Consider the following 57,069-nt stretch of genomic DNA (forward strand, 5'->3'; position numbering starts at 1 on the left):
GCCGTGCACGCCCTCGCCCATCGTGGGTCGTCTGATCGTGCTGGCAGGGCCGGATGCTCGATGCACGATGGACTGGGTGCCACGCGCTCATGGAAAGGCCTCGAAGTGCAGCCCGACATGGGGCTCTCCTACGTGGCGGCCCGCCGGTACCAAGGGGGGAGATTTCGACCGCAGTGTCTGGGTTGCTGCGGCAGGCATTCGTCTGCCGGAGCTCTGGCACCACATGTTTTTCAGCTTTCAGCTGGGGGCAGCGACGCCACAGACGAAAGCCTTGAGCAGCACTCAGCAATTTGTGAGCTCGTTGGGCTGGTCCCGGCACGGCTTCGCCATCCTGATAAGGCATGTCTCCAACGGCGGCACGCGGAAGCCGAATCTCGGCGAGACGATGCTGCTGGTCGGCGTGGACATGAAGACGCCGTGACGAAACGCATGAACCGTCGCGGCGTCGATACGTGAAGATTCTTCGTGATCTGCCCGCCGTGGTGAATCCTTTTGCCTGCCCGTCGACTCTACGAAGCAGGCTTCGCCTGGCGATCGGGTGGCGAGGGCCATCCTTCGGATTACTCGCCTGCCGGCCGGTATGCTGCCGGCGCAGGAATCTTCCGATCTGATTTGAGGGTGGTTGCGTTCGTCGGAAGTACGGGTGCGCCTGGCGTTGCCGGGAAGGATCAAGGTGCATATGCCATCCAGCAGTGGACCGTGGGCGCCGAGTGGTGCGCCGTCAACGAGGAGAAGCGTCATGCGTGCAGTGTGGAAAAACACCGTCATTGCAGAAAGCGCCCATACGATCGTGGTCGAGGGCAACCACTACTTCCCGCGCGAATCGCTCAAGCGGGAAAACTTTCGCGAAAGCGACCACCATTCGGTGTGCCACTGGAAAGGCACGGCCAGTTACCTGGATGTCATCGTCGAGGGTGACATCAACTCCGACGCGGCCTGGTACTACCCGGCCCCGAAACCGGCGGCTGCCGAAATCCGCGGTCACGTCGCGTTCTGGCGAGGGGTCAAGGTGCAGTCCTGAAAGGGGACATGCGCAAGGGGGCATCATGGCGGATTCAGGTGAAGGGCCTGCCACGAGGGACGCGACGCATGACTTGTTGCGCGGCCTGTCCAGACTCTTGTTGCTCGGCTTGCTCCTGGCCGGGCCGACGGGTTGCGCGACGCGCACGTGGAATACCCGGATCAAGCCGGTCGGAGTGGAGGATCGCTACGAGTTCGGGACGCGCTTTCCGCACGCCATCCGCGATACCTTCGTCGTACTCGCCTTTTCCGGCGGCGGTACCCGTGCGGCCGCCTTCAGCTATGGCGTGCTGGAAAAATTGCGCGATACCGAGGTGATGGCAGGAGGGCAGCGGACGCCCCTGCTGAATCTGGTGGACGTGATCACGTCGGTTTCCGGCGGGAGCTATACGGCGGCTTACTACGGACTGTTCGGCGACCGCATCTTCCGCGACTTCCGGTTCCGGTTTCTGTACCGCGACTGGCAGGGCGAGCTGCTGGGCCTGCTGTGGCGCCCCGATCACCTGCTATCGATCGCCGGTCGCCATTACAGTCGCAGCGACCTGGTGGCCGCCTACCTCGATCGCACTTTGCTCGAAGGGAAGACCTTCGCCGATATGTCGCCGGCCGGATTGCCGATGATCATCCTCAACGCGAGCGACCTGAACAACGCCACGACGTTTTCCTTCATCCAGCAGCAGTTCGATTTCCTGTGCTCGGATCTGTCCACCTATCCGGTGGCCAACGCGGTGATGGCGTCGGCCGCCGTACCGGGGCTGTTTGCGCCGATCGCCCTGCGCAATTACCCCGATTGCCCGCAACGCCACCAGTCGTGGGTGACCCAGTCACTGGCGCATGACGACATGCTGGACCGTCGCTATGCCGTAGCCCGCGCGCTTTTGCGCTACGGCGATCCGCAGCAGATGCCGATCCTGCGCCTCGCCGATGGCGGCGTGACCGACAACCTCGGCGTGCGTGGTTCGATGATGAGCCCTGTCGCGCAATATGGTGATGTGCCGAACATGGCGGGTGCGTTCACGCCGGAACAACTTCGCCGCGTGCGACACGTCCTGGTCATCGTCGCCAACGCGCAGGTCTACGCGCCCTATGCGTGGTCAGTGGAGGGTCGCGCACCGGGTCTGATCAATACGATGCGTGCCTCATTCGATGCGTCACTGGGCATTCTCAACACCGAAACCGTCTCCCTCGCCAAGAATGGCTTCCTGATGTGGGCCCGGCACGTCAGTGCCACGCGCCCACCGGGCGAACCCGGGGTCAAGGTCGATTTCGCCGTACTGACGTTCAACCAGATCGCCGACCCCGCCGAGCGGCAGCGCTTCAATGCGATGCCGACTGCCTTTCATCTGCGCTCCACCCAGGTTGATGCCCTGCGCGCCCTGGCGGGGCAGTTGCTCGGAGAGTCACCGGAGTTCCAGTCGTTCCTGCGGGATATGCGGCGCGACGAGCATTGACGTTCGTTCGAGGTTTGAATCTTTTCGTCGCAAGGCCGCCTCTCTCCTTCGAGACCCAAAAGTCTCTGCCTTGTTCCGATACCTCAACCTGGAGATTCCTATGAAAAATTCCTTGAAGCTGGCTTCGCTGGCCGCCTTGACCGCCGCCATCGTCGCCCTTCCTGTTGCGGCGACCAGCATGGGCGGCGCCCAGGAAACCTGCCATCCCGCGTCTGGCATGGCCGCGTGCGGCGCGAAGTGCGCAGGCAAGTGTGCTCCGAACAAGCACCACGCCTTGAAGAAGCATGCCTCCATGCACGCGAAGTGCGGTGCCCAAAAGTGTGCACCGAAATGTGCACCGAAATGTGCACCGAAGTGTGCGGCCCAGCACTGATGGCCTCCGCGCCTGGCCGGCGATCGCCGAACCCGGCCGCGCGCCGGACAGGGCTCGCCGGCCGGCGCTTGCTCGACACGTACGCGGTACTCGCGACTCGCGGCGAACACCTGCTGCACGATCTGCTCGGGGGCCAGGTGCCTCGCCAGTGGCAGCATTATCCCGAGGACGATTCGATCGACCCGGACGGCGGCTACCAGTGGTTCTACCACTCGCATTCGCCGGAGGATCGGCCGGAGGCTGCCGAGCACGGCCATTTCCACCTTTTTGCCCGCCGCCCACTCTGGTCCCGGCGCATGCAGTCAAAGGCGGAGCGGGCCTTTGCGGCCTTGACAGGCAACCCCGGCAGGCAGGTCGCCACGCGGCACCTGCTGGCCGTCGGGATGGATGCCAAGGGGCTTCCGGTCAGCCTGTTCACGGTCAATAGCTGGGTCACCGGCGACCTGATGCTCAGCGCCTCCGGCACCGCGCGGATCCTCGCCGACATGCACCTGCGCACCGGCCATGATGCGATCGACACCGTGCTGGAGTGCGTCGTCGCGCTCTGCATGGACGAGATCCGCATGCTCCTCGGCGCGCGTGACACGATGCTGTCCGCCTGGAAAGGGCGCGCGGTACTCGAGGATACCCGGCTGGAAATCCTCTCTCACCAGGCCATCGCGCTTGACGCGAAGCTCAACGCGTAGCGCCGTCGGACCGAGGCGACGAGGGGCGGGTCGCCGCGGGCGGCGGAATCGCTTCGATCGTTTGCGGCGTCCGCGGGGACCGTCGCGATGGGCCCCCATGGGTCGACTTGCGGCTCCCGCAAAGTGCGCGGCATTCGAACCGATGCATCCGATCCGCGAGTGCACGGCGAACCGGGTTCCGGGCGAATGAATCCTTTCGCCTGATCAGGTGCTCTATGGGTTGCCGGAAAGATCCGGTTCACTCTACGGAGATGCGCATCATGAACAGCCAGAACCTGCTGAAAACGGCCCTGGTCGGCGCCCTGACGCTCGGCGTCGCCGCGATGGCCACTGCTGCGCCGGCACCTGCCGGTGCCGGCGGCGCGAAAGCCGGCGACATGGGCATGACCAAGTGCTACGGCATCAATGCGGCCCACAAGAACGACTGCAAGTCGCCGGGGCATTCCTGCGCCGGCCAGGACAGCAAGGCGCGCGACCCGAACGCGTTCGTCGCGGTGCCGGCCGGTCTGTGCGAGAAGATCGACGGCGGCTCGACCAGTCCGGCCGACAAGGGCTGAGCAACGCGATGAACCCTGTGCTGCCCTTCGTGCAGCGACCGGTCCCGGCGGCTGCCGGGATCGGGTTGCGCGCCCCCCACATTGAACGCGTGCTGGCCGAACGGCCGCCCGTAGCCTGGTTCGAGGTGCACAGCGAGAACTATTTCGGCGCAGGTGGCGCCATGCACGCCGCGTTGGAGCGCATTCGTGCCGACTATCCGCTGAGCCTGCACGGCGTCGGCTTGTCATTGGGCTCGGCCGATGCCCTCGACCAGGCGCATCTCGCCACCTTGCGCAGACTGGTTGACCGCTACGAACCGGCGCTGGTTTCCGACCATATTTGCTGGGGGGCGTTTGGCGGCGCGCACATGAACGAATTGCTGCCATTGCCCTTCACCGAGGAAGCGCTGGCGCTGATGGTTTCGCGGGTGTCGCAGGTACAGGAGGCGCTGGGGCGCGAGTTCCTGGTAGAGAACGTGTCGAGCTATCTGGGCTTTCGCGACGCGGACATGCCGGAGTCCGCGTTTGTGGCGGAATTGGTTCGTCGCAGCGGTTGCGGGCTGCTGCTGGACGTGAACAACATCTACGTCAACAGTATCAACCACGGGTTCGACCCGCACGACTACCTGCGTGCGATGCCGCATGCATCAGTGCGCGAAATGCACCTGGCCGGTTTCATCCGGAAGGGACATCTGCCCGTTCCCTTGCTGATCGACAGCCATAGCCGGCCGGTGGCCGACGAAGTCTGGGCCCTTTACGGCGAGGCGCTGGAGCTGTGCGGTGCGCAGCCTACGTTGATCGAATGGGATCAGGACATTCCCGAGCTGGAAGTTCTGCTGGCCGAAGCCGGCCGGGCCGAGGAGAGGCTGCATGCCTGCCGCACCGCGATTGCATGAGCTGCAGCGAGGTTTCGTCGACGCCCTGCTGGGGCGAGGCGACGCTGCGGCAGCGTGGGTCGATGGTGGCGGACTCGAGCCTTCGGCGCGATTGCGTATCTACCGGCACGCGGTGGCCGGAACCCTGACGGCGGCCTTGCGCGACAGTTATCCCACCGTGCTGGCCCTGGTCGGCGAGGCGTTTTTCGAGGCCATGGCAGAGCGCTATCGACTGCAGCACCCTTCGACCTGCGGCAACCTGCAGCAGTTCGGCGGTTCGCTGGCCGGGTTCATCGCCACCATGCCGGAGGTGCAGGCGCTGGGCTATCTGGCGGATGTGGCGCGCCTGGACTGGTTGCGCCAGGTCGCTGCCCTGGCACCCGATGCCGTGCCCGTCAGTGCTGCCATGAGTGCCGACGCGGCCGCGGTGGCGCCGGACCGGCTGCGCGTCCGCCTGCATCCGAGCCTGCAGAGGCTGCGCAGCGATCACGCCGTATTGACGATCTGGCACTGGTGCCGGATGCCGGATGGACCAGCACTGAAACTCGAGGGCAACGGCGAACATGTGCTGCTGTGGCGCGACGGCGGCGACGTGGCGATGACGACCGTCGATCCGGCCACCTTCCGCTGCATCGAGGCGTTGGCCGATGGGCGTGATATGGCGTCGGCTTGTCGGGTGGCATCCGGGGTGGACGACGACTTCGACCTGGAACCCTGCCTGCGGGATCTGCTTGCGCAGGGGTTGATCGTGGCATTTATCGACGAGGAGAGCGGGACATGAACAAGTTTCTTGCCTGGACAGGGGATCACTATGGGCGACTCGTCCACGTGTTTTCGGGGCTGGGGCCGCTGGCCCTGCTGTTGTTCCGGGTCTGGGTGGCGTTGGCGTTCTGGCGGGCCGGTGTGGTGAAGTTCGAAGATCCCTCCGGCACGTCCTACCTGTTCAACAACGAGTATCACGTGCCGCTGCTGTCCGGCGACGCTGCGGCATTCCTCGGCACCTGGATCGAGTTGATCCTGCCCTGGTTCCTCCTGTTGGGGCTGGGCGGGCGACTCACCGCCGCGTTCTTGTTCATCTACAACATCATGGCGGTGACTTCCTATCCCGATCTGTGGCCGCACGGTTTCTGGACCGGGCTGATGGGTAGCGATTTCAACGACCACAAGATATGGGCCCTGATGCTGCTGGCCCTCGTGGCATGGGGGCCGGGCACCCTGTCGCTCGACCGGTGGCTGGTGAGGTTCTGGCCCAACGGTCGCCGCCCGGCTCTTTAGGCCAGGCCCGGATGCGTTTCACCGCGGCGTGGCGGCTCGACGTCGATTTTGAATCCTTTCGGGTGTTGGTTCCCTCTAATAGGGTGAATGTGGTAGGACCATTCCTGCACCACATCATCGAGCTGCCATCGCGAGGTGCCCCATGCAACATGACCCCATACTGCTGGAATCCGCACGTCAGGGCGACCTCGCTGCCGTGGAGAAGCTGTTGACTTTGTGCCGTCCCGGCCTGCGCCGTATCGCCCAGTCGCAATGCGCGAGCAGCGTGGATCCGGACGACGCGGTGCAGGAATCACTGCTGTTGATCTACCGACGCATTGGCGCGTTGCGCACGATCGCTGCGTTCCCGGCGTGGACGTTTTCGATCGTACGACGGGAATGCCAGCGGTTGCTGCGTTCAATGCGCGGGCAGGTCGAACTGCCGGAGTCGGATCACCCCATTTTCACTTACACCGACCGCTTCGATCTGCGCCGCGATCTGGCGGCCGCCATCCAGTCGTTGCCGGACAAGTATCGCGAGGCGATCATCCTGCGCGATTTCGAGGAATTTTCGATTAGCGAGATCGCCGACCGGCTGCTGCTGACGCGCCAGGCAGTGAAGAGCCGCATTCACCGTGGTCGCCAGATGGTCCAGGAGTATCTGAAGGATTGAGTTGCCCTGCGCCGGCCCCAGCGCATGGCGGAGAGCTCCATGAGCGCCGGTCGGTTGTGTTGACGCCATTCGGTTTCCCCCGGTCATTCGACGCATGAAAAACAAGACCACGCTCATCCGGTCACTGATTCTCGTCGGGCTGCTTGGCGTGGTAGCCGCCTTCTTCGCACTGGGCCTGCAGCATCAGTTCAGTCTGGAGGCGCTGAAGGTCCGGCAGCACGCGCTGGATGGCTATCGCCAGGCCCATCCGGTATCCCTCGCGGCGGCCTTCTTTCTTGTGTACGTGGCGTTTGCGGCCTTTTCGCTCCCCGCCGCGACGTTGCTGACGCTCGCGGGCGGCGCCTTGTTCGGGCTGCTGGAGGGCACGTTGCTCGTATCTTTTGCCTCCAGCATCGGAGCGACACTGGCGTTCCTGGCCAGCCGCCTCGTGTTCCGCGACGCCGTGCAGCGGCACTTCGGCAAACGCCTGCACGCGATCAACGAAGGCATCCGGCGCGAAGGCGGGTTGTACCTGTTCACGCTGCGGCTGGTTCCGGCGATTCCCTTCTTCGCGGTCAACCTGCTGATGGGGCTGACCATGCTGCCAACGCGCACGTTCTACCTGGTCAGCCAGGTCGGCATGCTGGCGGCGACGGTGGTCTTCGTCAATGCGGGTACGCAGTTGGCCGCGCTGCAATCCATGTCGGGTGTCCTGTCGCCCCGGATGCTCGGATCGCTTGCGCTGCTTGGCGTATTTCCGCTGCTGTCACGATGGATCGTCGCCCGCATGAAAGCCCGCCGGGCCTATGGGCGCTGGCCGAAACCGAAGCGATTCGACCGCAACCTGGTAGTGATCGGCGCGGGTTCGGCGGGGCTGGTCAGTGCTTACATTGCCGCGACGGTACGCGCGAAGGTCACGCTGGTTGAAAAGCAGGCGATGGGGGGCGATTGCCTCAACACCGGCTGCGTGCCGTCCAAAGCGCTGATCCATGCCGCCCGGATGGCGGCGCAGACACGTGATGCCGCGCGGGCCGGTGTGGAGACGGGCCAGGTGCGGATCGATTTCCGGGCGGTCATGGAGCGCGTGCGGAAGGCGGTGGCCACGGTGGCGCCGCACGATTCGATAGAGCGGTACCGTGCACTGGGTGTCGACGTGCGGCGCGGCCACGCGCGCATCGTGTCGCCCTGGGTGGTGGAAATCGACGGCGAGCCGATCAGCACGCGCGCCATCGTGATCGCTTCCGGTGCCGAGCCGCTGGTGCCTCCGATTCCAGGCCTGGCCGCTTCGGGCTACCTGACCTCGGAGACGCTGTGGCAGTTGCGTGAACTGCCCCGGCATCTGCTGGTACTCGGTGGCGGGCCCATCGGTTGCGAGCTGGCGCAGGCCTTTGCGCGGCTGGGTTCGGCCGTGGTCCAGGTCGAGGCCTTCGACCGTCTGCTGCTGCGCGAGGACGACGAAGTCTCCGCCTTCGTGCAGGCCCGACTGAACGCCGATGGGGTGGACGTGCGCATCGGCCACAAGGCGGTAGCCGTCGAGCCCCTCGACGATGGGCATGTGCTGGTGTGTGAGGCTGGAGACCAGCGCGTACAACTGTATTTCGACACGTTGCTGGTGGCGGTGGGTCGCAAACCACGCACGGCTGGCCTCGGCCTGGAGGCACTGGGCATCGCTGCCGCGCCCACGGTGCCGACCGACGCGTACCTGGCCACGCTGTATCCCAACATCCATGCCTGCGGCGATGTCGCCGGCCCGTACCAGTTCACGCACACCGCCGCGCATCAGGCCTGGTATGCCACCGTCAACGCGCTATTTGGCCAGTTTCGCCGCTTCCGCGCCGACTACTCGGTCATTCCGGCCGTCACCTTCGTCGATCCCGAGGTGGCGCGCGTCGGCATCAACGAGCGCGAGGCGCGGGAACAGGCGATCGCTTACGAAGTCACCCGCTACGAACTGGACGAGCTGGATCGCGCCATTACCGAGGATCAGGCGCACGGTTTCGTGAAAATCCTGACCCTGCCCGGCAAGGACCGCATCCTCGGCGCGACCATCGTCGGCCAGCATGCCGGCGAGATGCTGGCCGAGTTCGTGCTGGCCATGCGCCACGGGCTCGGCCTGAACAAGATTCTGGGCACCATCCACGCCTATCCGACCTGGGCGGAGGCGAACAAGTACGTCGCCGGCAACTGGAAGAAGGCGCATGCACCCGAGCGGGTACTGGGCTGGCTGGCGCGCTATCACGCCTGGCGGCTGAAGTGAGCCTGCAGTGATGTATCGAAGCGTCCACCTCCATATGTTCGCCGTTCCGATGCTGCCTGGCGTAGTGGCGGTGAGTGAGCCGATGCTGCCGAGCGCGTCGACATCTTTGCTCCAGCGTCTTGTGGCGTCGTCGACGAGACTCGTGCAGGACACCATCGACCCGGATCGTTGGCGAATGGCCCAGGCATAACCAGTGAGGCATATCTAACGTGAACGCTGTTCTTTCTTTGTCACTGCCGTCGTTTGCCCGCTCCCTGCGGGAGCATGGGCTGGCGTTGCCGCGCCTGCCGCTGGAAATCCTGCAGGTCAACGTCGGCAAGCTGTGCGACCTGGCCTGCCAGCACTGCCACGTCGAGGCCGGCCCAAAACGCACTGAAATCATGCAGGCGGCAACCGTTGATCGCATCCTCGAACTGCTGGCTCATGCGCCCGCGGTGCACACGCTGGATCTGACTGGCGGCGCACCCGAGCTCAACCCGCATTTCCGCACCCTGGTGCGCGAGGCGCGGGCGCTGGGCAGGACCGTGATCGACCGCTGCAACCTGACCGTGCTGTTTCGTCCGGGACAGGAGGACACCGCCGAATTCCTGGCCGCGCAGGGCGTCAAGGTGGTCGCTTCGCTGCCGTGCTACAGCAAGGCCAACGTTGAAAAGCAGCGCGGTCAGCATGTGTTCGATCCCAGCCTGCGCGCCCTGCGCCAGCTCAATGCGCTCGGCTACGGCCACGCCGGCTCCGGGCTGGAACTGGATCTGGTCTACAACCCGCTGGGCGCCAGCTTGCCCCCGGCGCAGGCGGCACTGGAGACGACCTACCGGCGCGAGCTGGCCGAGCACTTCGGCATCGTGTTCAGCCGTCTGTTCACCATCACCAACATGCCGATCAAGCGCTTCCTGCATCTGCTGGAACGCGAGGGCCGTTACGAAACCTACATGCGCACCCTGCTCGAAGCGTTCAACCCGCAGGCCGCGCCGGGCGTGATGTGCCGCAACCTGCTGTCGGTGAGCTGGGACGGCCTGCTGTACGACTGCGATTTCAACCAGGCGCTGGACCTGCCGCTGGGCGGCCGCCAACGCAGCGTGTGGGATATCGCCAGGCTGGCGGACATCGAGCACGGCCCAATCGTCTTTGCCAATCATTGTTATGGCTGCACCGCCGGTGCGGGCAGCTCCTGTGGAGGATCGTTGACATGAACATGGACCTGGAACACGAAATCGGCGGCGCTGCCGAAGAACAGCAATCGGCGGTGCGCAGCTATTACGGCGAAACCCTGCAGTCCAGCAACGACTTGCGCACCACGGCGTGCTGCAGCATCGATGCGATACCCGTACACCTGCGCGCGATCCTGGCCCAGTTGCACCCGGAAGTGCGCGACCGTTTCTACGGTTGCGGCTCGCCACTGCCGCCGGCACTGGACGGCATGACGGTGCTGGATCTGGGCTGCGGCAGTGGCCGCGATGCCTACCTGATGTCGAAGCTGGTCGGCGAGCGGGGTCATGTCATCGGCATCGACATGACGGCGCAGCAGCTGGCCGTCGCCGAGCGGCATCGCGACTTTCACGCGCAGGCCTTTGGACATACCCGTTCCAATGTCACGTTTCATCTGGGCGATCTGGCCGACCTCGCGGCAATCGGCATTGCTGACGCGTCGGTCGATGTGGTGGTATCCAATTGCGTGCTGAACCTGGTGCCGGACAAGCGCCGCGCATTTGCCGAGATCCTGCGTGTGCTCAAACCCGGCGGCGAGCTGTATTTCTCCGACGTCTACAGCGACCGCCGGCTGCCGCGCGAGCTGCGGGCCGATCCGGTATTGCTCGGTGAATGCCTGGCCGGCGCGCTGTACGTGGAGGATTTTCGCCGCCTGCTGGGCGAACTCGGCGTGGCCGACGCGCGGGTGTGCGCGCGCGGCCCGATCGCACTGACCGACGAGGCGATCGAGCAAAAGATCGGTTTTGCCCATTTCGAGTCGATCACCTGGCGCGCTTTCAAGCTGCCGCTGGAGGATCGCTGCGAGGACTACGGCCAGTCCGCGACCTACCTCGGCACAATACCGACGCATCCGCACCGGTTCGTGCTGGACGACCATCACCTTTTCGAAAACGGCAAGTCGTTGCGGGTCTGCGGCAACAGTGCCGACATGCTGGCCGGCAGTCGTTACGCGGCGCATTTCCTTTTCCACGGCGACAAGCAGCGGCACTTTGGCCTGTTCGATTGCGCCCCGGCCGCAGCGGCGACGACCACATCGGCAAGCTGCTGCTGAGATGCTCATGGACAGTTGTCATCCCGCTGCCCCGCACGCGTCGATACGCTCTCTGTCGGTTATCGTGCCGTTGGCACCCGGGGAAACCGAATGGCATGGGTTGCTGCAACAGCTGACCTCGCTGCCGATGGACAGCGAAGTGATTGTGGTGCGTGCCGATGATGAATCGTGGCCGGCCCCGGCAACGTGGCCGATGCACCTGCGCTATCGGGAGTGCCACTGTAAGCCGGGGCGTGCCCGGCAACAGAACCTCGGTGCCCGGCTCGCCACTGGCCACTGGCTGTGGTTCCTGCATGCCGATTCGCGTCTGCGGGAAGACAGCCTGCGTGAACTGCAGCGGTTTCTGGCGGAAGGGGGCGATGCGCTGGGATGGTTCAAGCTCGCGTTTCGCCGCGATGGACCTCGCTGGACCGCGCTGAACGCAGCAGGCGCCAATTTGCGCGCCCGCTGGCTGGGGCTACCGTTTGGTGATCAGGGGTTTGTGTTGCCCAGGCACTGTTTCGAGACCTTGCACGGCTTTGATGAACAGGCATGTTACGGCGAAGATCACCTGCTGGTATGGGCCGCGCGCCATGCCGGACTGCCACTTCGCTGCCTTCCTGCGTCGCTGGAAACCAGTGCGCGCAAATATGCGCAGCACGGTTGGCTAACCACCACACTCAGGCATTGGTGGTTGACCGTGGCGCAAGCATGGCCGGCATGGCGCGCGACGCACAGGGCAAGGACATGACGGCGGCACTGGCCATCTTCGTCAAGACGCCGGGGTTGTCGCCGGTGAAGACACGGCTGGCGGCCACGCTGGGTACGGATGACGCCACCCGCTTTTATCGGCTTGCCGCCGCAGCCACGGCTGCCGTCGCGCAAAGCTGCCAGCCGCCACTCACACCGTATTGGGCGATTGCCGAGGCCGGCCCGGTGGCCTCGGCCGCATGGCATGACTTTGCGCAGCTGGAGCAGGGTGAAGGCGATCTTGGTGAACGGCTAGCTCGCATCTACGCTGCACTGCAGGCACGTCATGGCCGGGTGTTGCTGATCGGCGCCGATGCCCCTCAGCTGACACCAGCCATGCTGCTGGCCGCATTGGCAGCGCTGCACGACACGGACAAGCCTTTCGTGCTCGGCGAAGCCAGCGATGGCGGCTTCTGGTTGTTCGGCGGTCGGGTGCCCATCCCGAGCACCGTCTGGCTCGGTGTGCGCTATTCACAGCCCGATACCGCCATGCAGTTGCGCAGCGCCTTGGCGGCGTACGGTCATCTTGCCACTTTGCCCATGCTCACGGATGCCGACAACGCAGCGGATTTGCCTGTGCTCATCCAGGTATTGGCGTCATTGCCCAACATCATGCCGGCGCAGCGCACGCTGTACGACTGGCTACTCGCCGTCACCGATCACGCCTTGTTGGAAAGAACCTCAGCATGACTCTTGTTCTGTTCATCTCCGTATTGCTGCTGGCAGCGACCAATGGTGCCAACGACAACTTCAAGGGAGTGGCCACGCTTTACGGCAGCCGAACCGTGGGGTACTGGACTAGCCTTGGTTGGGCCAGCATCACCACGCTGGCTGGTTCGTTGGGTTCGGTCTATCTCGCACAGGGGTTGCTCAAGGCCTTCACCGGCGCAGGACTGGTACCTGCCGACATCGCAGCGCAGACCAGCTTCGCACTGGCCGTGGCGGGCGGGGCTGCCATCACGGTCGCCTTGGCATCATGGCGCGGGATGCCGATCTCGACTACGCATGCGCTGGTTGGTGCGATGAGCGGCGCCGGGCTGGTCGCCGCCGGCATGGACGCGCATTTCGGGTCACTGGGCAGGAGCTTCCTACTACCGCTGCTGGCCAGTCCGCTGATTGCCGTCATCCCTGCATTCCTCAGTGCCCCGCTGCTGCGCCGGCTGGTGGTGCGCGCAGAACGGAAACGCATCGACTGTTTGTGCATTGCTCAAGGCACGATCACCACGCCCGATGGCCTGATGATGCGCGAGACAGCCGTGCTGCGCACCGGCAGTACGACCGAATGCGGCGGCAGCGATACACGCACGCTCATGCGTTTCGATGCTACCCGCCAAATCGATACGCTGCATTTCCTGCTCGCGGGGGCAGTAGGGTTTGCGCGCGGACTCAATGACACACCGAAGATTGCTGCCTTGTTGTTGCCCATCGCGATGCTCGATAGCCACGCAGCCGTGCTCGCCGTGGCGATTGCGATGTTGCTTGGTGGGTTGCTTGGCGCACGCAGGGTCGCCCGTACCATGAGCGAAAAAATTACGGATCTGGATCTTGGTGCCTCGCTTGCAGCCAGCCTGACCACCAGCCTGTTGGTCAGTACAGCGAGTTTCAACGGCCTTCCAGTATCGACAACTCATGTCGCTGTGGGGGCGCTGGCAGGCGCCGGTGCCAGCGGACGGAGCGGGGTGAATCGCAGAGTGATCACTGACATTGCACTGTCGTGGGTGGTCACCTTGCCGGTCGGGGCGCTCTTCGGAGCGATCCTCTATGCGTGGGTGCGTTGAGCCCTCTTGCTCGGCGAGTAGCCAGAAGGGCTGGATTGGAGGTTGGGCATGTAATGCCCCAGCTGAATTACTGGGTCGACGCCGTGCAGCACCACGAAGGTCGGCTCTCCCACGCGGCAGTGTTCTTCACGGGCGGCTTCCCGTGCGCGCTTGGTCGCCGGACCAAGCTGCGGTCGTAGTGCATCACGGTGCCCAGGCTGTGACACCTGAAAGTGTCACATAAACTGTCACATGGCCTGTTTTGAGCTTCATGGAGTGGCAGGATGCCATCGGGGAAGGCAAGGCGAAAACAAAAAAGCCCATGAAATTCATGGGCTTCTCTGCAAAATACGAATGGTGGCTATGGGTGGACTCGAACCACCGACCCCAGCATTATGAGTGCTGTGCTCTAACCGGCTGAGCTACATAGCCTTGGGGGAACCCGCCATGCCGGCATCGGAACGATGCGGGCGGGGCGCGGCAGTTTAGTCGGGTAGCCCGGCAGGTTCAAGCCCGCCGCTTGCCGCTGCTTCGCGCGCTGTGGTTGAATCGGCGGCAGGAGCTCCGCTGCGGTCTTGCCGGCCATGCCGCGCCGTTCGGCCCCAGGAGGCGACATGATTGATGTAGATGGCTATCGTCCGAATGTCGGTATCGTGCTGCTGAACGCGGACGGCCGGCTGTTCTGGGCGCGCCGGATCAATCGCGACGGCTGGCAGTTCCCGCAGGGCGGCATGCGCTCGGACGAGACGCCGCTGGAGGCGATGTACCGCGAGCTGGAAGAGGAGACCGGGCTGGCCGCGCACCATGTCGAGGTGATCTGCGCCACGCACGGCTGGCTGCGCTATCGCCTGCCGAACCGTTACGTGCGCCATCACCAGCGGCCCACCTGCATTGGCCAGAAGCAGGTCTGGTTCCTGCTCAAGCTGGTCGGCGACGAGGATGCGCTGAAACTGGATGCCAGTGAGAAACCGGAGTTCGACCTGTGGCGCTGGGTCGACTTCTGGTACCCCGCCGCACACGTGGTCAACTTCAAGCGGCAGGTCTACGAGCGGGCGCTGCGCCACTTCGCGCCACTGGTCGAGGATCTGTTCGGCGTCCAGCTGGGCAGCCTGCCGCCGCGCGACGAGGCCGGCAGCCCGCCCACCGGGCCGCGCGACGGGCGTGCCGCCGCCTGAACCGATTGTCGCAGCCGACCGGTCGATTGTTGACAATCATTCGCATTCGCGTTGCAATGCGCGCCATGTACATCTGCATGTGCAACGCCGTCACCGACCACACCATCCGCCGCGAGGCGGCCGATGGCGTGCGCACCTTCGCCGAACTGCAGGCCCGCACCGGCTGCTCGGACTGCTGCGGCTGCTGCGAGCAGGAAGCACGCGCCACATTCGACCAGGCCTTGTCGCAAGTCACCTGCCGGCTGCCACTGGCCGCCGCCTGAGCCTCGCCTTCCGCGGTGTCGTGCGGGTGGGGGCCTCCTGCCGTACGCAACCCTTGTCGCTTCCCGATTCCAGCCGCCGCGACGCCGAGTTTGTATAGTCGGCACTGTCTTCGAGCGGAGTGGAAGTCATGAAGGGTGATGCCAAGGTCATCGGGTTCCTCAACAAGGTGCTCTACAACGAACTGACCGCGATCAACCAGTATTTCCTGCATAGCCGGATGCTGAAGAACTGGGGTTACGCCGAACTGGCCGAGCACGAGTACAAGGAATCGATCGAGGAGATGAAGCACGCCGATCATCTGATCGAACGCATCCTGTTCCTCGACGGCCTGCCGAACCTGCAGCACCTGGGCAAGCTGCGCATCGGTGAGAATGCGCTGGAGTCGCTGCAGGGCGACCTGGAGCTGGAACTGGCGGCGGTAAAGGATCTGCGCGAGGCGATCGCCTGCAGCGAAGGCGTCGCCGACTACGTCAGCCGTGACCTGTTCAAGGACATCCTGCACGACGAGGAAGCCCACATCGACTGGCTGGAAACCCAGTTCAGCCTGGTCAAGGACATTGGCGCAGAGCGCTACCTGCAGAGCAAGCTGCAAGGCTGAGCCGCGCGATCACCTGTCCATCGACGGCACGCCGAAGCGTGTCCCCGTTCCTTGACGCTTTTGTCACGCCGGGGCTATACCTCTGGTTTTCCCCGGAACGCGCCGCATGGCCTCACGACCACCTCCGCGCTTCGTCGTGCGCCGGCACGACGACACCGATCAGCGCCGGCGCTGGCTGTGGCTGGGCCTGGCCTGGCTCGGCAGCCTGCTGGCAGTCGGCCTGACCGCTGGCGCATTGATGCGGCAGGCGAATGCCCCGGCGGCCGTGGACCATCGCCAGCAACGTGCCCTGCTCGGCCAGATCGACGATTTGAAGCAGCAGGTGGCCAACCTGCAGCGTGCAGCCCAGGTCAACGAGGTCGCCACCCGTTCGCTGCGCGGCACCCTGGCACAACGCGAGGAGGAGCTGAATGGCCTGCGCGCCGACCTCGGATTCTATTCGCGCCTGGTCGGCGGCGACGCCCAACGGCAGGGGCTGAAGCTGCAGGAAGTGAAGTTGCAGCCGATCGTCGGCTCGCGCGGCTGGAACCTCAGCCTCAGCCTGACCCAGAACGCCAGGCGTGGCGACGAGATTGCCGGCAACGCCCTGGTCAGCGTGGAAGGCCTGCGCGGCGACCAGGTGACGCGGCTGGACTGGCCGGCGCTGGGCGATGCCGCGCAAAAGGACGGCCTGCCGTTCCGTTTCACCTATTTCCAGCAATTGCACGGCACCATCGTGCTGCCGGCGGATTTCCGTCCGACACGATTGCGCATCAGCATTCAGCCCGCCGGCGGCGAGCCGGTCAACCGTGCCGTCGCCTGGGGCGCCGCACTGAGCGGAAACATCACCAACACTGAAGGGGACCGCGATGCTCAACCGTAGACGCAGCGATCGCAGCGATCGCAACCACAGCAGCCACGAGACCAGCCTGATCGCCCGCGGCACGGTGATCCGCGGCGACCTGCGCTTCAGCGGCGCACTGCACCTGGACGGCCGCATCGAAGGCAGCGTGCTGGGCGAGGGCGAGGACGCCGTGTTCACGCTCAGCGAGCACGGCCACGTGCACGGCGAAATCCACGTGCCGCAGGCGGTGATCAACGGCCACGTGACCGGCGACGTCAACGTCAGCGTGCGGCTGGAACTGGCGCCGCAGGCATGCATCGACGGCGATCTGCGTTATCACACGATGGAGATGGCAGCCGGCGCGCAGGTCAACGGACGCATCTCGCGCCAGGCCGGGGACGCTCCGCGCGAACTGCCCGCGCCGGATGCCGAACTGGACGAGGCGATGCCGGCCTGACGCGGTATGCTTGGCAGCAGTCCGCCCGCCCCCATCTAGATGACCATGGAAACTTTCGTCGCGATTCCCGATTACCGCAGCAGCGGCGCCCCGCTGGTGTTCACCGCCGCCGCTGCGCACAAGGTACATGAGCTGATTGCCGAGGAGGGCAATCCGGCGCTGAAGCTGCGCGTGTACATCTCCGGCGGCGGCTGCTCGGGCTTCCAGTACGGCTTCACCTTCGACGAGGCCCAGGCCGAGGACGACCTGGCGATCGAGCGCGACGGCGTGACCCTGCTGTGCGACCCGCTGTCGCTGCAATACCTCGGCGGCGCGCAGATCGACTACGCCGAGAACCTCAGCGGCGCGCAGTTCGTGATCAGCAACCCGAACGCGAAGACCACCTGCGGCTGCGGCTCCTCGTTTTCGGCCTGAGGGCACCACCGATGGATCGGGCCGTGCAGCCCCCGCTGAACACCTTCGCCGGGCTCAGCCTGGTGCTCGATCGCGTCGCCGAGTCGCGCGACGAGTCGGGCTGGATCGTCGAACAGGCCCGCTCGCCGCACGCGCGCTACCTGCTGCTGGACGGCGCCGGTGAAGCCTTCCTGCGCCGCGACGGCGATGCGCTGCGCTGGCTCGACGCGAACGAACGCGAGCAGTGGTTCGGCGAGCAGCGCGCCAGCCTGCTCGGCGTCGCCTACGAGCGCCCGCACTTCCTGCTGGTGACGGACGACCCCGCGCGCCTCGCCGAGCTGGAGCACGCGCTCGACGCCCGCCGCATGAGCCTGCGCGGCGCCGGCTTGCAGCTGGCGGCCGACGAGGCCAGCCTGTTCGCCTATGCCAAGGGCCTGTCGCACTGGCAACGCGAGACGCGCTTCTGCACCCACTGCGGCGCGCCGCTGCTGCTGGTCGCCGCCGGCCACCGCGCGCAATGCACCAACCCCGACTGTGCACGGCTGCACTTCCCGCGTACCGACGCCGCCGTGATCATGCTGGTCGAGCACGACGGCGCCTGCCTGCTCGGTCGCCAGGCCGGCTGGCCGCCGGGGCGCTACTCCACCCTGGCCGGCTTCGTCGAACCGGGCGAGGCGCTGGAGGATGCGGTGCGGCGCGAAGTGGCCGAGGAAGCGGGCGTGATCGTCGACGAAGTGCGCTACCACTCCTCGCAGCCATGGCCGATGCCGGCCTCGCTGATGGTCGGCTTCATCGCCACCGCCGCGTCGCGGCGGATCCGCATGCGTGACCACGAACTGGAAGACGCGCGCTGGTTCACCCCGCAGCAGATCGCCGACGGCATCGCCGACGGCAGCTTCCTGCCCTCCACGCGACTGTCGGTGTCCTATCAGTTGCTGGCGCATTGGCTGCGGCAGGGTGCGGGGCTGGACCTGGACGCGCTGGTCGCCGACTCCTCGCCACGCTGATTCCCGGCGCGAACTTCGCGCCGGCCCGCCGGTCCCAGCCGCATCCACCACGAAGGATCGGCGATGGCGCACGGAAGCACCCCGCATTACGGCTGCGAGTCTTCGCGTGCGCGCTCCTGGCGAGCCGCATGGCGCCGCGGCGCCATCCTCGGCAGCGTCACGGCGCTGCACCTGCTCACCTTGGCGCTGGTGCTGCGTCCCGCGCTGCCGTACAGGGCAGCACGCACCGCCGGCCACGACAACGGCGAGGCACTGCAGCTCGGCTTCGTCGCACGGCCCGGCAGGCCACGATCCGCCAACCCGCCACCACGACCGCCACGACCGCCACGACCCCGGACGATACGCCCGGCAAGGTCGGCGGCGGCGCTGCGAGCACCGGGCGCTGCCGCGTCATCGCAGGCGGTCGTCGCCACCTCGCCGGCAAACGTGCCGGACCGCTCCGGCGACTACCACGCCGCCATCGCTGGCGCGGGCAATTCGCCATGGGCGTCACGCCTGCGCCTACCGGGTTCGGACATGCCGCCACGCGCCGGTATCCAGCTGCGCACCGCGCCCAGCGTGCGGCAGGTCGTGCACGCAATGACCACCGCCAGCCGCTGCATGTACGAACGCATGAAGATGGAGCGCAGCACCAACCAGTTCGTCACGCACCCGCTGGTGGAACGTGCGCTCGGCGCCGACGGCTGCGGCCCGCAGGTCGACCATGCGGCAGCCGGCAATGCCGTCGACGCGATCTCGCGCCGCGCGATTTTCGGCAACTGAGCGCTCCGCCTGCTGCCGGCGCGTCGCTTACAATGCCGGCACTGTCCGCGAGTTCCTCCGTCATGGCCATCCGTCTGCTCGTCGCCCTCGTTGCCCTCGGCCTGCTGCACCTGATGCCGCAACTGGCGCGCTGGCGCGGCGACAGCCTGTTTCGCCGCTGGGTGGCGCAGCTGGCGGATACCAGCGGCGGCGGTCGCGTGGCACTGGCCCTGCTGTTGCCGCTGTTCCTGTGCGCGCTGCTGGAATGGTTGCTCGGGCGTTCGCCGCTGGGCGAGCTGCTGCCGTTGCTGTTTGCGCTGACGGTGCTGCTGTACTGCTTCGGCCCGCGCGAGTTCGAGGCCGACCTGGAGTCGATCCTGGACGCCCCGGACGGCGCCCGTCGCGAAGCCGCGGCGCAGGCGCTGGCCGATGACGGCCAGCCGATTGCCTGGAACGCACCGGCGCTGGGCGAGGCGATCGCCTATGCCGCATTGCGCCGCCGCTTCGCCGTGTTGCTGTGGTTCTTCCTGCTCGGCCCGGTCGGCGCACTGGGGTACCGGCTGGCGCAGACGCTGGGCCGCGACGCGCTGCGGCTCGACCCGGACAGCCGCCGCGCCGCCGATCACGTGGCCAACGCACTGGACTGGCTGCCCGCGCAGCTGCTGACCTTCACCCTGGCCGTGGTCGGCCATTGGGAGGCGGTGATCGGCGCCTGGCAGCGCTGGCATAAACAGGCTGCTGCGACCAGCTGGTATGCGGCCGGCCCAGGTTTCCTGGGCGCCGCGGCGCAAGCCGACGTGCTGATCGACATCGAGGCCGGCGACGGCTACGCCGAGGAACACGACGATCCGCTGGCCGAATTGCGGCGCCTGCGCAGCGCACTGCTGCGCGCGCTGCTGGCGTGGCTGAGCGTGGTGGCCCTGGTCGTGATCGGCGGCTGGATCGGCTGAGTCGTCCGCTCAGGCCAGTTCCCCGCGCAGCTCGCGTACCCGCGCCTCGAGCGTCGCTGCCGAGACCTGCGCGGGCTCCTGCGGCGCATCGACCACCAGTTCCACCCGCGCCCGGAACCGCCGCGGCAGGCGCGCGCGACGCAGCATCGAGTCGCGTCGGCTCCACACGCTGCCCCACAGGCCGCGCAGCGCCATCGGCACCACCGGCACCGGCCGCCGCGCCAGGATCTTTTCCACGCCGGGGCGGAACGGCGCGATCTCGCCGTCGTCGGTCAGGCCACCTTCCGGGAAGACGCACACCACCTCGCCTGCCGCCAGCGCCGCGTCGATCGCGTCGTAGGCCTGCTGCAGTACCGCAGGATCCTCCTTGTGGCCGGCGATCGGGATCGCTCTGGCAGTGCGGAACACGAAGCTCAGCACCGGGATGCTGAAGATCCTGTAGTACATCACGAAGCGCACCGGCCGGCGCAGTTTCGCCATCAGCAGCAGCGGGTCCATGAAGCTGACGTGGTTGCAGACCAGCAGCGCCGGCCCCTCCCAGGGAATCCGTTCAGTGCCGTCGGCGCGTACCCGATACAGCGTGTTCACCAGCACCCAGGTGATGAAGCGCATCACGAACTCGGGCACCAGGGTGAAGATGTACCAGGCCACCAGCACGTTGAGCAGCGCCGCGGCGAGGAAGATCTGCGACGCATCCAGCCCCAGCGCACCCAGCCCCAGGCCGAAGCCGGCGGCCAGCACGATCAGCAGCGCATTCAGGATGTTGGTGCCGGCGATGATCCGCGACAGCTTCTCGCGTGGCGCGCGGGCCTGCACGTAGGCGAACAACGGCACCACGTAGAGGCCGGCGAACACGCCGATCAGGGTGAGATCGAGCGTGACGCGCCAGCTGCCCGCCGCCTGCAGGAAGGCCCGCCAGTCCAGCCCGCGCGCCGCCGCCATGCCGTGCCGCGCGAAGTAGAGTTCGACGCCGAACGCGGTCAACCCGAACGCGCCCAGCGGCACCAGGCCGATCTCCACCCGCCGGCCCGACAGCTTCTCGCACAGCAGCGCGCCGAGGCCGGTGCCGATCGAGAACAAGGTCAATACTAGGGTATTGACCGAACCGTCGCCGCCCAGCGTCTCGCGCGTGTAGATCGGCAGCTGTGCGATCAGCACGGTGCCGAAAAACCAGAACCACGAGATGCCCAGCACCGCATTGAACACCGGGCGATCGGCGCGGGTGATCGCCAGCACCCGCGCGGTCTCGCTGAACGGGTTCCAGTTGAACTTCAGTTCCGGCGCAGTCGCCGGCGCGGGCGGAATGCGGCGAGAAGCCAGGTAGCCGGCCACTGCCACCGCGATGGTGGCGCCGGACGCCAGCAGCGGCCCCACGCCGGCCACCAGCATCAGCGAATTGCCGGCGATCATGCCGACCAGCATCGCCATCTGCGTACCCATCTCCACCAATCCGTTGCCACCGACCAGTTCGGCCGGCTTCAGCGCCTGCGGCAGGATCGCGTACTTGATCGGTCCGAACATGGTCGAGTGCATGCCCATCATGAACAGCACGATCAGCAGCAGCGTGGTGTGATGCGTGTAGAAACCGTACGCGGCCAGCGCCATCGCGCCGATCTCGAACAGCTTCACGTAACGGATGATCCGGCTCTTCTCGTACTTCTCGGCCAGCTGCCCGGCGGTGGCGGAGAACAGGAAGAACGGAATGATGAACAGCGCCGGCGCCAGGTTGGTGTACAGCGACACCGTGCGATCGCCCAGCCCCATCTGGAACGCCACCAGCATCACCAGCGCATTGCGGAACGCATTGTCGTTGAACGCCCCCAGCGCTTGGGTCCAGAAGAACGGCGCGAAGCGGCGTTTGCCGAGCAATGCGAATTGGCTCATGCGCTGTCCTGATGGCGGTACTTCCGCGCTCGTGCTGGATGCCTGGCGGATTCAACGATTATTGCCATGAGCAAGGTTCAGACACAACTCAAACGGATCCAAAAAAAAACGCCACCCGATCAAGGGTGGCGTTCTCTCGAAACAAGGTCAGAGCACGATGCTCGTTCCTTTAGGCGAAACTACTTAGTAGTCGTAGGACATCGACAGACGCACGTAACGCGGCGTCTGGAAGTATGTACCCATGCCGTAAGTGTTCGAGACGGTATTCACATCGGTTTGAGAGCGCGGGAAGGTGTTGGTTACCTTCCGCTCATTGAGCACGTTGAACACGCTGGCCGAGAAGGCAAGCTTGTGATCTGCAAAGGCTGGACGATAGGCCACGCTCAGATCGATCTTCTTGGTCCACGGTGTGTTGCCAGCCGCACCCGGGCCACTGAGCTTGCCGAAGCAGTAGTGGTAGTCACCGCCATAGCTGATCGGATCGTCCTGATTCGGACCGAAATAGCCCAGGCAGGTCTTCGGCGAGCCCGACTGGATCCGCGCCGCGCCGGACACCAACCACTCTGGAGTGATCTGATAGCTACCGTAGAATTTCAGCTGGTGTCTACGGTTATTCGACAGTACGCCACCGCTGCCGATCATCAGCTCGGCTGCATCCCAGTCTTCCGTCTTGGACACGTCGTTCTGCTCGAGATCCGAGCGCACCTGACCCTCGGTGTTGCCCCAGCTGCGCGAGAACGTGTAGTCGACGCGCGCCTGCCATTTGCCGTTGAACGGATGTTCCAGGTACATATCGAGGGCGTAGTACTTGCGCTTGGCACCCTGGTTGAAGCCCCAGTCGGCCTGGGACATCTGGACGCTCTTGTAGCCGCCGTTCGAGTCGTTGAGCAGGAAGGTGTTGGTCCGGCCTGGGTTGAAGATGTAGCAGCTGTGGATGTCGAGCGTGGAAGTATCCACGCCCTGCGCAATCAGCTTGTCTTCGATCTTGCCGCCGTCGCAGACGTCATCGATCGCGGTCTGCAGCTTGCGGTAGGTCGCCTTCGCGCCATAGGCCCAATCCGGACCCAGGGTCTTGTCGAAACCAAGGATGGCCTCATCCTGGTACTGCGACTTCAGGTTGGTGGGGCCGAAGGTCTTGTTGTCCGGCGCAATGCCGTACTCGCTGTTGGAGGAGACCGGGCCTGGACCAAGTGCGGTCAGACCGGTCGGCGCGCCGTTGGCGTCGATACCGGTATAAGTGAAGTATTCACGCGTGTAGGTGGACGCCGAGGCGCCACGAATCGCGACGCTGTTCGGCAACGCGAGGAAGTAACGACCGAGATTGCCGTAGACCTTGAACGAGGCGTCCCCGAACACATCCCAGCTGGCACCCAGACGCGGTGCCCACTGATTCTTCTGGTCGACGTAGGGCTTGGCCACGTTGTTGTAGTTGGTGAAGTGGTCGTTGCGAATACCGAGGCTCAGCAGCACGTTGTCGCTGACCTGCCAACGATCCTCGAGATAGAACGCCTTCTGCTTGACCGACATGCTGGTGGTCGTCGAGAAGATGTATTTGTAGACGTAGTAGCCGTTGCCACCCGGCGCGCCAACGCCCAGACCGGGAACGAGCGGCGAACTCGGTTTTTGCGTGCGAGCGTAGGTCCATCGATAGCCCGGACCACCCATCGCCTGACCTTCGTTGTGCGCGGCGTAGTACTGGTTGTCGATGCCCACGGCAAGATGATGATCAGCCAACTGGTATTCCAGGTCGACTCGCAGGCCGCGCGTCTTGCTGCCCGCATCCGGCGACGTGACCGAGGAAGTCGGCACACCGTTGCGAATCGGAGTACCGCCGGTAATGGCCGGATTCTGAAGGGTGGTACCGGTCAGGTACGGCAGCGTGGCGCTGAGACCCGGCGTCACCGTATAGTCGTCTTTCTTGCTCTTGCCGTAGGTCGCCGACAATGTCAGATCGTCGGTGATGTAGCTGGTGTACTTCGCGATGTCGTACTTGGAGGCGTACTTGTGCGAGATCGGGTGACTAAAGAGGGCGCTGGCATGCGTACCCGTCGCATAGTCATATGCATACAGGTCACCGCTATAGGACTCGTTGCTCTGGATGTGGCTGTATTCGAGAATGTTGCTGTCGTTGATGTTCCAGTCGAACTTTGCGTACATCTTGGGCAGGCTGTACTTGTACTTGTTGACCGCGGGCGCCGAGGACGACACGACCGAGGTACTGTCGCCCTGCTGTTTTTCCGCTTCGGCGGACAGGAACATGTACAGGCGATCCTGGATCAGCGGGCCACCGGCGTAGGCGGAGTAGCTCGTGGTCCAACTGGTGTTGCCCTTGCGGTTGCGATAGATCGTGCCCGGCACTTTCGTATCGTTGTAGATATAACCCGGCGGCAACTGGTTATTCGGGTAGTAGACGTTCTTCGGGTCGTTGGCCAGGGATTTCGGCGACCACGTGACCTGGGCACCGAAGTGCCATTCATTGGTGCCGCGCTTGCCGACCTGGCTGATCACGCCGCCATCGGAGCGACCGTACTTTGCGCTGTAGCCGCCGGTGTAGATTTCCTGCTGATCAATCGAGCCATACGGGAGACCGACGCCACCCAGAGCCCTGAGCGGCTCGGTGGTGTTGTAGCCATTGATGTAGTACGCATTCTCGGTGACGCCGGCACCACCGAACGACACCGTATTACCGAAGCCGGCATTGCCGGCGACGACGCCCGGAGCCAGCAAAGCGATGGCCTCCGCGCTGCGGCCGAGCGGCAGCTTGGCGAGCTCCTGCGCGGTGATGACCGTACGCGAGTCAACCGACGATACGTCGATCACCGGAAGCGCGTTGGCCTGAACCGTCACTGCCGCGAGATTCTGGGCGCTTTCTGCGCCGGCAAAGGACACCGCCGTACCGGCGCCGACGACAATGTTGACATTGTCGCGCGACTCGACCGCCACGCCATCCTTCTTCAAGGTGACGGTGTAGGTGCCAAGCGGCAGGTTGCTGATGCTATAGCGACCGCTGCTGTCGACCTGAACTTCACGAGTGACGCCGGTCGAGCCTTTTACGGAGACGGTCTCGCCAGCAGCCGCCGGAGCTTGGCCAAAGATGCTGCCGGTGGTGGCTTGGGCGAAGGCAAGACCCGTGATGCCCATGCCCAGTGCCAGAGCAAGCGCCGTCCGTTGCAGCTGCCCTGCCTTGAAATTTCTACGCGAATTCATCAGTGGTGACTCCCCATGGTTCGGCCCGAGCCATCCGGGCACAAGAAACTTTTGTGTGTTCGTGGCATCCAAGGGCGGCATCCCGGAAACTATGCAAGCCCACGCCGATCCACATGATTTAGACTAGGTTTCCTACGCGGACAGCTCGCGTAAGTTATTGCGACGTTAGTTCAAGAAAACACGTAGGTCAACACTTCCCTAACATTCTGTTTCGGTGCTTTCGCTTGACTTTCGGCATAAACTTACGCTAGACCCCACCCACGGCGGTACTCTCGATGGATATGCAAACCCCCATGGCTTCGCAACCCGCAGAAACCTTCGCCGAACGTATCAAGTTGCTGATCCAGCGCGTGGGCAGCGCCACGGAAATCGCCCGCATGTGTGGCTTCTCCGAGGGCGTGGTGCGCAGTTGGCGTGATGGCAACACCGATCCGTCACGTGCACGGTGCGTGACGCTGGCCAAGACGCTGGGCATTTCGCTGGTCTGGCTGGTGGCCGGCGAGGGGACGCTGCAGGTCGATCCCGCACCCACCGGCATGGATGAGCAGTACAGCTCGGAAAAAGCCACGCCGCACCGCTCCCGGGCTCAGCTGCCCGCAGTCGGTCACATGGCCGCCGCCACGGCGGTCGATGCGCAGCGGCTGGACACTGCCGTACGCATGCTGCAATCGGAGCTGAGTTTGGCCGACAGTCGTCTTTCGCTGTCCGAGAACACCGACCTGCTCAGTCAACTCTATGAGATGCTCGGTCCCGGCGGCTCGCATGTGGACCCGCTGGCCATGGTGACTTTCAACCAGCGGCTCGCCGAGCGGATTCGCCGGGAACGCAACACGGCCTGATCCATCCAACACCTGGTTGCGACAGGGAAGGCGTGGCAGCCCGCAGGCTGCCACGCTTTTTCGTACCAGCGTTCAGAGCAGGGCGATATCGGCGATGGCGCCGAACTGGGCTTTCAGCTGGCCCAGCAGCGCCAGCCGATTGGCGCGCACCATCGGATCGTCGGCATTCACCAGCACACTGTCGAAGAATGCATCCACCGCTGCTTGCAGTTGTGACAGGCGCGCCAGCGCCGCGGTGTAATCGCCGGCGGCCAGGGCGGCGGCGCTGTCGTGCCGTGCCGAGGCCAGCGCATCAGCCAGTTCGCGTTCCGCATCCGCCTCGAAACGCGTGGGGTCGATGGTTCGGCCGATCGGGGGCGCGCCGGGCTCGTCCGCGTGCTTGCGCAGAATGTTGGCGACCCGCTTGTTGGCTGCCGCCAGGCTGACCGCCTCCGGGCAGCGGCTGAACTCGGCCACCGCACGCAGGCGGCCGTCGAAATCGGCCAGGCTGACCGGCTGCACCGCCAGCACCGCTTCAAACTGCGCGTTGTCGAAACCCTGCTCGGCGTAATAGCCGCGCAGGCGGTCGAGCACGAAGTCGTACAGTTCGTCGGTCAGGATCGCCCGCCGCTGGCCGGCGTTCAGGGCCGGCGGCTTGCCGTCCTTGCCCGGCTTCAAGCCCGCCGCCAGCGCCGCGTCCGGCAGCAGTTCCAGCGCCTCGATGAAGCTGGCACGCAGGTCCAGTTCCAGGCCGCCTTCGATCAGGGTGCGCGCCAGGCCCAGCGCGGCGCGGCGCAGGGCAAACGGATCCTTGTTGCCGCCGGGCTTCATGCCGACGGCGAAGATGCCGGCCAGGGTGTCCAGCCGTTCGGCCACGGCCAGCACCTGGCCAAGCCGGTCGGCGGCGATCGCGTCGCCGCCGAAACGCGGCTGGTAGTAGCTGTCCAGCGCCTCGGCCACCGCCGCCGTCTCACCGTCGTGGCTGGCGTAATAGCGCCCCATCACGCCCTGCAACTCGGGAAACTCGCCGACCATGCGGGTCAACAGGTCGCACTTGCTCAAGGAGGCGGCGCGCGTGGCCATGGCGGCATCGACGCCGACCCGGTTGGCGACCACCCGCGCCAATTCGGCGACGCGCACGCTCTTGTCCCACAGGCTGCCCAGTGCCTGCTGGTAGGTGACGTTCTTCAGCTGCTCCTGGTAGCTGGCCAGCGGCGTCTTCAGGTCCTCGTCCCAGAAGAACTTGGCATCGGCGAAGCGCGGCCGGATCACCCGCTCGTAGCCCTTGCGGATCTCGGCCGGATCCTTGCTCTCGATGTTCGCGATGCCGATGAAATGCTCGGTCAGGCGACCGTCGATGTCGAACACAGGCACGAACTTCTGGTTCGCCACCATGGTGGTCACCAGCGCCTCTGGCGGCACGCCGAGAAACTCGCGCTCGAACGTGCAGGCGATCGCCACCGGCCACTCGGTGAGATTGGCCAGCTCGTCGAGCAGCGCCTCGTCGAACCGCGGCACGCCGCCGGTGACTGCGGCGGCCAGGTCGACCTGGTTGCGGATGCGCTGGCGCCGTTCGCGCGGATCGGCCAGTACGTTGCAGGCGCGCATCGCATCCAGCCAGCCATCCGCGTCGGCCAGGTGCACCGGCTGCGGGTGCATGAAGCGGTGGCCGCGCGACTTGCGGCCGCTGTGCAGGCCCAGCACGCTGCCGTCGACGATGTCGGCGCCGTGCAGGATCACCAGCCAGTGTGCCGGACGCACGAAGCTATAGTCGTGGTCGGCCCAGCGCATCGGTCGCGGGATCGGCAGCGTCTTCAGTGCCTCATCGATGATTTCCGGCAGCAATACCGCCACCGGCTGCCCCGGCTTGACCGTGCGCCAGACGAACCAGCCACCCTTGTCGGTTTCCAGCTTCTCCAGCTGCTCGACGCTAACGCCGCAGGACTGCGCAAAGCCGAACAGCGCCTTCGATGGCCGCCCTTCGGCGTCGAGGGCGGCATTCAGCGCCGGGCCGCGCCGCTCCAGTGCCTGCGGAGGCTGTGTCGCGGCGACCGCAGGGATATACGCGGCCAGGCGGCGCGGCGAGGCGTAGGCCTGGGCCAGGTCGAGACCGGCATCGATGCCGCGTTTGGCCAGGCCGTCGCAGATGCCGCGCAGGAAGGCGGCGGACAGTTCATCCAGTGCCTTCGGTGGCAGCTCCTCGGTGCCCAACTCGATCAGCAGTGACTTGGCGGCGCTCATGCGGCCTGCTCCTTTGCAGTCTTTGACGGCGCATGCCTCAGGCCCGGGAAGCCGAGTTTCTCGCGCTGCGCCACATAGGTCTCGGCCACGCTGCGCGACAGCGTGCGCACGCGCAGGATGTAGCGCTGGCGCTCGGTGACACTGATCGCGCGGCGCGCGTCGAGCAGGTTGAAGGTATGGCTGGCCTTCATCACCTGTTCGTACGCCGGCAGCGGCAGGTTCGCCCCGATCAGCTGATTCGCGGTGGCCTCGCACACGTCGAACCAGTGCAGCAGTTCGGGCACGTTCGCGTACTCAAAGTTGTAGGTGCTCTGCTCCACCTCGTTCTGATGGAACACGTCGCCGTAGGTCACGATGCCGCGTGGACCATCGGTCCAGACCAGGTCGTAGACGTTGTCCACGTTTTGCAGGTACATCGCCAGCCGCTCGAGGCCGTAGGTGATCTCGCCGGTGACCGGGCGGCATTCCAGCCCACCGGCCTGCTGGAAGTAGGTGAACTGGGTGACCTCCATGCCGTTGAGCCAGACTTCCCAGCCCAGCCCCCAGGCGCCCAGGGTCGGCGACTCCCAGTTGTCCTCGACGAGGCGCAGGTCATGCACCAGCGGATCGAGGCCGAGTTCCTTCAGCGAACCGATATACAGATCGAGGATGTTCTCGGGATTGGGCTTCATCACCACCTGGTACTGGTAGTAATGCTGCAGCCGGTTCGGGTTCTCGCCGTAGCGGCCGTCGGTGGGCCGGCGCGAAGGCTGCACGTAGGCGGCAGCCCAGGGCTCGGGACCGAGCGCGCGCAGGAAGGTGGCGGGGTGGAATGTACCGGCGCCGACCTCGGTGTCGAGCGGCTGCAGCAGCACACAGCCCTGCGCCGCCCAGTAGCGGTTGAGGGTCTGGATCACATCCTGGAAAGTGCGTGCGGACATGGTTTTCCGTGACCTTGGGTAAAGCGCGTTAGTATAGCCGCAGCACGGTTTTTCGCCGGATTCCGGTCGACAAGTGCATCGAAGGGGACGCATCCGGATGGCCGCTTCACCGCAAATCGCATCCCTGCTCGGCCGCCGTGGCCGACTGGAGCTGGACGAGCTGCTGGCGACGCTGGTGGTCGACGGTTATCTGCTGGCCGATGATGCCAAACAGGTGCGCATGGGTGTCCGGGCCGGCCGCAGCACGGTCGAGCTGCATCCGCTGGTGCTGATCGCGAACGCCAAGCTGGCGAACCAGCACGAAAAAGGCCGACCGCTCAGCCTGGAGGCCCTCACCGAATGGCTGGCCGGCCACGCCGGTCTGCCGTACCTCAAGATCGATCCGATGAAGATCAATGTCGCCTCGGTGACGCAGGTAGTGAGCCACGCCTACGCCAAGCGCCACCGGATCCTGCCGATCGCGGCCGCGCCAGGCGAGGTGACGTTCGCCACCTGCGAGCCATTCGAAGCCGGCTGGGCGCCCGACCTCGCGCAGATGCTGCGGCGGGACATCAAGCGCGTGGTGGCCAGCCCGATCGACATCAACCGCTACCTGCAGGAGTTCTACGGCGTCCAGCGCTCGATCCAGCTGGCGCAGGACGCCAAGGGCGGCAGCGATGCATCCTCCGCCATCCTCAACTTCGAACAGCTGGTCGAGCTGGGCAAGAGCGGCGAAGTCGGCGCCGACGACCGCCATGTGGTGCACATCGTCGACTGGCTGCTGCAGTACGCATTCGAGCAACGCGCCTCGGACATCCACCTGGAGCCACGCCGCGATACCGGGCATATCCGCTTCCGCATCGACGGCGTGATGCAGAAGGTGTTCGAGTTGCCGGCGCCGGTGATGACGGCGGTGACCGCGCGCATCAAGATCCTGGCGCGCATGGACGTGGCCGAAAAGCGCCGCCCGCAGGACGGCCGCATCAAGACCCGTTCGGCCTCCGGCCGCGAGGTGGAGCTGCGCATCTCGAACATGCCCACGGCGTTCGGCGAGAAGGTGGTGATGCGCATCTTCGATCCGGACCTGGTGGTGAAGGACTTCGCCCAGCTCGGCTTCTCGCCCAGCGAGGGCGCCAACTGGCGCAGCATGGTGGAACGGCCGCACGGCATCGTGCTGGTCACCGGCCCCACCGGTTCGGGCAAGACCACCACGCTGTATTCCACGCTGAAGCACCTGGCCACGCCGGAGCTCAACGTGTGCACGGTGGAGGACCCGATCGAGATGGTCTCGCCGGAGTTCAACCAGATGCAGGTGCACGCGGCGATCGAGCTGGATTTCGCCGCCGGCGTGCGCACGCTGCTGCGGCAGGATCCCGACATCATCATGATTGGCGAGATCCGCGACCTGGAAACCGCGCAGATGGCGGTGCAGGCCTCGCTCACCGGCCACCTGGTGCTGTCCACCCTGCACACCAACGACGCGCCCAGCGCAGTCACCCGCCTGCTCGACCTGGGCGTGCCGCATTACCTGATCCAGTCCACCCTGACCGGCGTGGTGGCGCAGCGACTGGTGCGCACGCTGTGCCCGCATTGCAAGCGGGCGAGCGCGCAGGACCCGCAGGCCTGGACCGTGCTTACCCACGGCTGGGACATGCCGCTTCCGCCGCAGGTGTTCCAGCCCGTCGGTTGCCTGGAATGCCGCAACACCGGCTTCCTCGGCCGCACCGGCATCTACGAGATGCTGAAGCTGTCGCCGCGGTTGCGTGGCATGATTTCGGCCCAGCTCGACCTGAGCGGGTTCGGCCAAGCGGCCCTGTCCGAAGGCATGCGCCCGCTGCGCATCTCGGCTGCGGACCAGGTGGCGGCCGGACTGACCACCGTGCAGGAAGTCCTCACCGTGTTGCCGCCGATCGACGCGTTCGACGATACTCAACCGTATAAAGACGTTTGATGAAGAACCATCGGTCCTGCGCATGAAACCCGTCCTGATCGTCCGCACCGGCCGTGCGCCCAACCCCATTCGCGCCCGCCACGGTGACTTCCCGCACTGGTTTCGGCTCGGCGCGGGGCTGCATCCGCGGCAACTGCAGGTCATCGATGTCGCTGCCGGCGAAGCGTTGCCGGCACCACGAGAGGTCGCCGGCGCCATCATTACCGGCTCGGCCGCCATGGTCACCGAGCGATCGACGTGGAGCGAACGCACGGCCGGCTGGATTCGCGACGCGATGGACATCGAACTGCCGCTGTTCGGCGTCTGCTACGGCCACCAGCTGATGGCCCACGCGCTGGGCGGGCGCGTCGATTATCTGCCAGGCGGGCGCGAGATCGGTACCCAGACCATTGAAGTGTCGATGCTCGCCACCCGGGACCCGCTGGCCGCGTCGCTGCCGGCGCGTTTCCGCGCACACACCACGCACGAGCAAAGCGTGGTCGAACCGCCGGACAGGGCCACCGTGCTCGCCCGATCGACGCGGGATCCGCATCAGCTGCTGCGTTATGGACCGCATGCGCTCAGCGTGCAGTTCCACCCGGAGTTCAACGCCGAGGTGATGCGTGCCTACATCCGGCGCAAGCAGGCCGATCTGCGACTCGAGGGTGCGGATCCCGAGAAGATCTTCAGTGCCGTGGCCGCCACGCCGATCGCCCGCCAGCTGCTACGCCGCTTCTCACGTCACCACCACTGGGCCGTGGCGGCGGGCTGACGACTCAGCCGCGCAGGCGACGCGCGATCGCATCGCGCGAGAACAGCGCGAAGACCACGCCGAACAGGAAACCGCCGATGTGCGCCCACCACACGTAGGCGCCGTAGCTGGCTCCCGCATAGCTGAACAGCAACTGCAGCAGCACCCACAAGCCGATCAGCAGGAATGCCGGCACCCGCACGAACTCCAAATATAGTCCCAGCGGCAGTACCAGGCCGAGCCTGGCACGCGGAAACAGCGCCACGTAGGTACCGACCACCGCCGATACCGCACCGCTGCAACCGATGATCGGCAGGCGCACGCCCGTGAGGGACAACGCACCGATCAGGTTCGCCACGATTCCACCTACCGCGAACAACAGCAGGAACCGCAGCGAGCCCAGCGCGCGCTCGCCCGGCAGGCCGAAGATGGCCAGGAACAGCAGGTTGCTCAGCAAGTGCAGCCAGGTCACATGGATGAACAGTGCCGTGAACAGCCGCAGCAAGGCAGGGTCGGTCAGCTGCGGCAGCAACGCCTGATGCGGATCGAAGATGTTCGCCGGTACCGTGCCCCATTCCAGCAACAGGGACACCCTTTGCGTGGCAGGCGTCAGGGCCAGACCCACGAAGCACATCACGCAGACCGTCACTACCAACAAAGTTGCCCAATGCCAACGCGGACGACGACGTGTTTCAACATGGACAAACAAGAGTCGCCCCCAGACATGCACCGGGCCGTGGTGTGCCAGCCATCATAGGCGATGATGAATGGCCCGCGGCGATGGGATCGGTATTTCGACACCAAAGCCCCCGAGCGTTGCCGTTGGGGGAGTGAGGCTGATAAAGACGAAGGCCTCCCCGGATGGGGAGGCCTTCTAAGGATAAAGCCCCTGGCGGTGACCTACTCTTGCATGGCAAAGCCACACTACCATCGGCGCATGCGCGTTTCACTTCTGAGTTCGGGATGGGATCAGGTGGGACCACGCCGCTATGGCCGCCAGGGAAGGGGTGGGAGCAGCGCTGACGCGCCGGCTCCGCATTTTTGAAGAGTCCGCCACGGATGGCGGGGTTTTGACTCTTCTTTTCGTGAGAGGGATCTCACGTGAGATAAATCGTAAACGAGTGACAAGCGTCGAGGTGAATTCGATATTTGGCAAGTGCCTTGGAACGATCGCTCTTTCGAAGGCTCCGGCCATGGATGGCCGGTAGCTTCGCAGAGGGACCTGCGTAAAACAAAGCCACTTGGGGTTATATGGTCAAGCCGCACGGCTCATTAGTATCAGTTAGCTGAACGCATTGCTGCGCTTCCACACCTGACCTATCAACCACCTGGTCTTGATGGTGCCTTAAGGAGAGTCAAGCTCTCGGGAGATCTCATCTTGGGGCGTGCTTCCCGCTTAGATGCTTTCAGCGGTTATCACTTCCGTTCATAGCTACCGGGCAATGCCTCTGGCGAGACAACCCGAACACCAGCGGAACGTCCACTCCGGTCCTCTCGTACTAGGAGCAGCCCCCCTCAAATCTCCAACGCCCACGACAGATAGGGACCGAACTGTCTCACGACGTTCTGAACCCAGCTCGCGTACCACTTTAAATGGCGAACAGCCATACCCTTGGGACCGGCTACAGCCCCAGGATGTGATGAGCCGACATCGAGGTGCCAAACACCGCCGTCGATATGAACTCTTGGGCGGTATCAGCCTGTTATCCCCGGAGTACCTTTTATCCGTTGAGCGATGGCCCTTCCATACAGAACCACCGGATCACTAAGACCTACTTTCGTACCTGCTTGATCCGTCGATCTCGCAGTCAAGCACGCTTATGCCTTTGCACACAGTGCGCGATGTCCGACCGCGCTGAGCGTACCTTCGTGCTCCTCCGTTACTCTTTGGGAGGAGACCGCCCCAGTCAAACTACCCACCATACACGGTCCCTGACCCGGATTACGGGCCGAGGTTAGAACGTCAAGCACTTCAGGGTGGTATTTCAAGGATGGCTCCATGCAAACTGGCGTCTGCACTTCAAAGCCTCCCACCTATCCTACACAGAAGAACTCAACGTTCAGTGTAAAGCTATAGTAAAGGTTCACGGGGTCTTTCCGTCTTGCCGCGGGAACGCTGCATCTTCACAGCGAATTCAATTTCACTGAGTCTCGGGTGGAGACAGCGCCGCTGTCGTTACGCCATTCGTGCAGGTCGGAACTTACCCGACAAGGAATTTCGCTACCTTAGGACCGTTATAGTTACGGCCGCCGTTTACTGGGGCTTCGATCAAGAGCTTCGCCTTGCGGCTGACCCCATCAATTAACCTTCCAGCACCGGGCAGGCGTCACACCCTATACGTCCACTTTCGTGTTTGCAGAGTGCTGTGTTTTTGATAAACAGTCGCAGCGGCCAGGTTACTGCGACCCTTCAATGCTCAGTCACGCACGTGACCACATCGAAGGGCGCACCTTCTCCCGAAGTTACGGTGCCATTTTGCCTAGTTCCTTCACCCGAGTTCTCTCAAGCGCCTTGGGATTCTCACCCTGCCTACCAGTGTCGGTTTACGGTACGGTTTTTCTACAGCTGAAGCTTAGTGGCTTTTCCTGGAAGCGTAGTATCGGTCACTTCGCCCAAAAGGGCTCGTCTCGGTGCTCGGCATAAAGGATCCCGGATTTGCCTAAGATCCATGCCTACCGCCTTTCCCCGGGACAACCAACGCCCGGTAGACCTAACTTTCTCCGTCCCCACATCGCACTGTAGAAAAGTGCTGGAATATTAACCAGCTTCCCATCGACTACGCATTTCTGCCTCGCCTTAGGGGCCGACTCACCCTGCGCCGATGAACGTTGCGCGAGGAAACCTTGGGCTTTCGGCGTGGGGGCTTTTCACCCCCATTATCGTTACTCATGTCAGCATTCGCACTTCCGATACCTCCAGCAGACTTTACAATCCACCTTCACAGGCTTACGGAACGCTCCTCTACCGCGTGCACTTGCGTGCACACCCCGAGCTTCGGTGCATAGCTTAGCCCCGTTAAATCTTCCGCGCAGACCGACTCGACCAGTGAGCTATTACGCTTTCTTTAAAGGATGGCTGCTTCTAAGCCAACCTCCTGGCTGTCTATGCCTTTCCACATCGTTTTCCACTTAGCTATGACTTTGGGACCTTAGCTGCGGGTCTGGGTTGTTTCCCTTTTCACGACGGACGTTAGCACCCGCCGTGTGTCTCCCGGATAGTCTGTCCTGGTATTCGGAGTTTGCCATGGTTTGGTAAGTCGCGATGACCCCCTAGCCATAACAGTGCTCTACCCCCAGGAAGATTCGTCCGAGGCGCTACCTAAATAGCTTTCGAGGAGAACCAGCTATCTCCGAGTTTGTTTAGCCTTTCACTCCTATCCTCAGCTCATCCCCATCTATTGCAACAGATGTGGGTTCGGTCCTCCAGTGCGTGTTACCGCACCTTCAACCTGGCCAAGGATAGATCACTCGGTTTCGGGTCTACTGCCAGAGACTATGCGCCCTATTCAGACTCGATTTCTCTTCGCCTCCCCTATACGGTTAAGCTTGCCACTGACAGTAAGTCGCTGACCCATTATACAAAAGGTACGCAGTCACCCTTGCGGGCTTCCACTGCTTGTACGTATACGGTTTCAGGGTCTATTTCACTCCCCTCTCCGGGGTTCTTTTCGCCTTTCCCTCACGGTACTAGTTCGCTATCGGTCAGTCAGGAGTATTTAGCCTTGGAGGATGGTCCCCCCATGTTCAGACAAGGTTTCACGTGCCCCGCCTTACTCAATTTCACACAAAGTGCCCTTTCGTCGACTGGGCTATCACCATCTATGGCCGGCCTTTCCATGCCGTTTGACTAAAACACAATGTGCTTTTGGGCTAGTCCCCGTTCGCTCGTCGCTACTCAGGGAATCTCGGTTGATTTCTTTTCCTCCGGGTACTTAGATATTTCAGTTCCCCGGGTTCGCCCTGCATGGCTATGTATTCACCATGCAGTACTCCTTGCGGAGTGGGTTTCCCCATTCGGACATTGCCGGATCAAAGCTTGTTGCCAGCTCCCCGACACTTTTCGCAGGCTGCCACGTCCTTCATCGCCTCTGACTGCCAAGGCATCCACCGTATACGCTTAGTCGCTTGACCATATAACCCCAAGTCGCCTCGGGGCATGCACCCTCCTCAGGTGCAGCCAAGTTACTTCGTTTTCGTGCCTTAACACTTGCCTCGGTTCGGTTCGAACCAAGACGCTTGTCACTCGTTTACCTGTTTTCAAAGAACGTCACACCGGCCTCAATGCCGGATGACTTCAAATCTTGTGTGTGCTGATACTTCACGCGGCGCTTGAGTGGTGGAGCCAGTCGGGATCGAACCGACGACCCCCTGCTTGCAAAGCAGGTGCTCTCCCAGCTGAGCTATGGCCCCATGGTGGGTCTGGGTGGACTCGAACCACCGGCCTCACCCTTATCAGGGGTGCGCTCTAACCACCTGAGCTACAGACCCATGAAAGGTGAACCCCAGAACCCGCGAGCCAAGCTACCTGGTCCCGCTTGACGTGGCCGTAAGCCTCGTTCGAAGCGGCTGTTGTGAAGAGTCCGGCCATGGATGGCCGGTCTTGATGTCTGCTCTTCGCAACAGGGACGTTGCGTAAAGCAAACCCTTCGCGTGAAGTACAGGTGTCTTGTGTGGACGTCTTGCGTGAAGACTCACGCCGTCGTTTCTTGAAAGGAGGTGATCCAGCCGCACCTTCCGATACGGCTACCTTGTTACGACTTCACCCCAGTCATGGACCACTCCGTGGGCGTCGTCCCCCTTGCGGTTAGACTAACGCCTTCTGGAGCAACCCACTCCCATGGTGTGACGGGCGGTGTGTACAAGGCCCGGGAACGTATTCACCGCGGCATAGCTGATCCGCGATTACTAGCGATTCCGACTTCATGGAGTCGAGTTGCAGACTCCAATCCGGACTGGGATCGGCTTTCTGGGATTGGCTCCACCTCGCGGTATTGCAACCCTCTGTACCGACCATTGTAGTACGTGTGTAGCCCTGGCCGTAAGGGCCATGATGACTTGACGTCATCCCCACCTTCCTCCGGTTTGTCACCGGCAGTCTCCTTAGAGTTCCCACCATTACGTGCTGGCAACTAAGGACAAGGGTTGCGCTCGTTGCGGGACTTAACCCAACATCTCACGACACGAGCTGACGACAGCCATGCAGCACCTGTGTTCCGATTCCCGAAGGCACTCCCGCATCTCTGCAGGATTCCGGACATGTCAAGGCCAGGTAAGGTTCTTCGCGTTGCATCGAATTAAACCACATACTCCACCGCTTGTGCGGGCCCCCGTCAATTCCTTTGAGTTTCAGTCTTGCGACCGTACTCCCCAGGCGGCGAACTTAACGCGTTAGCTTCGACACTGATCTCCGAGTTGAGACCAACATCCAGTTCGCATCGTTTAGGGCGTGGACTACCAGGGTATCTAATCCTGTTTGCTCCCCACGCTTTCGTGCTTCAGCGTCAGTGTTGTCCCAGATGGCCGCCTTCGCCACTGATGTTCCTCCCGATCTCTACGCATTTCACCGCTACACCGGGAATTCCACCATCCTCTGACACACTCTAGCCACCCAGTATCCATCGCCATTCCCAGGTTGAGCCCGGGGATTTCACGACAGACTTAAGTAACCGCCTACGCACCCTTTACGCCCAGTAATTCCGATTAACGCTTGCACCCTTCGTATTACCGCGGCTGCTGGCACGAAGTTAGCCGGTGCTTATTCCTCAGGTACCGTCAGCCCCATAGGGTATTAACCCGTGGTATTTCGCTCCTGATAAAAGTGCTTTACAACCCGAAGGCCTTCTTCACACACGCGGCATTGCTGGATCAGGCTTGCGCCCATTGTCCAATATTCCCCACTGCTGCCTCCCGTAGGAGTCTGGGCCGTGTCTCAGTCCCAGTGTGGCTGATCATCCTCTCAGACCAGCTAGCGATCGTCGCCTTGGTGGGCCATTACCCCGCCAACTAGCTAATCGCACATCGGTTCGTCCTGCCGCGCGAGGCCCGAAGGTCCCCCGCTTTCTCCCGTAGGACGTATGCGGTATTAGTCCCGGTTTCCCGAGGTTATCCCCCACGTCAGGGTAGATCCCGATGCATTACTCACCCGTCCGCCACTCGCCACCCACAGTATTGCTACTGCTGTGCTGCCGTTCGACTTGCATGTGTTAGGCATGCCGCCAGCGTTCAATCTGAGCCAGGATCAAACTCTTCACTTAAGTTTTCGATCAACCGAAGTCGATCTATCTTTCTGAAGCGTATGTTCCCAACCAATCAAAACTCATTACTGACTTTTTACTTGGTGGGACGCTTGCATTGCTTGGACAGGTCGCAACCCTCCAGCACAAGACGTCCACACAATTCACCTGCGCACACTGTCAAAGATCTTTACCTTGCCGACCACCGTTTCGGTGATCGCCCCGTGACCTTTCGTCCCGGGTGAGCCGCCCATTCTACATCGCTTTTTACGACCGTCAACACCTACGAGAAAGCTACTTCGAGGTCTCCGGCAGTCCGTCTTGCGACGTTGGGCGACTGCGGGCCGCGAATAATACGGGCTGTGTTTTATTTGGCAAGTGTTTCTTGAGAAAAATTTCATGGAATCTTCGCAAGCCACCGCAGCAGCGCGAAATTTTCTTTCCCGGACACACTCGCTGCACGCCCCCGCTGGCGGGAACGCAGCGGATCAGGCGGGCACGAGCCTCACGCGGACAAAGTTGCGTTTGCCGACCTGCAGTACGCCCTCGAAACCGGCGTGGAAGACGCGCTGCGCGTCCTCCGCCACGTCGGCATCGATGCGCACGGCACGCTCCTTCAACTTGCGATTCGCCTCGGAGTTGCTCGCAGTGAGCCCGGCAGCGGTCAGCAGGGCGGCCAGGCGCATCCCCTCGGCCGGCACCGCGACATCGGACTGCGGCAGCAGCGAAGTATCGCCCTCGCCGCGCACGACCGCATGCCAGCCGGCGATGGCTTGCTCGGCAGCGGCTGCGTCGTGAAAGCGCGTGGCCAGCTCGCGCGCGAGACGCAGCTTGGCGTCGCGCGGGTTGAGGGCGCCGCTGGCGATGTCTTGCCTCATGCGTGCCAGCTCGTCCAGCGACACGTCGAAGCTGAGCAGTTCGAACCAGCGCCACATCAGCTCGTCGCCGATCTTCATGGTCTTGGTGACGATGTCGATCGCCGGCTCGCTGATGCCGATGTAGTTGCCCAGCGACTTGGACATCTTGTTGACGCCGTCCAGGCCTTCGAGCAAGGGCATGGTCAGCACGATCTGCGGCGGCTGGCCATGGTGCTCCTGCAGCGCGCGCCCCATCAGCAGGTTGAACTTCTGGTCGGTGCCGCCCAGCTCCACGTCCGCCTTCAACGCCACCGAATCGTAGCCCTGCACCAGCGGATAGAGGAATTCGTGGATCGCGATCGGCTGCTGCGCCGCGTAACGCTTGGTGAAGTCATCACGCTCGAGCATGCGCGCCACGGTGTGCTGTGCGGCCAGCCTGATCATGTCGGCCGCGCTCATCTTGCCAAACCACTCCGAATTGAAGCGCAGTTCGGTCTTCTCGCGATCGAGCACCTTGTAGACCTGCTCGGCATAGGTCTCGGCGTTGGCCAGCACGTCGTCGCGGCTGAGCGGCTTGCGGGTGACGTTCTTGCCGGTGGGGTCCCCGATCATGCCGGTGAAGTCGCCGATCAGGAAAATCACCTGGTGACCCAGGTCCTGGAATTGGCGCATCTTGTTCAGCAGCACCGTATGGCCCAGGTGCAGATCCGGTGCGGTCGGATCGAAGCCGGCCTTGATCCGCAACGGGCGACCCTGCTTCAGGCGCTCAGCCAGGTCTTCCCGCTTGATGATTTCGTCAGCGCCACGCGCCATCGTGGCCAACGCCCGTTCAAGCTCGCTCATTCAAGGTTTCTCAGTCGATGTCAGTGGAAGTAGGCCGTGGTCCGCTGTGTGACCGTGCCGTCAACGTTAATTGTGTGTTAACAACAAATGCGTTGCAAACCCTTGATGCGAAAGGCGTTGACGCCCTTTGCACATGACAGTTATGGTACGCGCAGTTTGTTACTTTGTAGCGCGGGCGTGCACAGCATGGCAGAAGAAAAGCAGGGGGCGCGGCAAACCCGCAAGCAGGCGATCTGTCGCAAGGCACAGCGTCGGCACTCCCATTTCTACGCGCGCTGCGCTCACTGGTCATTCAATCGCTCCGGCGAAGTCGAGCCGATCCGCTGGCACCGCGAGCGCCTGGTGCTCGCCGGCACGGCGCTGCTGATCACCCTGCTGTCCGGTTTCATCATGCCCGCCTGGGCCAGCGCGATGCGGCCGGCACCCACGCCGGAAGTGCATTCACTGCTGCCGCTGGCACTGCCGAAGATCGCGCCGGTCAGCGCCACCGCCGCGACCGTGGACGACTGGCAGGTGGTGCGGGTGCAGCCTGGCCAGACGCTGTCGGACATCTTCACCGCCCGCGGTCTCGGCATGGCCGACCTGCAGAAGGTGATGGACGCCGCCGGGGGCGCCAAGACCGCCCTGCACAGCATTCGCCCGGGCCAGGAGTTCGACTTCCTGCTCGGCAGCGACGGCAGCCTCAAGGGCTTCCGCTTCGACCAGGACCAGGCCAGCCGCGCCACTGTCCGCCTCGACGGCGCGCAGCCCACCGTCGCCATCCAGCAGCGCGATATGGACCTGCGCGAACAGGTGGCGCATGGCGTGATCCGCAGCAGCCTGTACGCCGCCGGCGACCAGGCCGGCATGGATGCGGCAATGGTCGGCAAGCTGGCCGACCTGTTCAAGTACGACATCGACTTCGTGCAGGATCTGCGTGTCGGCGACAGCTTCACGGTGATCTACGACGACATCTACCGCGACGGCGTGCGTTACGGCCAGGGCAACATCATCGCGGCCGAGTTCATCAACCAGGGCCAGCGCTACACCGCCTACCGCTTCAAGAAAGCCGATGGCAGCTACGGCTGGTACAGCGAGGACGGACGGCCGATCCAGAAGTCGTTCCTGCGCATCCCGGTCGACTTCACCCGCATTTCCTCGCAATTCACTGCGGCGCGCATGCACCCGATCCTCGGCCGCATGCGCGCGCACAAGGGCGTCGACTACGCCGCCCCCAGCGGCACCCCGATCCACGCCGCGGGCGACGGCGTGATCAAGTACCACGGCTGGGAGCGCGGCTACGGCAACTTCGTGGTGATCCAGCACGACAGGAGCATCAGCACCGCCTACGGTCACATGTCGCGTTTCGTGAAGGGCCAGCATGTGGGCGAGCGCGTGCGCCAAGGCGAAGTGATCGGCTACGTCGGCATGACCGGCCTGGCTACCGGCCCGCATCTGCATTACGAGTTCCGCGTCAACGGCGTGCAGCGCAATCCGCAGACGGTGACGCTGCCGAAGCCCGAACCGCTGCCGGCCGTGCAGATGGCACGTTTCAAGGCCGAGGTGGTGAAGCCGCAGCTGGCGCGGCTGACCGAGCTGGACGCGCGCATCAAGCTGGCGCGCGCCAACGCCCCCGCCAATCACGACAGTTGAGCACCCGCCGCGCGTGGACGACGCCTCGGCGCTCTATATCGGGCTGATCTCCGGCACCAGCGCCGACGGCATCGACGCCGTACTGGCCGGCTTCAAGCGTGGCGTACCGCAGCTGCACGCCAGTTACTCGCATCCCTGGCCGGAGGATCTGCGCAAGCGGATGCTCGCCCTGGCCCAAGGCGAAGCCACGCTCGACCTGGATGCATTTGGACGGCTGGACGTCCAGATTGGCCACTGCTTCGCCGACGCCGCGCTGCAACTGCTCGAACGCAGCAGCACGCCCGCGACGCGCGTCCGCGCGATCGGCTCGCACGGCCAGACGCTGCGCCACCGGCCCGCCGGCGCCTACCCGTTCACCCTGCAGCTGGGCGACCCCAGCGTGATCGCCGAACGCTGCGGCATCGACGTGGTGGCGGACTTCCGCCGCACCGACGTCGCCGCCGGCGGGCAGGGTGCGCCGCTGCTGCCGGCGCTGCACGCGATGCTGCTGGCGCGGCCGGGACACACCCGGGTGGTGCTCAACCTGGGCGGCATCGCCAATATCACCGTGCTCGGCGTCGACGGCCGCGTGCTCGGTTTCGATACCGGTCCGGCCAACGGCCTGCTCGACGCCTGGTGCTTGCGCCAGCGCGGCGAGCCGTTCGACCGCGATGGTGCCTATGCTGCCGCCGGCCGCCTCGACCCCAACCTGCTCGACACCCTGCTGGCCGATCCCTATTTCGCGCTGCCGCCGCCGAAGAGTACCGGCCGCGAATATTTCCACCTGGACTGGCTGAGCGCACATGCACCACTCGCCGCGCTGGACCCCGCCGACGTACAGGCGACCCTGCTGGAACTCACCGCACGCAGTGTTGCCCTGGCGATCGCGCAGCACGCGCCGGATGCGAACGAAGTGCTGGCCTGCGGCGGCGGCGTGCACAACACCGCGCTGATGCGGCGGCTGAGCGTGCTGCTGGCGCCGCGCGTGCTGCAGGGCACCTCGCGTTACGGCATCGACCCGGACTTCCTCGAAGCCACCGCGTTCGCCTGGCTGGCACGGCAGCGTCTGCTCGGCCTGCCCGGCAACCTGCCGGCGGTCACCGGCGCGCGTGGCCCGCGGGTGCTGGGCGCGATCTATTCCGCGCCGACCGTGCGCCCGGCATAGCCGATGCTTTCCGGAGCCAGCTGGGTCGGCCGGGTCTGCGCCAGCGCACGCAGCGCCTCCTGGAACACCCCCTGTTCCGCGGCTTCCCACTGACCTTCGAGCACGGTCAGCGCCTCCGGGTCGCGCAAACTTTCGCTGAATTGCTGCGCGGCCGAAATGCCCAAGCCGCTGCGCAGGGCGTGCAGCATGATTTCATTGATCGAGCACTGGCGATCCCTGGCCAGCGACCGGATGCGTTCGACGAGCAGGCTGTCGACATGTTGCAGGACCATGTCCGGCATAAGCGTCACTCCATGTTACACATGCCCTGTGCCGTGGATGCTTGCATAACCGCCGCCACCGTACACGTCGCGATGACGATTTCGTGGCCGACTTGGCAGTTCCGCTGTGAACGCAACCACGCCTGCCGATAACAGCCTAGGTGGCGCCTTCTGCCGCCGCGCGTGCACGCTCCTCGCCGCGGAAGCAGCGCCACAGGCCGGCGAACAACAGCATCGACGGCAACACCGCCAGCACCGTGATGACGAAGTAGCCGCCGTAACCGGTGGCGCTGGCGATGCCGCCGGCAAAAAAACCGAGCAGCTTGCCTGGCAGGTTGACCAGCGAGCTCAGCAGCGCGTACTGGGTCGCGGTGTGCTGGCGGTTGACCAGCGAGGACAGGAACGCCACGGTCGGCGGCCCCAGCATGCCGAGCGTGAGGTTCTCGCCGGAGATCACCAGGGTCAGCACCAGCAGGTTGCCGGGATGGGCGATCAGCAGCAGGTACAGCAGGTTGCTGCAGCCGCACAGCACGATGGTGACGCCGAGCGGGCGCCATGCGCCCCAGCGCGCCACCGCCGCGCCACCGAGGAACACGCCGACGATGCCGATCCAGATCCCGTAGATCTTGGTGATCGTGCCGATCTCGGTCTTGGAGAAGCCCATGTCGCGGTAGAACGGGCTCATGATGCCGCCGATCGTGGCCTGCTCCGGCATCTTGAACAGCAGCAGGAACAGCAGCGTCACCCCGGCCAGTGCCCAGCCGTAGCGGCGGAAGAAATCGGCGAACGGATCGAGCACGCTCTCGCGCATCGCGTCGCGCCAGCCCGCGGCACGTATCCGCAGCGCCTCCGGCTCGCGCGCGACCAGCGTGGTCGCCAGCGGCACCGCCATCGCCAGCGCCATCAACGCGTAGACCAGCCGCCACGGCAGGTGGTCGGCCAGGATCAGCGCCACCGCGCCGGCCAGCAGCAGGCCGATGCGGTAGCCGAGCGAGTAGGTGGCGACCAGCGCGCCCTGCGCCTCGATCGGCGCGATCTCGATGCGGTAGGCGTCCACCGCGATGTCCTGGGTGGCGCCGAAGAACGCCACCGCCAGCGTGGCGGCGACGAACGGCACCAGCTGTACCGGGGTCAGCGCGGCCATCGCCAGCAGCCCGAGCATCACGCCCAGCTGCGCGAACAGCAGCCAGCCGCGGCGCTGGCCAAGGCGGGCGAAGCCGGGGAGCCGCCAATGGTCGAGCAGCGGCGCCCACACGAACTTGAACGCGTAGGTCATGCCGGCGCTGGCGATCATGGTGATGTCCGCCAGCTTGATGCCGTTTTCCTTCAACCAGTACGCCAGCGTGCCGGCCACCAGCAGGAACGGCAGGCCGGAGGAGAAGCCGAACAGGAACATCGTCCACGCCGCCGGCTGGGCGAATGCCCGCCATACCGACGGCTTGGCCGGCCGGCCCGCCGGCTCAGTCGGCATAGTCGACGGTGTACGGCGCGTGGTCGGAGAAGCGTTCGTCGCGATAGATCGAGCAGGCCTTCAGGCGTTCGCGCAGGCCCGGCGAGACCACCTGGTAGTCGATCCGCCACCCGACATTGTTTTCGCGGGCGCGGCCGCGGTTGGACCACCAGGTGTATTCGACCGTGTCCGGCTTGATCGCGCGAAAGCTGTCCACCCAGCCGCGCTCGTGGAACAGCAGGTCCAGCCAGGCGCGCTCGTCCGGCAGACAGCCGGAATTCTTCTGGTTCGAGCTCCAGTTCTTGATGTCGTTCTTCGTGTGCACGATGTTCCAGTCGCCGCAGATCACGTAGTCGCGGCCGCTCTTCAGCCACTTGTCGAAGATCGGCGTGATCCACTCCATCGCCTTGAATTTGAACTGCTGGCGCTCGTCACCGGAGGAACCGGACGGGAAGTACAGCGAGACCACGCTGAGCTTGCCGAAACGTGCCTCGATGTAGCGGCCCTCGTCGTCGAACTCGTCCCAGCCCAGTTCGGTCAGCACTTGGTCGGGCTCGCGCCTGGCATAGATCGCCACGCCGCTGTAGCCCTTCTTGCTGCTGGCGTCGCGGTAGAAGCAGTGATGGCCGTCGGGGCGGAACATCGGGTCGGCGAGCTGGTCTTCCTGCGCCTTGGTTTCCTGCAGGCAGACCACGTCGGCTCGCTGCCGGCGCAACCAGTCGAACACGCCCTTGGTCGCGGCCGAACGGATGCCGTTGGCATTGAGACTGACGATGCGCATGCGAACTCCTCGGGCGGCGGGTCATCATAGCAACCCTGCCGGCCCGCTCCGTCGTCCACGCCCCGGCCAGGCCCATGGCAGGGCTGTACCATGGGTGCGTGCCGACCCGCGGCGCCCGCTCCGCGGCCCCGACTTCCACCGTTTACGAGACGATCCGTGCACGACTACCAGCGCGACTTCATCGAACTGACCCTGCAGCGCGAGGTGCTGCGCTTCGGCGAGTTCACCCTGAAATCCGGCCGTCAGAGCCCGTACTTCTTCAACATGGGGCGGATCGACTCCGGCGCCGCACTGGCCCGGCTCGGCCGGGCCTACGCCGCCGCCATGGTGAACGCCGGCATCGCCGTCGACATGCTGTTCGGCCCTGCCTACAAGGGCATCGCGCTGGCCGCCGCCACCGCCATCGCGCTGGCCGACGGCCACGGCCGCGACCTGCCGTGGGCATACAACCGCAAGGAGGCGAAGGATCATGGCGAGGGCGGCGTGCTGGTCGGCGCCCCGCTCCGGGGTCGGGTGCTGATCGTCGATGACGTGATGACCGCCGGCACCGCGGTACGCGAATCGCTGGAGCTGATCCGTGCCCACGGCGCCACGCCGGCCGGGGTGCTGATCGCGCTGGACCGGCAGGAGCGCGGCCAGGGCGAACGCTCCGCCGCACAGGAAGTGACCGCCGACTACGGCATCCCGGTGATCGCGATCACCGGCCTCGACGACGTGCTGGCGTATGCCGGCGAGCAGCCGCGTCTGGCCGCCGAACACGCCCGCCTGCTGACCTACCGCGAGCGCTACGGGGTCCGGCGCTGAGTTCAGCGTCCGGTCGATAGACTCAGGCGAACCCGGTCACACTGGCGACGACTGCCGCCGCCACCGAGCTAGGCAGCGCGGCGGCGCTGGCTATACTGGGCAACGAGAGAGGTATCCATGCGCAAATCATTGCTCGTCATCGCTGCTGTCGTGCTGGCCGCGAGCCTGTCGGCGTACGCCCAGAACACCGGCAACATCCGCTACAAATGGTACGACGCTCAAGGCCTGGTGCACTTCAGCGACAGCCTGACCGCCGAAGCGATGAAGTACGGTTACGACCTGGTCAACGACCGCGGCTTGGTGGTGCAGCGCGTGCCGCGCCAGCTGACCGCTGCCGAACGCGTCGCCGCCAACAAGCTGGCGGCCGAACAGGCGGCCCAGAAGCGCGCCGCGCAGGAGCGTGCAAACGCCGATGCGCAGATGTTGGCGGCCTACCCGGACGAGGAGTCCTACCGGATTTCGCTGCAGCAGACGCTGGACACCATCGACCAGCAGATCCATACCTCCCAGATCAACCTGCGCAGCCAGGAGAAGGCGCTGACCGACCTGCTCGGCCGGGCGGCCGACCTCGAGAACGCCAAGAACCCGGTGCCGAAGTTTCTGGCCGACAGCATCGCGCAGCAGCGCAACGTGGTGGCCACGCTGCGCGACACGCTGAGCCGCCAGCAGACCCTGCGCAGCGATACCGAGCGGCAGCAGGTCGGCCAACTGGCGCACTACCGCGAGGTCAGGACGGCGCAGGGGCAGGCGGCGGAGTAGGGCGGCGCCGGCGCCCACCCTGCGCGCGGCTTGCCGCGCGGGGTGCCGCCGTCAGCCGATCACCGCGGCTAGAAGGGCAGCTTCAAGCCCGGATTGACGGCCAGCAACTGCCGGCGGAACAGCTGCTGGATCCGCTTCAACGCCACCGGGTCGTCCGCCTCAAAGCGCAACACCAGCACTGGCGTGGTGTTCGACGCGCGCACCAGCCCCCAGCCGTCCGGCCAGTCCGCGCGTACGCCGTCGATGGTGATCAGGCTGGCGTCCTCGAAGCTGGCTTGCTGACGCAGCTGGTCCATGAAGCGATAGTGCTCGCCCTCGGCCAGTTCCACTTTCAGCTCCGGCGTGGAGACACTCTTCGGCAGGGTGGCGAAGATCTGCTCGGCGCTGCGTCCCTGCAGGTCGCCGGCGAGGATCTCCAGCAGCCGCGCGGCGGCGTAGATGCCGTCGTCGAAGCCGTACCAGCGCTCCTTGAAGAAGAAGTGCCCGCTCATCTCGCCGGCCAGCTCGGCCTGGGTCTCGCGCATCTTCGCCTTGATCAGCGAGTGCCCGGTGCGCCACATCAGCGGGCTGCCGCCGGCGTCCAGGATCTGCCCCTTCAGATGGCTGGTGCATTTCACGTCGTAGATCACCGTAGCGCCGGGCTGGCGCGACAGCACGTCGCGCGCGAACAGCATCAGCAGGCGGTCCGGGTAGACGATTTCACCGCTACGGGTGACCACGCCGAGGCGGTCGCCATCGCCGTCGAAGGCCAGGCCCAGGTCGGCGCCGGTCTGCCGCACGGCGATGATCAGGTCCTCCAGGTTGTGCGGGTCGGACGGGTCCGGGTGATGGTTCGGGAAGCTGCCATCGACGTCGCAGTACAGCGGCACCACCTCGCAGCCGACACCTTCCAGCACCTGTGGCGCGATCGCGCCGGGAATGCCGTTGCCGCAGTCGACCACCACCTTCAGGCGGCGCTCGGCGAGCACGTCCGCGATGATCTTCTCGATGTAGTCCGGGGCCACGTCGACCTGGCGCAGGCCACCGCCGCCGCCGCTGGCCAGCGCACCGCCGGCGATGCGCTGGTACAGGTCCTGGATCGCGCCTTCGGCCAGCGTCTGCCCGCCGACCACGATCTTGAAGCCGTTGTAGTCCGGCGGGTTGTGGCTGCCGGTGACCGCCACGCCGCAGCCGGTGTTGAAGCGATAGGTGGCGTAGTACACCACCGGCGTCGGCACCGCACCGATGTCGATCACGTCGACGCCGGCTTCGCGCAGCCCATCGGCCAGCGCCGCAGCCAGCTCCGGCCCGGACAGCCGGCCGTCGCGACCGACCACGATCTCGCGCAGGCCCTTTTCGACCATCAGCGTGCCGATCGACTGGCCGAGCGCATGCGCCACCTCCTTGTTCAGCGTCTTGCCGACCACGCCGCGCACGTCGTAGGCGCGGAAGATGCTCGGGTCCACGCCGACCACCGGCGCGGCCGCGGGCGGCTCCGGCGGCTCCGGCGGCTTGGCCCGGGCCGGAGCGGTCTGCCGCGCGGGCAGCGGCACCTCCGGTTCCTCGACCTCCGGCAGCGCTTTCCAGCGCTGGCGCAGGCGCAGCAGATAGCCGCCGCCGCCGAGGCCGAGCAGGGCCAGCAGGCCGCTGAGCAGCCACCAGCGCGGCAGCACGATGAAGGCGCCGGGCAGGCCGGCACCGACACTGAACACGCTGCCGGCGACCGGCTTGCCGGTGGCTTCGGCTTCGGCCGAACGGGTGCCGTGCGAGAGCAATTGCACGTAGCCGCGATCGTCGCCCTGGCGCAGGTCGAGCCGGCCGCCGGCCGGCGAGATCGCGTCGAAGCGCTGCCGCAGCGGCGCGAACGGCAATTCGACCCAGGCCCACGCCTGGGCCCGCTGCGGCGGCCCCAGCGGGATCACCAGGCTTAGCCGGCGATCGCCGTTGCCGTAAGAGACGCTCTGGGCCAGCGGCAACCCCTCCGCGCTCTGCGCAGCCATCAACTGGGCCGCCTTGGCGTAGCCGAACTCCCGGTAATTGGCCTTGAGCACCTCGGTGAGTTCGCCGCTGTACAACTCCAGCTTCTTCGCCTGCGGCAACTGCCGGCGCAGCGCCGCGGCAGATTGCGCCGGGTCGCTCATCAAGGTCGCCGGATCGACGCTGGCCAGCACCTTTTCGACCGCGCCGCGCTGGCTGGCGATTTCTGCGGCCAGCGCGCGGACGGCCTCATCCTGGGCCAGGTGCACGCGGCGGACCGCATTGCCCTCGTCGGCAATCAGCCAGGTCTGCCAGGCGCAGAACAGTCCCAGCAGCAGCAGCGCGGTGCCGCCAGCCAGCGGCAGCAAGTCCCGCCAGTCGACGCGCAGGTTGCGCAGCCGTTCGTTCGCGATGTTCAACGCCATACCCGCCCCCACGGCAGTCACTGCGTGCCGGCCCGGGTGCCCGGGTCGACCTTGCTGGTCATTCGATACCGGTCGAGCCGAACCCGCCACCGCCGCGCTCGCTCGGCGCGAAATCGGCCACCACGTTCCATCGTGCCTGCGCCACCGGCACCAGCAGCAGCTGGGCGATGCGGTCGCCCACCGCGATGGTGTACGGCTGGCTGCCGCGGTTCCAGCACGAAATCATCAGCGGACCCTGGTAGTCGGCGTCGATCACCCCGACCAGGTTGCCCATCACCAGGCCATGCTTGTGGCCCAGCCCGGAGCGCGGCACCACCAGCGCACACCAGCCCGGATCGCCGATGTGGATCGCCATTCCGCTGGGCACCAGTGCGCTTTCGCCCGGCGCCAGGGTCAGCGGCTGCGCCAGCGCGGCGCGCAGGTCCATGCCGGCGCTGCCCGGCGTGGCGGCCTGTGGCAGCGGAATGCTGTCACCCAGGCGCGGGTCGAGGATCTTCAGCTCGACGTCAATCATCCGCGCGCCGTCCGATAGCGTTCGGCCACGCGGGCGACCAGCTGTCGCGCCAGTTCGGCTTTCGACGTACGCGGTAGTTCGGCCGCGCCGTCGGCCCAATACAGCGTCAGCGCATTGTCGGCCGACTCGAAACCGAGGCCGCCGCCCACCTGGTTTGCCGCAATCATGTCCAGCCCCTTGTGCCGCAGCTTGCCCTGCGCATAGCTCGCCACATCATGCGTCTCCGCGGCGAATCCGACCAGGAACGGGTGCGCGGTTTGCGCCGACAGGCTGGCCAGGATGTCGGGATTTTCGGCCAGATGCAGCACCAGCTCGCTGCCGTCGCGCTTCTTCAGCTTCTGCGCGGACACCTCCTGCGGGCGATAGTCGCCGACCGCCGCCGCGCCGATGTAGATGTCCGCCTGCGCCGCGGCGGCCAGCACCGCCGCATGCATCTGCGCCGCGCTGCGCACGTCGATGCGCCTGGCCACGCCGGCCGGCGTGGCCAGGCCCACCGGCCCGGCGACCAGGGTCACTTCGGCGCCGGCCTGCGCGGCGGCTTCGGCCACCGCGAAGCCCATTTTCCCCGAGCTGCGGTTGCCGATGAAGCGCACCGGGTCGATGTCCTCGTAGGTCGGGCCGGCGCTGACCAGCACGCGTCGCCCGGCCAGCAACGGTTCGCCGAACGAGGCCGCCAGCGCGTCGCGCAGCTCGTGCGGTTCCAGCATGCGGCCACTGCCGACGTCGCCGCAGGCCTGTTCGCCGGCGGCCGGGCCGAGGAAGCGCGCGCCGTGCCGGTGCAGCGTGGCGATGTTCGCCTGTACCGCCGGGTGAGCCCACATCTGCTGGTTCATCGCCGGCGCCAGATACAGCGGCGCGGCACTGGCCAGGCACAGCGTGCTCAGCAGATCGTCGGCCAGGCCGTGCGCCAGCCGCGCCAGCAGGTCGGCGCTGGCCGGCGCCACCAGGATGCGTTCCGCCCAGCGCGCCAGTTCGATATGTCCCATCGCCGCCTCGGCCTGCGCGTCCCACAGGCTGACCCGCACCGGCTGGCCGGACAGCGCCTGGAACGTGGTCGGGCTGACGAAACGGGTGGCACCCTCGGTCATCACCACGCGCACTTCGGCGTCCAGATCGCGCAGGCGGCGAACCAGTTCGCAGGACTTGTAGGCGGCGATGCCGCCGGACACTCCCAGCAGGATGCGGCGTTGGGCAAGACTCATGTAAGGCGGGCCTGACAACCGGGCAGAGGCCTAGCTTACCGGATTCACTCGCACGCACCGCTGCCCGGCAAGGGCACCGTGCGGCAAGTTGAGGGCATGAGCATCCGCGACTGGCCCGAGGGCGAACGCCCCCGTGAAAAACTGCTGGCGCGCGGCAGCGCCGCGCTGTCCGACGCCGAACTGCTGGCGGTACTGCTGGGCAGCGGCAGCCGCGGCAAGGACGCGCTGGCGCTGGGTCGCGAGCTGATCGCCGGCGCCGGCAGCCTGGGCGCGCTGCTCGGCCGCAGCGAGCCGCACGTCCACGTCGGCGGGCTCGGCCCGGCCAAGCGCGCGCGGATCGCCGCCGCGCTGGAACTGGCCCGGCGCAGCCTGGCCGAGCAACTGCGCGAGCAGCCCAGCCTGGGCAACCCGCGCGACAGCGGCGACTACCTGCGCGCACGCCTGCGCCACCTGCCGTACGAGGTGTTCGGTTGTCTCTACCTGGACAACCGCCACCGCGTGCTGGCGTTCGAGGAGCTGTTCCGCGGCACCGTCGACGGCGCCAGCGTGCACCCGCGCGAAGTGGTGCGGGCCTGCCTCAGGCACAACGCCTGCGCGGTGATCTTCGCCCACAACCACCCCTCCGGCGTGGCCGAACCCAGCGCCGCGGACCGGGCAATCACCCACGAGTTGCGCGACGCGCTGCAGCTGGTCGGCGTGCGTGTGCTCGACCACCTGGTGATCGGCAGCGGCGAGCCGGTGTCGATGGCGGCGCGCGGCCTGATCTGAGCGCCGACTCGCGGGCAAAAAAAGCGGCGTGGCACAAGCCACGCCGCGAGGCCGATTGGGGAGGTGGGGAGAGCGGCATCCCCGGGCGCCATGTCATGGAGGGGAGTTCATGTTCTGGCCCGTTCAGTATCGCAGTGCCGCATGACAAAACCGTGACGCGAACCTCGGCGGGAGATGCCGCGCAAGCGGCCGGCACTTATACACAAAACGGTGATACCGGCACTTGCCGTGCCTATCCGGCGCCGGCTCGAGCTTTACTTTACAACTCATTGATCTTGAAATTTAATTTCTTGCGGTGGATAGATGTTTGGCGGGCTGCAGGCCGGGTCAGCCCGCCCGCTCCCGCTTTCCCCACAGACTTATCCACAGATTGGCTCGCCGCGGTGCGTCAAAATTCCGGCGCATGCCGAGCTGTCATCGCCCCGTGCGGCAGGCACTCCATACCGCGCGTTTCGGCGTCAAGGCGGTCTGTTAGGATTACCGGTTCCATCACGAAACTGATCCCACACGTGAAAGAACAGCTGCGCGAACTGGTGCTGCAGGCGATCCAGACCCTGCAAGAGGCCGCCACCCTGCCTGCCGATCTCGGCCAGCCCGGCTTCGTGATCGAGCGGGCGCGCAGCCGCGAGCATGGCGATTTCGCCAGCAACGTGGCAATGCTGCTGGCCAAGCCGGCGCGCGCCAGGCCGCGCGAGCTGGCCGAGAAGCTGGTCGCCGCGCTACCGGCCAACACGCTGGTAGACAAAGTCGAGATCGCCGGCCCCGGCTTCATCAACTTCTTCCTCGGCGCCGGCGCCTATCACGCCGAAGTGCGCCGGATCCTGGCCGACGGCGATGCCTACGGGCGCAGCGCCAGCGGCAACGGCAGGACCGTCGGCGTGGAATTCGTCTCGGCCAACCCGACTGGCCCGCTGCACGTGGGTCATGGCCGCGCCGCGGCGATCGGCGACTGCCTGAGCCGGCTGCTCGCCGCCACCGGCTGGAACGTCAAGCGCGAGTTCTACTACAACGACGCCGGCGTGCAGATCGCCAACCTGGCGATCTCGGTGCAGGCGCGCGCCCGCGGCATCACCCCGGACGACAGCAGCTGGCCGGAGAACGGCTACCGCGGCGACTACATCGCCGACGTGGCGCGCGCCTATCTCGATCGCGAGTCGGTCGTCGCCGACGGCGAAACGGTGACCGCGGCCGGCGACGTCGACGACCTCGAGGCGATCCGCCGCTTCGCCGTGGCCAGCCTGCGCCGCGAGCAGGACCTGGACCTGCAGGCGTTCGGCGTGGGCTTCGATACCTATTTCCTCGAATCGTCGCTGTACACCGACGGCAAGGTCGAGGAGACCGTGCGCGAGCTGGTCGCGCACGGCCACACCTACGAGGAAGGCGGCGCGCTGTGGCTGCGCACCACCGAGTTCGGTGACGACAAGGACCGCGTGATGCGCAAGTCCGACGGCACCTACACCTACTTCCTGCCCGACGTGGCCTACCACCTGAGCAAGTGGCAGCGCGGCTACCAGCGCGCGATCACCGAGCTGGGTTCGGACCACCACGGCTCGCTGGCGCGGGTAAAGGCCGGCCTGCAGGCGCTCGATTGCGGCATCCCGAAGGGTTGGCCGGAATACGTGCTGCACCAGATGGTGACGGTGATGAAGGGCGGCGAGGAGGTGAAGATCTCCAAGCGCGCCGGCAGCTATGTCACCCTGCGCGACCTGATCGACGAAGTCGGCAAGGACGCCACGCGCTATTTCCTGATCTCGCGCAAGTCCGACTCACAGCTGGTGTTCGACATCGACCTGGCGCGCTCGCAGTCGAACGACAACCCGGTCTACTACATCCAGTACGCGCATGCCCGCGTCTGCAGCGTGCTGCGCCAGGCGCCGGAGAAGGGCTTCACGGTCGACCTCGCCGACGGGCTCGCCCACCTGGCGCGGCTGGACACCGAACACGAACAGATCCTGCTCACCGAGCTGTCGAAGTACCCTGAACTGGTCGAGGCCGCGGCGGCGAACCTGGAGCCGCACCTGGTCGCGGCTTGGCTGCGTGAACTGGCCAACGCGTTCCACACCTATTACAACTCGTACCAGTTCCTGGTCGAGGACGCCGAGCTGCGCAACGCGCGCCTGGCGCTGGTGGTGGCGACCCGCCAGGTATTGAAGAATGGGCTGGATTTGTTGGGCCTCGGCGCCCCGGAGAAGATGTAATGGCAGCACGCAAGGGCAGGGGCCGGCAGGCCGTGCGCAACGGTAGCAACGGCTTCCCGGGCTGGGGCTACGCGATCGTCGGCCTGGTCGCCGGCGCGATCCTGATGGCCGTGATGATGCGCGGCAGCCTGCTGACCGGCCTGCGCAAGGCCGACGGCCCGCAGGCGAATCCGCAGGCCACGGCCGAGCGCGGCAGCGCGCCGGGCGTGCTCGAATCGACCGGCGACAGCGCACCGAAAAAGCCGCAGTTCGACTTCTACTCGGTGCTGTCGGAAAAAGAAGTGCGCATTCCCGACGCCGAGATCAGCGCACAGGCGCGCGTCGAGCAGCAGCAGAAACAGCAGGCGGCGCAGCTGCAAGCGCAGCAGGCAGCCCAGGCGCCCGCCGCGGCACCGGCCAATGCACCGGCCGCGGTCAGCCAGGACGTCACCGCCGCCCCGGCCAGCGCGGTACCGCAACCGGCCGTCGGCAGCGGCTACCTGCTGCAGGTCGGCGCCTTCCCGAACGCCGCCGACGCGGAAACGCTGAAGGCGAAACTGGCATTGCAGGGCTTCGTGGCGAACGTGCAGTCGGTCAGCATCGGCGGGCAGACCTACAACCGCGTGCGGCTGGGGCCGTTCCGCTCGGCCACCGAGCTGGAATCGACCAAGCAGCGCCTGGCCGGTGCCGGCATCAACGCGATCGCGCTGAAGGAAGGCCGCTAGGCCACCCGACTCTTCCCCCGACTTTTCCCATCACGCGTGCCGCTCATGACGACCAAGACTGCCTGGATCACCGGCGCCAGCTCCGGCTTCGGCGCCGCCGCCGTGGAACGCTTCGTGGCCGGCGGCTGGCGGGTGATCGCCAGCGGTCGCCGCATGGAACGGCTGCAGCCGCTGGTGGCGCGGCACGGCGCCGGGCGCGTGCATGCGGCGGCGTTCGACGTGCGCGACGAGGCGGCGATGCGCGCGGCACATGCGGCGCTGCCATCCGCGTTCGCCGACATCGACCTGCTGGTCAACAACGCCGGCCTGGCGCTGGGCACCGCGCCGGCGCAGCAAGCGAGCCTCGAACAGTGGAAGCAGATGATCGACACCAACGTCACCGCGCTGGTGTCGCTGACCCACCTGCTGCTGCCGCAACTGATCGCGCGCCGCGGCGCGATCGTCAACATCAGCTCGATCGCGGGCAGCTACGCCTATCGCGGCGGCAACGTGTACGGCGGCACCAAGGCCTTCGTCACCCAGTTCTCGCAGAACCTGCGCACCGACCTGCATGGCACCGGCGTGCGTGTCACTTCCATCGAGCCGGGCATGGCCGAGACCGAGTTCACCTTGGTGCGCACCGGCGGCGACCAGGCCGCCTCCGATCAGCTCTACGCCGGCGCCCAGCCGATCACCGCGACCGACATCGCCGACACGATCTGGTGGATCGCCAACCTGCCGCCGCACCTCAACATCAACCGCATCGAGGTGATGCCGGTCAGCCAGTCGGCGGCCGGGCTGCAGGTGCACCGCAACTAGCGCGACATCATGCCTACTGCATGAACCAGCCGTGGCTGACCACGATCGACTGCCCGGTCAACGCCGCGGACGGGAAGGTGGCCAGGTACAGCGCGGTCTGCGCGATGTCCTCGACGGTAGTGAAGGTGGCATCGACGGTGTCCTTCAGCATCACGTTCCTGATCACCTCGTCCTCGCTGATGCCCAGCTCCTTCGCCTGCTCGGGGATCTGCTTCTCGACCAGCGGCGTGCGCACGAAGCCGGGACAGATCACGTGCGAGCGCACGTGGTGCGGCGCACCTTCCTTGGCCAGCGTGCGGGCCAGGCCGAGCAGGCCGTGCTTGGCGGCGACGTAGGCGGACTTCAGCTTCGACGCCTCGTGCGAGTGCACCGAGCCCATGTAGATCACGATGCCGCCGCGATCATCTTGGTACATGTGCTTCAGCGCAGCCCTGGTGGTGAGGAAGCCGCCGTCGAGATGGATCGCCAGCATCTTCTTCCAGTCGGCGTAGCTGAACTGATCGATCGAGTTGATGATCTGCACGCCGGCGTTGGAGACCAGGATGTCCAGCGCGCCGAACGCGGCGACCACCTGGTCGGTGCCCTCGTTCACCGCCGCCTCGCTGGTCACGTCCATCGCCAGGCCGAGCGCCTTGCCGCCGGCGGCATTGATCTGCGCGGCCACGGCATCGGCGGCCTGCTGGTCGATGTCGGCGATCGCCACGCTGGCACCGTGCATCGAGTACAGCTCGGCGATCGCCTTGCCGAGGCCGCTGGCCGCGCCGGTGATCAGGGCGACCTTGCCTTCAAGACTGTTCATGCTTTGCTCCTTCAGGATAGCGGGGAGGCGCGGCCTCACCGCCGCGCCCATTCCGCAAATTGTAGGTGCTGCCGCGCGAGGCGCCATTGGACCTTGGAGCAGAAGCTCAGTCGGCGTCTTCGGCCAGATAGGTGTACGCGGTGAGCCCGCCGTCGAGCGCGTCGTACAACTGCGCGGCCTCGGCGCCACCGAGGCCGGCGGCGGCGATGCGCTCGCGATAACTGGCGCGCAGCGCCTCCAGGTCGTAGCCGACGTAGTCGAGCATCAGGTCGGTGGTGTCGCCGCGGCGCACGTGGGCGAAGGTGTAGCCGTCGCCATCCACGCGCACGTTGACCGCGTCGGTGTCGCCGAACAGGTTGTGGATGTCGCCCAGGGTCTCCTGGTAGGCGCCGACCATGAAGATGCCGAGGCGGTAGCTTTCGCCCGCCCTCAGCGCGTGCAGCGGCAGGCTGACGTCGACGCCCTCGGCGTCGACGTAGTGGTCGATGCGGCCGTCCGAATCACAGGTGAGGTCGACGATGACGCCGCGGCGCGTGGGCTGTTCACCGAGCCGGGCGATCGGCGCGATCGGGAAGATCTGGCCGATCGCCCACACGTCGGGGATCGACTCGAACACCGAGAAGTTGACGAAGTACTTGTCGACCAGCTTCTCGTCCAGCTCGTCCAGCGCCTGCCGGTGCGAGCGTTCGGCCGGCAGCAGGCGCGCACGCACGGCGTTGGCGATCGCGTAGTACATCTCGTCCAGCCGCGCGCGGTCGGCCAGCGCCAGCTGGCCCAGCGCGTACAGCGCCTGGCCTTCGCTCAGGTGATGCTGCGCCTCGTGGAACAGCTCCAGCGCGGGGCGCCGGTCCAGTTCCTCCCAGGTCTCGCGCAGGCGGCGCAGCACCGCGGGCTCGTCCGCGCACGGCGGCGGGATCGCGCCGGCCGGCACCTCCTCGACCTCGGTCACGTTGACCA

49 protein-coding genes, 3 tRNA genes and 3 rRNA genes (1 of these 55 cut by a window edge) are annotated in these 57,069 nt (G+C 65.4%); 35 read left to right on the forward strand and 20 right to left on the reverse strand.

Translation table 11 applies throughout. The annotated features are described in order from the left end of the window. The first annotated feature begins 223 nt into the window (after positions 1-223). From R2APBS1_RS19420 to R2APBS1_RS18560, 15 genes are all read left to right on the forward strand, one after another. Complete coding sequence (locus R2APBS1_RS19420) at positions 224-421, forward strand: hypothetical protein (RefSeq protein WP_015449098.1); 198 nt, start codon at positions 224-226, stop codon at positions 419-421. A 318-nt stretch (positions 422-739) separates the two neighbouring features. Further along, positions 740-1,021, forward strand: coding sequence for a DUF427 domain-containing protein (locus R2APBS1_RS18495; protein ID WP_015449099.1), 282 nt, complete (start codon positions 740-742; stop codon positions 1,019-1,021). Positions 1,022-1,097: 76 nt separating this feature from the next. Next, positions 1,098-2,471: a patatin-like phospholipase family protein gene (locus R2APBS1_RS18500; protein ID WP_231378385.1), complete on the forward strand. Its 1,374-nt coding sequence runs from the start codon at positions 1,098-1,100 to the stop codon at positions 2,469-2,471. Positions 2,472-2,813: 342 nt separating this feature from the next. After that, positions 2,814-3,530, forward strand: a complete 717-nt coding sequence (locus R2APBS1_RS18505) for a DUF6969 family protein (RefSeq protein WP_041677124.1) — start codon at positions 2,814-2,816, stop codon at positions 3,528-3,530. Positions 3,531-3,790: 260 nt separating this feature from the next. Further along, positions 3,791-4,087 (forward strand): BufA1 family periplasmic bufferin-type metallophore, encoded by a 297-nt coding sequence (locus R2APBS1_RS18510; RefSeq protein WP_015449103.1) that lies wholly within the window; start codon positions 3,791-3,793, stop codon positions 4,085-4,087. A gap of 8 nt (positions 4,088-4,095) precedes the next feature. Further along, positions 4,096-4,962, forward strand: a complete 867-nt coding sequence (bufB, locus tag R2APBS1_RS18515; RefSeq protein WP_015449104.1) for an MNIO family bufferin maturase — start codon at positions 4,096-4,098, stop codon at positions 4,960-4,962. Continuing rightward, positions 4,937-5,722, forward strand: coding sequence for an HvfC/BufC N-terminal domain-containing protein (locus R2APBS1_RS18520; RefSeq protein ID WP_015449105.1), 786 nt, complete (start codon positions 4,937-4,939; stop codon positions 5,720-5,722). The genes bufB and R2APBS1_RS18520 overlap by 26 nt, the downstream gene beginning before the upstream one ends. Beyond that, the gene (locus tag R2APBS1_RS18525) at positions 5,719-6,216 is read left to right on the forward strand and encodes a DoxX family protein (RefSeq protein WP_015449106.1); all 498 of its coding nucleotides are present in this window, start codon (positions 5,719-5,721) and stop codon (positions 6,214-6,216) included. The genes R2APBS1_RS18520 and R2APBS1_RS18525 overlap by 4 nt, the downstream gene beginning before the upstream one ends. A 142-nt stretch (positions 6,217-6,358) precedes the next feature. Beyond that, the gene (locus R2APBS1_RS18530) at positions 6,359-6,868 is read left to right on the forward strand and encodes an RNA polymerase sigma factor (protein ID WP_015449107.1); all 510 of its coding nucleotides are present in this window, start codon (positions 6,359-6,361) and stop codon (positions 6,866-6,868) included. Between the two features lie 94 nt (positions 6,869-6,962). Next, on the forward strand, positions 6,963-9,104 hold the full coding sequence (locus R2APBS1_RS18535) for an FAD-dependent oxidoreductase (RefSeq protein ID WP_015449108.1): 2,142 nt from the start codon (positions 6,963-6,965) through the stop codon (positions 9,102-9,104). Positions 9,105-9,313: 209 nt separating this feature from the next. Then, a complete protein-coding gene (gene arsS, locus R2APBS1_RS18545) occupies positions 9,314-10,294 on the forward strand; it encodes an arsenosugar biosynthesis radical SAM (seleno)protein ArsS (protein WP_015449109.1) in 981 nt (326 codons plus the stop codon). After that, on the forward strand, positions 10,291-11,361 hold the full coding sequence (locus tag R2APBS1_RS18550) for a methyltransferase domain-containing protein (protein ID WP_015449110.1): 1,071 nt from the start codon (positions 10,291-10,293) through the stop codon (positions 11,359-11,361). Before arsS ends, R2APBS1_RS18550 begins: the two co-directional genes overlap by 4 nt. A gap of 100 nt (positions 11,362-11,461) precedes the next feature. After that, entirely contained in the window at positions 11,462-12,091 is a 630-nt protein-coding gene (locus R2APBS1_RS19845) for a TIGR04283 family arsenosugar biosynthesis glycosyltransferase (RefSeq protein WP_231378382.1), read from the forward strand. After that, entirely contained in the window at positions 12,061-12,780 is a 720-nt protein-coding gene (locus tag R2APBS1_RS18555) for a TIGR04282 family arsenosugar biosynthesis glycosyltransferase (protein ID WP_007513855.1), read from the forward strand. Before R2APBS1_RS19845 ends, R2APBS1_RS18555 begins: the two co-directional genes overlap by 31 nt. Beyond that, positions 12,777-13,868: an inorganic phosphate transporter gene (locus R2APBS1_RS18560; protein ID WP_015449113.1), complete on the forward strand. Its 1,092-nt coding sequence runs from the start codon at positions 12,777-12,779 to the stop codon at positions 13,866-13,868. The genes R2APBS1_RS18555 and R2APBS1_RS18560 overlap by 4 nt, the downstream gene beginning before the upstream one ends. 334 nt (positions 13,869-14,202) lie before the next feature. Here R2APBS1_RS18560 and R2APBS1_RS18565 read toward each other — a convergent pair. Then, positions 14,203-14,279: transfer RNA gene (locus R2APBS1_RS18565), tRNA-Met, on the reverse strand. Between the two features lie 182 nt (positions 14,280-14,461). On the opposite strand from R2APBS1_RS18565, the gene R2APBS1_RS18570 reads away from it, so the two are divergent. From R2APBS1_RS18570 to ampE, 9 genes are all read left to right on the forward strand, one after another. After that, positions 14,462-15,022: an RNA pyrophosphohydrolase gene (locus R2APBS1_RS18570; protein WP_007513850.1), complete on the forward strand. Its 561-nt coding sequence runs from the start codon at positions 14,462-14,464 to the stop codon at positions 15,020-15,022. A 56-nt stretch (positions 15,023-15,078) separates the two neighbouring features. Next, entirely contained in the window at positions 15,079-15,285 is a 207-nt protein-coding gene (locus tag R2APBS1_RS18575; protein ID WP_015449114.1) for a (2Fe-2S)-binding protein, read from the forward strand. 128 nt (positions 15,286-15,413) lie between these two features. Beyond that, on the forward strand, positions 15,414-15,884 hold the full coding sequence (gene bfr / locus R2APBS1_RS18580) for a bacterioferritin (RefSeq protein ID WP_015449115.1): 471 nt from the start codon (positions 15,414-15,416) through the stop codon (positions 15,882-15,884). Between the two features lie 106 nt (positions 15,885-15,990). Continuing rightward, positions 15,991-16,746 carry a DUF6776 family protein gene (locus tag R2APBS1_RS18585; protein ID WP_015449116.1) on the forward strand — a complete coding sequence of 252 codons (756 nt, stop codon included), beginning with the start codon at positions 15,991-15,993 and terminating at the stop codon, positions 16,744-16,746. Continuing rightward, positions 16,733-17,164: a bactofilin family protein gene (locus R2APBS1_RS18590; RefSeq protein ID WP_015449117.1), complete on the forward strand. Its 432-nt coding sequence runs from the start codon at positions 16,733-16,735 to the stop codon at positions 17,162-17,164. Before R2APBS1_RS18585 ends, R2APBS1_RS18590 begins: the two co-directional genes overlap by 14 nt. 45 nt (positions 17,165-17,209) lie before the next feature. Continuing rightward, on the forward strand, positions 17,210-17,578 hold the full coding sequence (gene erpA, locus R2APBS1_RS18595) for an iron-sulfur cluster insertion protein ErpA (protein WP_027485805.1): 369 nt from the start codon (positions 17,210-17,212) through the stop codon (positions 17,576-17,578). Between the two features lie 11 nt (positions 17,579-17,589). Beyond that, positions 17,590-18,564, forward strand: coding sequence for an NAD(+) diphosphatase (gene nudC, locus R2APBS1_RS18600; protein ID WP_015449118.1), 975 nt, complete (start codon positions 17,590-17,592; stop codon positions 18,562-18,564). 63 nt (positions 18,565-18,627) lie between these two features. Further along, on the forward strand, positions 18,628-19,326 hold the full coding sequence (locus tag R2APBS1_RS20595; RefSeq protein ID WP_015449119.1) for a hypothetical protein: 699 nt from the start codon (positions 18,628-18,630) through the stop codon (positions 19,324-19,326). A 62-nt stretch (positions 19,327-19,388) separates the two neighbouring features. Beyond that, positions 19,389-20,255, forward strand: coding sequence for a regulatory signaling modulator protein AmpE (gene ampE, locus R2APBS1_RS18610; protein WP_015449120.1), 867 nt, complete (start codon positions 19,389-19,391; stop codon positions 20,253-20,255). 9 nt (positions 20,256-20,264) lie between these two features. Here ampE and R2APBS1_RS18615 read toward each other — a convergent pair whose 3' ends face one another. Together R2APBS1_RS18615 and R2APBS1_RS18620 are read right to left on the reverse strand one after the other, a co-directional pair. Then, positions 20,265-22,139 (reverse strand): MFS transporter, encoded by a 1,875-nt coding sequence (locus R2APBS1_RS18615; protein ID WP_015449121.1) that lies wholly within the window; start codon positions 22,137-22,139, stop codon positions 20,265-20,267. A 183-nt stretch (positions 22,140-22,322) separates the two neighbouring features. Beyond that, a complete protein-coding gene (locus R2APBS1_RS18620) occupies positions 22,323-25,346 on the reverse strand; it encodes a TonB-dependent receptor (RefSeq protein ID WP_015449122.1) in 3,024 nt (1,007 codons plus the stop codon). 293 nt (positions 25,347-25,639) lie between these two features. Here R2APBS1_RS18620 and R2APBS1_RS18625 point away from each other — a divergent pair, with 293 nt between their 5' ends. Beyond that, positions 25,640-26,185, forward strand: coding sequence for a helix-turn-helix domain-containing protein (locus tag R2APBS1_RS18625; RefSeq protein ID WP_007513824.1), 546 nt, complete (start codon positions 25,640-25,642; stop codon positions 26,183-26,185). A 72-nt stretch (positions 26,186-26,257) separates the two neighbouring features. Here the strand turns inward: R2APBS1_RS18625 and glyS are convergent, their stop codons facing one another. Together glyS and glyQ are read right to left on the reverse strand one after the other, a co-directional pair. Beyond that, positions 26,258-28,405: a glycine--tRNA ligase subunit beta gene (gene glyS, locus R2APBS1_RS18630; RefSeq protein ID WP_015449124.1), complete on the reverse strand. Its 2,148-nt coding sequence runs from the start codon at positions 28,403-28,405 to the stop codon at positions 26,258-26,260. Then, positions 28,402-29,325, reverse strand: coding sequence for a glycine--tRNA ligase subunit alpha (gene glyQ / locus R2APBS1_RS18635; RefSeq protein ID WP_007513820.1), 924 nt, complete (start codon positions 29,323-29,325; stop codon positions 28,402-28,404). Before glyQ ends, glyS begins: the two co-directional genes overlap by 4 nt. Before the next feature lie 97 nt (positions 29,326-29,422). Here glyQ and tfpB point away from each other — a divergent pair, with 97 nt between their 5' ends. Beyond that, complete coding sequence (gene tfpB / locus R2APBS1_RS18640; RefSeq protein ID WP_015449125.1) at positions 29,423-31,255, forward strand: type IV pilus assembly ATPase TfpB; 1,833 nt, start codon at positions 29,423-29,425, stop codon at positions 31,253-31,255. Positions 31,256-31,277: 22 nt separating this feature from the next. Then, a complete protein-coding gene (locus tag R2APBS1_RS18645; RefSeq protein ID WP_007513815.1) occupies positions 31,278-32,006 on the forward strand; it encodes a glutamine amidotransferase in 729 nt (242 codons plus the stop codon). Between the two features lie 4 nt (positions 32,007-32,010). Here R2APBS1_RS18645 and R2APBS1_RS18650 read toward each other — a convergent pair whose 3' ends face one another. The 7 genes from R2APBS1_RS18650 to tyrS form a co-directional block, all read right to left on the reverse strand. Beyond that, the gene (locus R2APBS1_RS18650; RefSeq protein ID WP_015449126.1) at positions 32,011-32,694 is read right to left on the reverse strand and encodes a rhomboid family intramembrane serine protease; all 684 of its coding nucleotides are present in this window, start codon (positions 32,692-32,694) and stop codon (positions 32,011-32,013) included. A 178-nt stretch (positions 32,695-32,872) separates the two neighbouring features. Further along, positions 32,873-32,986: ribosomal RNA gene (gene rrf / locus R2APBS1_RS18655) — 5S ribosomal RNA — on the reverse strand. Between the two features lie 250 nt (positions 32,987-33,236). Beyond that, a 23S ribosomal RNA gene (locus R2APBS1_RS18660) occupies positions 33,237-36,116 on the reverse strand. A gap of 203 nt (positions 36,117-36,319) precedes the next feature. Continuing rightward, a tRNA-Ala gene (locus tag R2APBS1_RS18665) sits at positions 36,320-36,395 on the reverse strand. Position 36,396: 1 nt separating this feature from the next. Beyond that, positions 36,397-36,473, reverse strand: a tRNA-Ile gene (locus R2APBS1_RS18670). A gap of 221 nt (positions 36,474-36,694) precedes the next feature. Continuing rightward, positions 36,695-38,239, reverse strand: a 16S ribosomal RNA gene (locus R2APBS1_RS18675). The 16S, 23S and 5S rRNA genes sit together here with 2 tRNA genes alongside, the layout of an rRNA operon. A 467-nt stretch (positions 38,240-38,706) precedes the next feature. Next, the gene (gene tyrS / locus R2APBS1_RS18680) at positions 38,707-39,918 is read right to left on the reverse strand and encodes a tyrosine--tRNA ligase (RefSeq protein ID WP_015449127.1); all 1,212 of its coding nucleotides are present in this window, start codon (positions 39,916-39,918) and stop codon (positions 38,707-38,709) included. 186 nt (positions 39,919-40,104) lie between these two features. On the opposite strand from tyrS, the gene R2APBS1_RS18685 reads away from it, so the two are divergent. Then, complete coding sequence (locus R2APBS1_RS18685; RefSeq protein WP_007514378.1) at positions 40,105-41,550, forward strand: OapA family protein; 1,446 nt, start codon at positions 40,105-40,107, stop codon at positions 41,548-41,550. A gap of 13 nt (positions 41,551-41,563) precedes the next feature. Beyond that, positions 41,564-42,694, forward strand: coding sequence for an anhydro-N-acetylmuramic acid kinase (locus R2APBS1_RS18690; protein WP_015449129.1), 1,131 nt, complete (start codon positions 41,564-41,566; stop codon positions 42,692-42,694). Here R2APBS1_RS18690 and R2APBS1_RS18695 read toward each other — a convergent pair. From R2APBS1_RS18695 to R2APBS1_RS18705, 3 genes are all read right to left on the reverse strand, one after another. Continuing rightward, positions 42,664-42,975, reverse strand: a complete 312-nt coding sequence (locus tag R2APBS1_RS18695) for a hypothetical protein (protein ID WP_015449130.1) — start codon at positions 42,973-42,975, stop codon at positions 42,664-42,666. The genes R2APBS1_RS18690 and R2APBS1_RS18695 overlap by 31 nt on opposite strands. Positions 42,976-43,111: 136 nt before the next feature. Next, positions 43,112-44,425: an AmpG family muropeptide MFS transporter gene (locus R2APBS1_RS18700; protein ID WP_236126975.1), complete on the reverse strand. Its 1,314-nt coding sequence runs from the start codon at positions 44,423-44,425 to the stop codon at positions 43,112-43,114. Next, positions 44,415-45,185 carry an exodeoxyribonuclease III gene (locus R2APBS1_RS18705; RefSeq protein WP_015449132.1) on the reverse strand — a complete coding sequence of 257 codons (771 nt, stop codon included), beginning with the start codon at positions 45,183-45,185 and terminating at the stop codon, positions 44,415-44,417. The genes R2APBS1_RS18700 and R2APBS1_RS18705 overlap by 11 nt, the downstream gene beginning before the upstream one ends. A 156-nt stretch (positions 45,186-45,341) precedes the next feature. Between R2APBS1_RS18705 and pyrE the strand changes: the two genes are divergently transcribed. Next, entirely contained in the window at positions 45,342-45,989 is a 648-nt protein-coding gene (gene pyrE, locus R2APBS1_RS18710; protein WP_015449133.1) for an orotate phosphoribosyltransferase, read from the forward strand. A 117-nt stretch (positions 45,990-46,106) separates the two neighbouring features. Next, positions 46,107-46,748, forward strand: a complete 642-nt coding sequence (locus tag R2APBS1_RS18715) for a DUF4124 domain-containing protein (RefSeq protein ID WP_015449134.1) — start codon at positions 46,107-46,109, stop codon at positions 46,746-46,748. A 68-nt stretch (positions 46,749-46,816) separates the two neighbouring features. Here R2APBS1_RS18715 and R2APBS1_RS20600 read toward each other — a convergent pair whose 3' ends face one another. Genes R2APBS1_RS20600 through coaBC form a run of 3 tightly spaced genes read right to left on the reverse strand, consistent with a single transcriptional unit; the run spans position 46,817 to position 50,845 of the window. Continuing rightward, positions 46,817-49,129 (reverse strand): phosphomannomutase/phosphoglucomutase, encoded by a 2,313-nt coding sequence (locus R2APBS1_RS20600; protein ID WP_015449135.1) that lies wholly within the window; start codon positions 49,127-49,129, stop codon positions 46,817-46,819. Positions 49,130-49,187: 58 nt separating this feature from the next. Further along, positions 49,188-49,643 (reverse strand): dUTP diphosphatase, encoded by a 456-nt coding sequence (dut, locus tag R2APBS1_RS18725; protein WP_015449136.1) that lies wholly within the window; start codon positions 49,641-49,643, stop codon positions 49,188-49,190. Continuing rightward, positions 49,640-50,845 (reverse strand): bifunctional phosphopantothenoylcysteine decarboxylase/phosphopantothenate--cysteine ligase CoaBC, encoded by a 1,206-nt coding sequence (coaBC, locus tag R2APBS1_RS18730; protein ID WP_015449137.1) that lies wholly within the window; start codon positions 50,843-50,845, stop codon positions 49,640-49,642. The genes dut and coaBC overlap by 4 nt, the downstream gene beginning before the upstream one ends. A gap of 96 nt (positions 50,846-50,941) precedes the next feature. Here coaBC and radC point away from each other — a divergent pair, with 96 nt between their 5' ends. The 4 genes from radC to R2APBS1_RS18750 all read left to right on the forward strand — a co-directional run bounded on the left by radC (position 50,942) and on the right by R2APBS1_RS18750 (position 55,313). Beyond that, on the forward strand, positions 50,942-51,613 hold the full coding sequence (radC, locus tag R2APBS1_RS18735; RefSeq protein ID WP_007514399.1) for a RadC family protein: 672 nt from the start codon (positions 50,942-50,944) through the stop codon (positions 51,611-51,613). A 509-nt stretch (positions 51,614-52,122) separates the two neighbouring features. Next, positions 52,123-53,811: an arginine--tRNA ligase gene (gene argS, locus R2APBS1_RS18740; RefSeq protein WP_007514402.1), complete on the forward strand. Its 1,689-nt coding sequence runs from the start codon at positions 52,123-52,125 to the stop codon at positions 53,809-53,811. Beyond that, on the forward strand, positions 53,811-54,515 hold the full coding sequence (locus R2APBS1_RS18745) for an SPOR domain-containing protein (protein ID WP_015449138.1): 705 nt from the start codon (positions 53,811-53,813) through the stop codon (positions 54,513-54,515). Before argS ends, R2APBS1_RS18745 begins: the two co-directional genes overlap by 1 nt. Positions 54,516-54,560: 45 nt before the next feature. Continuing rightward, positions 54,561-55,313 (forward strand): SDR family NAD(P)-dependent oxidoreductase, encoded by a 753-nt coding sequence (locus tag R2APBS1_RS18750; protein ID WP_015449139.1) that lies wholly within the window; start codon positions 54,561-54,563, stop codon positions 55,311-55,313. Between the two features lie 13 nt (positions 55,314-55,326). On the opposite strand, the gene R2APBS1_RS18755 is transcribed toward R2APBS1_RS18750, so the two are convergent. Continuing rightward, complete coding sequence (locus R2APBS1_RS18755; RefSeq protein WP_015449140.1) at positions 55,327-56,112, reverse strand: 3-hydroxybutyrate dehydrogenase; 786 nt, start codon at positions 56,110-56,112, stop codon at positions 55,327-55,329. A 106-nt stretch (positions 56,113-56,218) separates the two neighbouring features. Further along, positions 56,219-57,069, reverse strand: the end of a protein-coding gene (gene speA / locus R2APBS1_RS18760; protein WP_015449141.1) for an arginine decarboxylase. 1,039 nt of this gene lie beyond the right edge of the window; the window shows 851 of its 1,890 coding nt (coding positions 1,040-1,890); its start codon lies beyond the right edge, outside the window; the stop codon is at positions 56,219-56,221.

The sequence above is a fragment of the Rhodanobacter denitrificans genome, from assembly GCF_000230695.2.
Lineage (GTDB): Bacteria > Pseudomonadota > Gammaproteobacteria > Xanthomonadales > Rhodanobacteraceae > Rhodanobacter > Rhodanobacter denitrificans.

Excerpts from the sequence above, each read along its gene's own strand:
- R2APBS1_RS18505 (WP_041677124.1), top strand. The coding sequence starts at position 2,814 with ATGTGCACCGAAGTGTGCGGCCCAGCACTGATGGCCTCCGCGCCTGGC.
- nudC (WP_015449118.1), top strand. The coding sequence starts at position 17,590 with ATGGATCGGGCCGTGCAGCCCCCGCTGAACACCTTCGCCGGGCTCAGC.
- coaBC (WP_015449137.1), bottom strand. The coding sequence starts at position 50,845 with ATGAGTCTTGCCCAACGCCGCATCCTGCTGGGAGTGTCCGGCGGCATC.
- R2APBS1_RS18620 (WP_015449122.1), bottom strand. The coding sequence starts at position 25,346 with ATGAATTCGCGTAGAAATTTCAAGGCAGGGCAGCTGCAACGGACGGCG.
- tyrS (WP_015449127.1), bottom strand. The coding sequence starts at position 39,918 with ATGAGCGAGCTTGAACGGGCGTTGGCCACGATGGCGCGTGGCGCTGAC.
- R2APBS1_RS18575 (WP_015449114.1), top strand. The coding sequence starts at position 15,079 with ATGCGCGCCATGTACATCTGCATGTGCAACGCCGTCACCGACCACACC.
- R2APBS1_RS18535 (WP_015449108.1), top strand. The coding sequence starts at position 6,963 with ATGAAAAACAAGACCACGCTCATCCGGTCACTGATTCTCGTCGGGCTG.
- R2APBS1_RS19420 (WP_015449098.1), top strand. The coding sequence starts at position 224 with ATGTTTTTCAGCTTTCAGCTGGGGGCAGCGACGCCACAGACGAAAGCC.
- R2APBS1_RS18570 (WP_007513850.1), top strand. The coding sequence starts at position 14,462 with ATGATTGATGTAGATGGCTATCGTCCGAATGTCGGTATCGTGCTGCTG.
- R2APBS1_RS18625 (WP_007513824.1), top strand. The coding sequence starts at position 25,640 with ATGGCTTCGCAACCCGCAGAAACCTTCGCCGAACGTATCAAGTTGCTG.
- R2APBS1_RS18755 (WP_015449140.1), bottom strand. The coding sequence starts at position 56,112 with ATGAACAGTCTTGAAGGCAAGGTCGCCCTGATCACCGGCGCGGCCAGC.
- R2APBS1_RS18685 (WP_007514378.1), top strand. The coding sequence starts at position 40,105 with ATGGCAGAAGAAAAGCAGGGGGCGCGGCAAACCCGCAAGCAGGCGATC.
- R2APBS1_RS18695 (WP_015449130.1), bottom strand. The coding sequence starts at position 42,975 with ATGCCGGACATGGTCCTGCAACATGTCGACAGCCTGCTCGTCGAACGC.
- erpA (WP_027485805.1), top strand. The coding sequence starts at position 17,210 with ATGGAAACTTTCGTCGCGATTCCCGATTACCGCAGCAGCGGCGCCCCG.
- dut (WP_015449136.1), bottom strand. The coding sequence starts at position 49,643 with ATGATTGACGTCGAGCTGAAGATCCTCGACCCGCGCCTGGGTGACAGC.
- R2APBS1_RS18520 (WP_015449105.1), top strand. The coding sequence starts at position 4,937 with ATGCCTGCCGCACCGCGATTGCATGAGCTGCAGCGAGGTTTCGTCGAC.
- R2APBS1_RS18555 (WP_007513855.1), top strand. The coding sequence starts at position 12,061 with ATGGCGCGCGACGCACAGGGCAAGGACATGACGGCGGCACTGGCCATC.
- R2APBS1_RS18560 (WP_015449113.1), top strand. The coding sequence starts at position 12,777 with ATGACTCTTGTTCTGTTCATCTCCGTATTGCTGCTGGCAGCGACCAAT.
- R2APBS1_RS20595 (WP_015449119.1), top strand. The coding sequence starts at position 18,628 with ATGGCGCACGGAAGCACCCCGCATTACGGCTGCGAGTCTTCGCGTGCG.
- tfpB (WP_015449125.1), top strand. The coding sequence starts at position 29,423 with ATGGCCGCTTCACCGCAAATCGCATCCCTGCTCGGCCGCCGTGGCCGA.
- R2APBS1_RS18615 (WP_015449121.1), bottom strand. The coding sequence starts at position 22,139 with ATGAGCCAATTCGCATTGCTCGGCAAACGCCGCTTCGCGCCGTTCTTC.
- R2APBS1_RS18525 (WP_015449106.1), top strand. The coding sequence starts at position 5,719 with ATGAACAAGTTTCTTGCCTGGACAGGGGATCACTATGGGCGACTCGTC.
- R2APBS1_RS18745 (WP_015449138.1), top strand. The coding sequence starts at position 53,811 with ATGGCAGCACGCAAGGGCAGGGGCCGGCAGGCCGTGCGCAACGGTAGC.
- R2APBS1_RS18700 (WP_236126975.1), bottom strand. The coding sequence starts at position 44,425 with ATGCCGACTGAGCCGGCGGGCCGGCCGGCCAAGCCGTCGGTATGGCGG.
- ampE (WP_015449120.1), top strand. The coding sequence starts at position 19,389 with ATGGCCATCCGTCTGCTCGTCGCCCTCGTTGCCCTCGGCCTGCTGCAC.
- R2APBS1_RS18550 (WP_015449110.1), top strand. The coding sequence starts at position 10,291 with ATGAACATGGACCTGGAACACGAAATCGGCGGCGCTGCCGAAGAACAG.
- R2APBS1_RS18645 (WP_007513815.1), top strand. The coding sequence starts at position 31,278 with ATGAAACCCGTCCTGATCGTCCGCACCGGCCGTGCGCCCAACCCCATT.
- R2APBS1_RS20600 (WP_015449135.1), bottom strand. The coding sequence starts at position 49,129 with ATGGCGTTGAACATCGCGAACGAACGGCTGCGCAACCTGCGCGTCGAC.
- glyQ (WP_007513820.1), bottom strand. The coding sequence starts at position 29,325 with ATGTCCGCACGCACTTTCCAGGATGTGATCCAGACCCTCAACCGCTAC.
- R2APBS1_RS18510 (WP_015449103.1), top strand. The coding sequence starts at position 3,791 with ATGAACAGCCAGAACCTGCTGAAAACGGCCCTGGTCGGCGCCCTGACG.
- R2APBS1_RS18530 (WP_015449107.1), top strand. The coding sequence starts at position 6,359 with ATGCAACATGACCCCATACTGCTGGAATCCGCACGTCAGGGCGACCTC.
- R2APBS1_RS18705 (WP_015449132.1), bottom strand. The coding sequence starts at position 45,185 with ATGCGCATCGTCAGTCTCAATGCCAACGGCATCCGTTCGGCCGCGACC.
- radC (WP_007514399.1), top strand. The coding sequence starts at position 50,942 with ATGAGCATCCGCGACTGGCCCGAGGGCGAACGCCCCCGTGAAAAACTG.
- glyS (WP_015449124.1), bottom strand. The coding sequence starts at position 28,405 with ATGAGCGCCGCCAAGTCACTGCTGATCGAGTTGGGCACCGAGGAGCTG.
- R2APBS1_RS18715 (WP_015449134.1), top strand. The coding sequence starts at position 46,107 with ATGCGCAAATCATTGCTCGTCATCGCTGCTGTCGTGCTGGCCGCGAGC.
- R2APBS1_RS18585 (WP_015449116.1), top strand. The coding sequence starts at position 15,991 with ATGGCCTCACGACCACCTCCGCGCTTCGTCGTGCGCCGGCACGACGAC.
- R2APBS1_RS18750 (WP_015449139.1), top strand. The coding sequence starts at position 54,561 with ATGACGACCAAGACTGCCTGGATCACCGGCGCCAGCTCCGGCTTCGGC.
- bufB (WP_015449104.1), top strand. The coding sequence starts at position 4,096 with ATGAACCCTGTGCTGCCCTTCGTGCAGCGACCGGTCCCGGCGGCTGCC.
- R2APBS1_RS18495 (WP_015449099.1), top strand. The coding sequence starts at position 740 with ATGCGTGCAGTGTGGAAAAACACCGTCATTGCAGAAAGCGCCCATACG.
- bfr (WP_015449115.1), top strand. The coding sequence starts at position 15,414 with ATGAAGGGTGATGCCAAGGTCATCGGGTTCCTCAACAAGGTGCTCTAC.
- R2APBS1_RS18590 (WP_015449117.1), top strand. The coding sequence starts at position 16,733 with ATGCTCAACCGTAGACGCAGCGATCGCAGCGATCGCAACCACAGCAGC.